General features: G+C 67.1%; 58 protein-coding genes and 2 pseudogenes (2 of these 60 running past the window's edge). 32 read left to right on the forward strand and 28 right to left on the reverse strand.

The features are described 5' to 3' along the window. The 5 genes in view from ABID97_RS26775 to ABID97_RS26795 are tightly spaced (at most 58 nt apart) and all read left to right on the forward strand, a layout consistent with a single transcriptional unit that may run on beyond the window. Nucleotides 1–293, forward strand: the 3' end of a protein-coding gene (locus ABID97_RS26775; protein WP_354402288.1) for an aliphatic amidase. The gene continues 745 nt to the left of window position 1, outside the view; 293 of the gene's 1,038 nt are visible here — the last part of the coding sequence; its start codon lies beyond the left edge, outside the window; its stop codon occupies nt 291–293. Nucleotides 294–351: 58 nt separating this feature from the next. After that, on the forward strand, nt 352–1,176 hold the full coding sequence (locus tag ABID97_RS26780) for a CbbQ/NirQ/NorQ/GpvN family protein (protein WP_354402289.1): 825 nt from the start codon (nt 352–354) through the stop codon (nt 1,174–1,176). A 6-nt stretch (nt 1,177–1,182) separates the two neighbouring features. Beyond that, the gene (locus ABID97_RS26785) at nt 1,183–3,123 is read left to right on the forward strand and encodes a nitric oxide reductase activation protein NorD (protein ID WP_354402290.1); all 1,941 of its coding nucleotides are present in this window, start codon (nt 1,183–1,185) and stop codon (nt 3,121–3,123) included. Between the two features lie 40 nt (nt 3,124–3,163). After that, nucleotides 3,164–4,315: a transporter substrate-binding domain-containing protein gene (locus ABID97_RS26790; RefSeq protein ID WP_354402292.1), complete on the forward strand. Its 1,152-nt coding sequence runs from the start codon at nt 3,164–3,166 to the stop codon at nt 4,313–4,315. A gap of 4 nt (nt 4,316–4,319) precedes the next feature. After that, nucleotides 4,320–4,949: an ANTAR domain-containing response regulator gene (locus tag ABID97_RS26795; RefSeq protein ID WP_354402294.1), complete on the forward strand. Its 630-nt coding sequence runs from the start codon at nt 4,320–4,322 to the stop codon at nt 4,947–4,949. Nucleotides 4,950–4,975: 26 nt separating this feature from the next. Here ABID97_RS26795 and ABID97_RS26800 read toward each other — a convergent pair whose 3' ends face one another. Together ABID97_RS26800 and ABID97_RS26805 are read right to left on the reverse strand one after the other, a co-directional pair. Then, entirely contained in the window at nt 4,976–5,953 is a 978-nt protein-coding gene (locus ABID97_RS26800) for a bestrophin family protein (protein WP_354402295.1), read from the reverse strand. After that, a complete protein-coding gene (locus tag ABID97_RS26805; protein ID WP_354402296.1) occupies nt 5,950–6,693 on the reverse strand; it encodes an SDR family oxidoreductase in 744 nt (247 codons plus the stop codon). The genes ABID97_RS26800 and ABID97_RS26805 overlap by 4 nt, the downstream gene beginning before the upstream one ends. A 59-nt stretch (nt 6,694–6,752) precedes the next feature. Here ABID97_RS26805 and ABID97_RS26810 point away from each other — a divergent pair, with 59 nt between their 5' ends. Together ABID97_RS26810 and ABID97_RS26815 are read left to right on the forward strand one after the other, a co-directional pair. Then, on the forward strand, nt 6,753–7,793 hold the full coding sequence (locus ABID97_RS26810) for a GlxA family transcriptional regulator (RefSeq protein ID WP_354402297.1): 1,041 nt from the start codon (nt 6,753–6,755) through the stop codon (nt 7,791–7,793). A 172-nt stretch (nt 7,794–7,965) separates the two neighbouring features. Then, entirely contained in the window at nt 7,966–8,448 is a 483-nt protein-coding gene (locus tag ABID97_RS26815) for a GreA/GreB family elongation factor (RefSeq protein WP_354402298.1), read from the forward strand. A gap of 115 nt (nt 8,449–8,563) precedes the next feature. On the opposite strand, the gene ABID97_RS26820 is transcribed toward ABID97_RS26815, so the two are convergent. Then, entirely contained in the window at nt 8,564–9,073 is a 510-nt protein-coding gene (locus ABID97_RS26820; RefSeq protein WP_354402299.1) for a DUF1993 domain-containing protein, read from the reverse strand. Nucleotides 9,074–9,199: 126 nt separating this feature from the next. Here ABID97_RS26820 and ABID97_RS26825 point away from each other — a divergent pair, with 126 nt between their 5' ends. From ABID97_RS26825 to ABID97_RS26840, 4 genes are all read left to right on the forward strand, one after another. Further along, complete coding sequence (locus ABID97_RS26825) at nt 9,200–10,117, forward strand: ankyrin repeat domain-containing protein (RefSeq protein WP_354403064.1); 918 nt, start codon at nt 9,200–9,202, stop codon at nt 10,115–10,117. Nucleotides 10,118–10,198: 81 nt separating this feature from the next. Further along, the gene (locus ABID97_RS26830; protein WP_354402300.1) at nt 10,199–10,468 is read left to right on the forward strand and encodes a hypothetical protein; all 270 of its coding nucleotides are present in this window, start codon (nt 10,199–10,201) and stop codon (nt 10,466–10,468) included. Between the two features lie 22 nt (nt 10,469–10,490). After that, nucleotides 10,491–11,069, forward strand: a complete 579-nt coding sequence (locus ABID97_RS26835) for an imm11 family protein (RefSeq protein WP_354402301.1) — start codon at nt 10,491–10,493, stop codon at nt 11,067–11,069. A gap of 270 nt (nt 11,070–11,339) precedes the next feature. Further along, a complete protein-coding gene (locus ABID97_RS26840) occupies nt 11,340–11,555 on the forward strand; it encodes a hypothetical protein (protein WP_354402302.1) in 216 nt (71 codons plus the stop codon). Nucleotides 11,556–11,841: 286 nt separating this feature from the next. Here ABID97_RS26840 and ABID97_RS26845 read toward each other — a convergent pair whose 3' ends face one another. The 6 genes and pseudogenes from ABID97_RS26845 to ABID97_RS26870 form a co-directional block, all read right to left on the reverse strand. Further along, complete coding sequence (locus ABID97_RS26845; RefSeq protein ID WP_354402303.1) at nt 11,842–13,272, reverse strand: carotenoid oxygenase family protein; 1,431 nt, start codon at nt 13,270–13,272, stop codon at nt 11,842–11,844. 20 nt (nt 13,273–13,292) lie between these two features. After that, nucleotides 13,293–14,333: a MerR family transcriptional regulator gene (locus ABID97_RS26850; RefSeq protein ID WP_354402304.1), complete on the reverse strand. Its 1,041-nt coding sequence runs from the start codon at nt 14,331–14,333 to the stop codon at nt 13,293–13,295. A 75-nt stretch (nt 14,334–14,408) separates the two neighbouring features. Continuing rightward, entirely contained in the window at nt 14,409–15,383 is a 975-nt protein-coding gene (locus ABID97_RS26855) for a Bug family tripartite tricarboxylate transporter substrate binding protein (protein ID WP_354402305.1), read from the reverse strand. 32 nt (nt 15,384–15,415) lie between these two features. Continuing rightward, nucleotides 15,416–16,600 carry a tricarballylate utilization 4Fe-4S protein TcuB gene (tcuB, locus tag ABID97_RS26860; RefSeq protein WP_354402307.1) on the reverse strand — a complete coding sequence of 395 codons (1,185 nt, stop codon included), beginning with the start codon at nt 16,598–16,600 and terminating at the stop codon, nt 15,416–15,418. Next, nucleotides 16,587–18,010, reverse strand: a pseudogene (tcuA, locus tag ABID97_RS26865) (FAD-dependent tricarballylate dehydrogenase TcuA). The gene tcuB and the pseudogene tcuA overlap by 14 nt, the downstream one beginning before the upstream one ends. 77 nt (nt 18,011–18,087) lie before the next feature. After that, nucleotides 18,088–19,013 (reverse strand): annotated as a pseudogene (locus tag ABID97_RS26870) (LysR substrate-binding domain-containing protein). A gap of 98 nt (nt 19,014–19,111) precedes the next feature. Between ABID97_RS26870 and ABID97_RS26875 the strand changes: the two are divergent. Next, entirely contained in the window at nt 19,112–19,588 is a 477-nt protein-coding gene (locus ABID97_RS26875; RefSeq protein WP_354402309.1) for an NUDIX hydrolase, read from the forward strand. Nucleotides 19,589–19,621: 33 nt separating this feature from the next. Here ABID97_RS26875 and ABID97_RS26880 read toward each other — a convergent pair whose 3' ends face one another. The 3 genes from ABID97_RS26880 to ABID97_RS26890 are packed head-to-tail and all read right to left on the reverse strand — an operon-like array spanning nt 19,622 to nt 22,607. Then, a complete protein-coding gene (locus ABID97_RS26880; RefSeq protein WP_354402311.1) occupies nt 19,622–20,599 on the reverse strand; it encodes a Bug family tripartite tricarboxylate transporter substrate binding protein in 978 nt (325 codons plus the stop codon). 56 nt (nt 20,600–20,655) lie between these two features. Continuing rightward, a complete protein-coding gene (locus tag ABID97_RS26885) occupies nt 20,656–21,627 on the reverse strand; it encodes a Bug family tripartite tricarboxylate transporter substrate binding protein (protein WP_354402313.1) in 972 nt (323 codons plus the stop codon). A gap of 26 nt (nt 21,628–21,653) precedes the next feature. Continuing rightward, nucleotides 21,654–22,607: a 2-hydroxyacid dehydrogenase gene (locus ABID97_RS26890; RefSeq protein ID WP_354402315.1), complete on the reverse strand. Its 954-nt coding sequence runs from the start codon at nt 22,605–22,607 to the stop codon at nt 21,654–21,656. A 136-nt stretch (nt 22,608–22,743) separates the two neighbouring features. On the opposite strand from ABID97_RS26890, the gene ABID97_RS26895 reads away from it, so the two are divergent. After that, the gene (locus tag ABID97_RS26895) at nt 22,744–23,910 is read left to right on the forward strand and encodes a citrate/2-methylcitrate synthase (RefSeq protein ID WP_354402317.1); all 1,167 of its coding nucleotides are present in this window, start codon (nt 22,744–22,746) and stop codon (nt 23,908–23,910) included. A 32-nt stretch (nt 23,911–23,942) separates the two neighbouring features. On the opposite strand, the gene ABID97_RS26900 is transcribed toward ABID97_RS26895, so the two are convergent. From ABID97_RS26900 to ABID97_RS26910, 3 genes are all read right to left on the reverse strand, one after another. Next, nucleotides 23,943–24,323: a cupin domain-containing protein gene (locus ABID97_RS26900; protein WP_354402318.1), complete on the reverse strand. Its 381-nt coding sequence runs from the start codon at nt 24,321–24,323 to the stop codon at nt 23,943–23,945. A 155-nt stretch (nt 24,324–24,478) separates the two neighbouring features. After that, nucleotides 24,479–25,165 carry a nitroreductase gene (locus ABID97_RS26905; RefSeq protein ID WP_354402320.1) on the reverse strand — a complete coding sequence of 229 codons (687 nt, stop codon included), beginning with the start codon at nt 25,163–25,165 and terminating at the stop codon, nt 24,479–24,481. Nucleotides 25,166–25,259: 94 nt separating this feature from the next. Further along, the gene (locus ABID97_RS26910) at nt 25,260–26,228 is read right to left on the reverse strand and encodes a LysR family transcriptional regulator (protein ID WP_354402322.1); all 969 of its coding nucleotides are present in this window, start codon (nt 26,226–26,228) and stop codon (nt 25,260–25,262) included. 138 nt (nt 26,229–26,366) lie between these two features. Here ABID97_RS26910 and ABID97_RS26915 point away from each other — a divergent pair, with 138 nt between their 5' ends. The 3 genes from ABID97_RS26915 to ABID97_RS26925 are packed head-to-tail and all read left to right on the forward strand — an operon-like array spanning nt 26,367 to nt 29,153. After that, nucleotides 26,367–27,359, forward strand: a complete 993-nt coding sequence (locus ABID97_RS26915) for a tripartite tricarboxylate transporter substrate-binding protein (protein ID WP_354402323.1) — start codon at nt 26,367–26,369, stop codon at nt 27,357–27,359. 19 nt (nt 27,360–27,378) lie between these two features. Continuing rightward, on the forward strand, nt 27,379–27,921 hold the full coding sequence (locus ABID97_RS26920; RefSeq protein WP_354402325.1) for a 4-hydroxylaminobenzoate lyase: 543 nt from the start codon (nt 27,379–27,381) through the stop codon (nt 27,919–27,921). Between the two features lie 20 nt (nt 27,922–27,941). Beyond that, nucleotides 27,942–29,153, forward strand: coding sequence for an MFS transporter (locus ABID97_RS26925; protein WP_354402327.1), 1,212 nt, complete (start codon nt 27,942–27,944; stop codon nt 29,151–29,153). A gap of 42 nt (nt 29,154–29,195) precedes the next feature. On the opposite strand, the gene ABID97_RS26930 is transcribed toward ABID97_RS26925, so the two are convergent. Continuing rightward, nucleotides 29,196–30,194, reverse strand: coding sequence for an SLAC1 anion channel family protein (locus ABID97_RS26930; RefSeq protein WP_354402329.1), 999 nt, complete (start codon nt 30,192–30,194; stop codon nt 29,196–29,198). Between the two features lie 114 nt (nt 30,195–30,308). Between ABID97_RS26930 and ABID97_RS26935 the strand changes: the two genes are divergently transcribed. Then, nucleotides 30,309–31,262: a GlxA family transcriptional regulator gene (locus ABID97_RS26935; RefSeq protein ID WP_354402331.1), complete on the forward strand. Its 954-nt coding sequence runs from the start codon at nt 30,309–30,311 to the stop codon at nt 31,260–31,262. A gap of 127 nt (nt 31,263–31,389) precedes the next feature. Here the strand turns inward: ABID97_RS26935 and ABID97_RS26940 are convergent, their stop codons facing one another. Continuing rightward, complete coding sequence (locus tag ABID97_RS26940) at nt 31,390–31,590, reverse strand: hypothetical protein (RefSeq protein ID WP_354402333.1); 201 nt, start codon at nt 31,588–31,590, stop codon at nt 31,390–31,392. A 13-nt stretch (nt 31,591–31,603) separates the two neighbouring features. Further along, the gene (locus ABID97_RS26945; RefSeq protein ID WP_354402335.1) at nt 31,604–31,786 is read right to left on the reverse strand and encodes a DUF3606 domain-containing protein; all 183 of its coding nucleotides are present in this window, start codon (nt 31,784–31,786) and stop codon (nt 31,604–31,606) included. A gap of 244 nt (nt 31,787–32,030) precedes the next feature. Between ABID97_RS26945 and fusA the strand changes: the two genes are divergently transcribed. Then, a complete protein-coding gene (fusA, locus tag ABID97_RS26950; protein ID WP_354402336.1) occupies nt 32,031–34,097 on the forward strand; it encodes an elongation factor G in 2,067 nt (688 codons plus the stop codon). A 39-nt stretch (nt 34,098–34,136) separates the two neighbouring features. On the opposite strand, the gene ABID97_RS26955 is transcribed toward fusA, so the two are convergent. Further along, nucleotides 34,137–34,553, reverse strand: coding sequence for a type II toxin-antitoxin system VapC family toxin (locus ABID97_RS26955; RefSeq protein WP_354402338.1), 417 nt, complete (start codon nt 34,551–34,553; stop codon nt 34,137–34,139). After that, on the reverse strand, nt 34,550–34,816 hold the full coding sequence (locus ABID97_RS26960) for an antitoxin (protein ID WP_354402339.1): 267 nt from the start codon (nt 34,814–34,816) through the stop codon (nt 34,550–34,552). Before ABID97_RS26960 ends, ABID97_RS26955 begins: the two co-directional genes overlap by 4 nt. A 180-nt stretch (nt 34,817–34,996) precedes the next feature. On the opposite strand from ABID97_RS26960, the gene ABID97_RS26965 reads away from it, so the two are divergent. Next, the gene (locus ABID97_RS26965; RefSeq protein WP_354402340.1) at nt 34,997–35,221 is read left to right on the forward strand and encodes a hypothetical protein; all 225 of its coding nucleotides are present in this window, start codon (nt 34,997–34,999) and stop codon (nt 35,219–35,221) included. A gap of 24 nt (nt 35,222–35,245) precedes the next feature. On the opposite strand, the gene ABID97_RS26970 is transcribed toward ABID97_RS26965, so the two are convergent. Next, on the reverse strand, nt 35,246–35,695 hold the full coding sequence (locus ABID97_RS26970; RefSeq protein WP_354402342.1) for a hypothetical protein: 450 nt from the start codon (nt 35,693–35,695) through the stop codon (nt 35,246–35,248). Between the two features lie 75 nt (nt 35,696–35,770). Beyond that, nucleotides 35,771–36,670, reverse strand: coding sequence for a LysR substrate-binding domain-containing protein (locus ABID97_RS26975; protein WP_354403065.1), 900 nt, complete (start codon nt 36,668–36,670; stop codon nt 35,771–35,773). Nucleotides 36,671–36,773: 103 nt separating this feature from the next. Here ABID97_RS26975 and ABID97_RS26980 point away from each other — a divergent pair, with 103 nt between their 5' ends. Continuing rightward, a complete protein-coding gene (locus ABID97_RS26980) occupies nt 36,774–37,940 on the forward strand; it encodes a mandelate racemase/muconate lactonizing enzyme family protein (protein WP_354402343.1) in 1,167 nt (388 codons plus the stop codon). 28 nt (nt 37,941–37,968) lie between these two features. Then, nucleotides 37,969–38,946, forward strand: a complete 978-nt coding sequence (locus tag ABID97_RS26985; protein WP_354402344.1) for a tripartite tricarboxylate transporter substrate binding protein BugD — start codon at nt 37,969–37,971, stop codon at nt 38,944–38,946. Nucleotides 38,947–38,959: 13 nt separating this feature from the next. Here ABID97_RS26985 and ABID97_RS26990 read toward each other — a convergent pair whose 3' ends face one another. After that, nucleotides 38,960–39,460, reverse strand: a complete 501-nt coding sequence (locus ABID97_RS26990; protein ID WP_354402346.1) for a Rossmann-fold NAD(P)-binding domain-containing protein — start codon at nt 39,458–39,460, stop codon at nt 38,960–38,962. 214 nt (nt 39,461–39,674) lie between these two features. Between ABID97_RS26990 and ABID97_RS26995 the strand changes: the two genes are divergently transcribed. The 9 genes from ABID97_RS26995 (at nt 39,675) to ABID97_RS27035 (ending at nt 46,685) form a co-directional block, all read left to right on the forward strand. Further along, nucleotides 39,675–40,463, forward strand: a complete 789-nt coding sequence (locus ABID97_RS26995) for a Crp/Fnr family transcriptional regulator (RefSeq protein ID WP_354402347.1) — start codon at nt 39,675–39,677, stop codon at nt 40,461–40,463. A 225-nt stretch (nt 40,464–40,688) separates the two neighbouring features. After that, nucleotides 40,689–40,976 (forward strand): BufA1 family periplasmic bufferin-type metallophore, encoded by a 288-nt coding sequence (locus ABID97_RS27000; protein WP_354402348.1) that lies wholly within the window; start codon nt 40,689–40,691, stop codon nt 40,974–40,976. A 25-nt stretch (nt 40,977–41,001) separates the two neighbouring features. After that, a complete protein-coding gene (gene bufB / locus ABID97_RS27005) occupies nt 41,002–41,844 on the forward strand; it encodes an MNIO family bufferin maturase (protein ID WP_354402350.1) in 843 nt (280 codons plus the stop codon). After that, on the forward strand, nt 41,841–42,629 hold the full coding sequence (locus ABID97_RS27010; protein ID WP_354402352.1) for an HvfC/BufC family peptide modification chaperone: 789 nt from the start codon (nt 41,841–41,843) through the stop codon (nt 42,627–42,629). The genes bufB and ABID97_RS27010 overlap by 4 nt, the downstream gene beginning before the upstream one ends. Next, a complete protein-coding gene (locus ABID97_RS27015; RefSeq protein WP_354402354.1) occupies nt 42,626–43,111 on the forward strand; it encodes a DoxX family protein in 486 nt (161 codons plus the stop codon). Before ABID97_RS27010 ends, ABID97_RS27015 begins: the two co-directional genes overlap by 4 nt. A gap of 77 nt (nt 43,112–43,188) precedes the next feature. After that, nucleotides 43,189–43,995: a helix-turn-helix transcriptional regulator gene (locus tag ABID97_RS27020; RefSeq protein ID WP_354402356.1), complete on the forward strand. Its 807-nt coding sequence runs from the start codon at nt 43,189–43,191 to the stop codon at nt 43,993–43,995. 88 nt (nt 43,996–44,083) lie between these two features. Next, on the forward strand, nt 44,084–45,109 hold the full coding sequence (locus tag ABID97_RS27025; protein WP_354402357.1) for an aromatic ring-hydroxylating dioxygenase subunit alpha: 1,026 nt from the start codon (nt 44,084–44,086) through the stop codon (nt 45,107–45,109). A gap of 34 nt (nt 45,110–45,143) precedes the next feature. Then, a complete protein-coding gene (locus ABID97_RS27030) occupies nt 45,144–46,121 on the forward strand; it encodes a Bug family tripartite tricarboxylate transporter substrate binding protein (protein ID WP_354402359.1) in 978 nt (325 codons plus the stop codon). Between the two features lie 87 nt (nt 46,122–46,208). Further along, nucleotides 46,209–46,685: a nuclear transport factor 2 family protein gene (locus ABID97_RS27035; RefSeq protein ID WP_354403066.1), complete on the forward strand. Its 477-nt coding sequence runs from the start codon at nt 46,209–46,211 to the stop codon at nt 46,683–46,685. Nucleotides 46,686–46,791: 106 nt separating this feature from the next. On the opposite strand, the gene ABID97_RS27040 is transcribed toward ABID97_RS27035, so the two are convergent. Beyond that, on the reverse strand, nt 46,792–48,399 hold the full coding sequence (locus ABID97_RS27040; protein ID WP_354402361.1) for a phytoene desaturase family protein: 1,608 nt from the start codon (nt 48,397–48,399) through the stop codon (nt 46,792–46,794). A gap of 13 nt (nt 48,400–48,412) precedes the next feature. Next, nucleotides 48,413–49,306, reverse strand: coding sequence for a TauD/TfdA dioxygenase family protein (locus ABID97_RS27045; RefSeq protein WP_354402362.1), 894 nt, complete (start codon nt 49,304–49,306; stop codon nt 48,413–48,415). Nucleotides 49,307–49,448: 142 nt separating this feature from the next. Between ABID97_RS27045 and ABID97_RS27050 the strand changes: the two genes are divergently transcribed. Continuing rightward, nucleotides 49,449–50,501: an AraC family transcriptional regulator gene (locus ABID97_RS27050; protein ID WP_354402363.1), complete on the forward strand. Its 1,053-nt coding sequence runs from the start codon at nt 49,449–49,451 to the stop codon at nt 50,499–50,501. Between the two features lie 30 nt (nt 50,502–50,531). Further along, nucleotides 50,532–51,782 (forward strand): MFS transporter, encoded by a 1,251-nt coding sequence (locus ABID97_RS27055; protein WP_354402365.1) that lies wholly within the window; start codon nt 50,532–50,534, stop codon nt 51,780–51,782. Here ABID97_RS27055 and ABID97_RS27060 read toward each other — a convergent pair. The 3 genes in view from ABID97_RS27060 to ABID97_RS27070 are tightly spaced (at most 32 nt apart) and all read right to left on the reverse strand, a layout consistent with a single transcriptional unit that may run on beyond the window. Then, nucleotides 51,742–52,356 (reverse strand): hypothetical protein, encoded by a 615-nt coding sequence (locus tag ABID97_RS27060; RefSeq protein WP_354402367.1) that lies wholly within the window; start codon nt 52,354–52,356, stop codon nt 51,742–51,744. The genes ABID97_RS27055 and ABID97_RS27060 overlap by 41 nt on opposite strands. A gap of 21 nt (nt 52,357–52,377) precedes the next feature. After that, the gene (locus ABID97_RS27065; protein ID WP_354402369.1) at nt 52,378–53,184 is read right to left on the reverse strand and encodes a DUF899 domain-containing protein; all 807 of its coding nucleotides are present in this window, start codon (nt 53,182–53,184) and stop codon (nt 52,378–52,380) included. A 32-nt stretch (nt 53,185–53,216) separates the two neighbouring features. After that, nucleotides 53,217–53,333 carry the end of a Vgb family protein gene (locus ABID97_RS27070; protein WP_354402370.1) on the reverse strand. It continues 567 nt past the right edge of the window, so only the last 117 of its 684 coding nucleotides appear in the window; the start codon falls outside the window, past its right edge; the stop codon is at nt 53,217–53,219.

The following is a 53,333-nucleotide window of genomic DNA, read 5'->3' on the forward strand; positions in this document are numbered from 1 at the left end:
AGGAAATGGGCATCCAGTACGCCGAGATGTCGGTCAGCGCGATCCGGGACGCACGCAAGAACCAGCAGTCGAACAACTTCCTCTACAAGCTGGTGCACCGCGGCTACACGGGCAAGATCAATTCGGGCGAAGACGCGGCCGGCGTGGCGGCCTGCCCGTACGAGTTCTACGGCAAGTGGATACAGGACCCTGAAGGCACCCGCAAGATGGTCGAGGGCTTCACCCGATCGACGCCGGGCACGCCCGAATGCCCCATCGAAGGCATCCCGAACGAGGCGGCGAAGCACCGCTGACATCCATCCGCAACCGGAGCGGCGGGCACAGGTCCGCCGCTCCCCACCGAGGACTCCCGTGCCCGCTTCCACCTTCACCGCCGGTTCCATCGACAGCTACCGGCTGCCCGCCCAGCCCTTCTACAAGCCGTCGGGCGACGAGATCGCGCTCTACGAGCAGGCCTACGCGCACCGCATGCCGATGCTGCTCAAGGGACCGACCGGCTGCGGCAAGACGCGCTTCATCGAGTACATGGCCTGGAAGCTCGACCGGCCGCTGGTGACGCTCGCATGCAACGAGGACATGACGGCGTCCGACCTGGTCGGCCGCTATCTGCTCGACGCCACCGGCACCGCGTGGCATGACGGCCCGCTGACCTTGGCGGTGCGCCATGGCGGCATCTGCTATCTCGACGAAGTGGTCGAGGCGCGGCAGGACACCACCGTGGTGATCCACCCGCTGACCGATGCGCGGCGCATGCTCGCGCTCGACAAGAAGGGCGAGGTGGTGCAGGCGCATCCCGATTTCCAGCTCGTCGTCTCGTACAACCCCGGCTACCAGAGCCGCAGCAAGGACATGAAACCCTCCACGCGCCAGCGCTTCGCGGCGCTGGAGTTCGACTACCCCGAAGCCGCCATCGAGAGCGCCATCGTGGCCGAGGAGGCCGGTGTGTCCGTGGAGACGGCAGAGCGCCTGGTCGGCATCGCGCACCGCTCGCGGGCGCTGCGGCACCGCGGCCTGGACGAAGGCATCTCCACGCGGATGCTGATCTACGCCGCGCGCCTGATCGGCTCCGGCGTCGCGCCGCGCCAGAGCTGCGAGATGACGATGACACGCGCGCTCACCGACGACCCCGACATGGCCAGGGCGCTGCAGGGTTTCGTGGAAGCGCACTTCGACTGAGCGGTGATGGCCGCCACCACTCACACGGACACGCACGCGGACCCCGCGGCGCAGCGGGCGCGGATGTCCGCCTGGCTCGACGAACTGCAAGATGCCGACCCGGTGTGTGCGCGCGCGGTCGAAGACCGGCTCGACCTGCTGCTCGCGCGCGCGCCCGCCGAGTCGATCGGGCGCTGGATCCTGGCCGGCCTGCGCCTGCACGATGGCGACCGCCAGCGGCTGCGCGCCTACCTGGCCCTGGCCAACGAGGCCGCCGTCGAATCGCTCCACCGCGAGATCGCCGCAGGCGGCGTGGAACGCGCGGCGCCTTCGCTCGGGTTGCTGGTGCAGGGATTCACCGGCCGCGCGGTGGCAATCCAGCCGCGTGCGCAGGGCCAGCTCTACGGCGCGCCGCTGCGTCCCACGCTCACGCCGACCCATCTGCTGCTGCCGGACGACTACACGGCGCTGGACGGCGGCGACCGCTACCAGCTCTACCGGACCGCTGCCGCGCATGCCGCCGCCCACCTGCTGCACTCGGCGCCGGGCCTGCCGGCCGGCAAGCTCAAGCCGATGAGCCTGGCGGTCATCTCCGCCATCGAGGATGCGCGTGTCGAGCGCCTGATGCTGCGCAGCTATCCCGGCATGCGCCGGTGGTTCGTGGATGCGCTCGTGCATGCGCTGCAGCCCGGCGGCCTCGGCTTCGCGGCGTTGGTCTCGCGGCTGAACCTTGCGCTCATGGATCCGGCCTACCAGGACGACAACCACTGGGTGAACAAGGCCCGCAGCATGTTCGAGGCACAGGCGGCGACCGGCCTCGGCGATTACGCGGCGTTCAGGCGCCTGGGTTCGCTGCTCGCCAATGACCTGGGCCAGATGCGCGTGCCGTTCCGGGCCGAGCTGTATCGGGTGCCCGCGGCCTACCGCGACGACAACGCGTTTCTCTGGACCTATGACGACGCGCGCGCACAGGCGCAGCCGCTGGAACTCCATGTGCCGCGGCCATCGCCGAACGAGCCGCCGGCGCCGGACGCGCCCGGCATGCGCGAGGCGGAACTGGCCCGGACGACGCATGCCGAATGGGACCATCGCGTGGCCGTGCTGCGCGGCGACTGGTGCACGGTGATCGACAAGCTGCCGTCCTGGGCTGCCGCTGGGAGCGGACGGGAGCGGGCCGCATCCGGCACGGCCGCGCGCGAGACCCTGCGGCTCGTGCGGGCGCGGCGGCTCAGCCGCGTGCACAGGCTTCGCCGGCAATGGGAGGGCGACGACCTCGACCTCAACGCCGCCGTCGAGGTGATGGTGGCGCACAGGGCCCGCCTGCCGATCGATCCGCGCCTGTTCATCCGCAGCGCGAACGAAGAGCGCGCCTGCAGCCTGATGGTGCTGCTCGACCTCTCGGAGTCGACCACCGCGCCGCTCGACGGCACGGGCGCCTGCCTGCTCGACCTGGAGAAGGAGGCCGCGCTGCTGCTCGCGCGCGCCGTGGCGGCGGAGACCGGGAGCGGGCCGGCCGACCGGATCGCGATCCATGGCTTTTCGTCGAACACCCGTGCCCAGGTCGACAACTACCGCCTGCTCGAGTTCGGTGCGCCGCTGGACGCGCGCGCCGAGGCGACGATTTCCGCCGCGCCGGGGCGCCATTCGACGCGCATGGGGGCGGCCCTGCGCCACGCGGCGCGCACGCTGTCGCGCGAGCCTTCGCAGCACCGCGTGATCCTGCTGGTGACCGACGGCGCGCCGTCCGACGTCGACGTGCACGATCCGGTGCACCTGGTCGAGGACGCGCGCGCAGCCGTGCACGAGGCGCGCGCCGCAGGCTTCCAGGTGCATTGCCTGGCCGTGGATGCGGCGGCCGACGCGTACGTGCGCCGGATCTTCGGCTGGGGCCATTTCGACATCGTGGACGATCCCCATGCGCTCCCCGCCACGCTGTGCCGGTTGTATGCTCGCCTGAGCTGTGCATGAAGCGCGCAAACATCCCGCATCCAACCTGAGGACCCAGCCCGTGGCCAACAAAGATCCCGTGCGTGTCGGCGTGCTCTATTCGCAGACCGGCGTCACATCGACCATCGGCAAGTCGCAGCTGCAGGGCACGCTGCTGGCCATCGACGAGATCAACGAGGCCGGCGGGCTCGACGGCCGCGAGATGGTGCCGGTGGTCTACGACGCGCAATCGACGCCGGCGGTCTATGCGCAGCTGGCCGAGCGGCTGATCATCGCGGACAAGGTCAACGTGATCCTCGGCTGCTACATGTCGAGCAGCCGCAAGGCCGTGCTGCCGCTGGTCGAGAAATGGAACAAGCTGCTGTTCTACCCGACCCTGTACGAAGGCTTCGAGTTCTCGAACAACATCATCTACACCGGCGCGGCGCCGAACCAGAACAGCGTGCAGCTGGCGGAATTCATGACGGCGAATTTCGGTGCGCGCGTGTACCTCATCGGGTCGGACTACATCTATCCGTACGAGTCGAACCGCATCATGAGCGAGCTGGTGCTGCAGCGGCAGAACAGCGAAAAGGTGGGGGAGCGGTACGTCGCGCTCAACGCCACCGAAGCGGACTTCCGCCCGATCATCGAGGAGATCCGGAACCTGCGGCCCGACTTCATCTTTTCCACCGTGGTGGGCGACTCCGCGGCCTGCCTCTACCGCGCCTATGCGGACGCGGGCTTCGATCCCAAGACCATGCCGATCGGCAGCCTGACCACCTCGGAGGCCGAGATCTCGCAGATGGACGGCGCGGGCACAGGGCATTTCACCTCGGCGCCGTATTTCCAGTCGATCCAGTCGGACACCAACTTCCGGTGCCTGGAGCGATTGCGCCGCCGTTTCGGCGCGGACTGCGTGCCCAACCTGTGCTGGGAAGCCGCCTACTTCCAGACGCACGTGTTCGCCAACGCTTTTGCGCAGGCCGGCACCGACGAGCTCGCGCAGCTCGTGCCGCACGTGCTCGGCAGCGAGTTCGAGGCGCCCCAGGGCAGGATCCGCATCGATCCCACCAATCACCACACCTGCCTGTATCCGAGGATCGGGGTGGTCAACTCCAGGGGGCAGTTCACCATCGTGCGCGAAGCGACACGCGCCGTGCACCCGGACCCGTACATGGTCACGCATTCGCTGGGCGACTGGGCCGCCGAGCTGAGCACGCTGGAGCTCTGAGGTGGTGCCCGAATCCGTTCGCCAGCAGAAGGGCGGCCCGACGCCGACCCAGCTGAAGAACCTGCGGATGCTGCGCGTGGCGGTGTGCCACCCGGACGACGGCGACGGCCAGCAACTCACGCAGCAGCTGCGCCGCATCGGCTGCCATGTGCAGGCGTTCTGGCCGCCGCTGCCGCAGCTGCCGGAGATGACCGACGTGGTCTTCCTGGCGGTGCGCCCCGACAGCATCGACATGAACTACGAATGGTTCAACGCGGAGGAGGGGCCGACCATCATCGCGGTGGTGAACTACGAGAACCCGACCATCGTCGAGACGGTGCTGCGCGCGGGCGCCAAGGCCACGCTGCCATCACCGGTGCGATCCTTCGGGCTGCTGTCGGTGCTGGTGGTGGCGCGCCAGGTGCATGGCGAGCTCAAGGCCCAGAAGCGGCAGCTGCGCAAGCTCAACGGCAAGGTCCAGGGCGTGCGCCGGATCGAGGAGGCCAAGGGCATCCTGATGCGCACCCGGAGCATCAGCGAAGCCAAGGCCTACGACCTGCTGCGCGACCAGGCCATGAGCAAGCGGGTCAGCGTCGAGGAGATTGCGCAGACCATCGTCAACGCCAACGAGATCCTTTCGCTCGGCAAGGGCTGACGCGCGCGGCATCGACGCCGAACCACCTAAAGGATGATGTCGTTCTTCGGCCGCAGCAGCGGCCTGAGTTCCACGTCGCCCAGCAGCGTGAGCAGCTCGATCTCGATCATGCGGGCAATCTGCGAGATCGGCACATCGTTGGCGCCACCCTCGAACGGGTTCTCGGTGCTTTCGCCGACCTGCTGCAGCGAGGTGTACATCCAGGAGATCAGCACGCTGAACGGGATCACCAGCCACACCCGGTGCAACGCGTCGAACTCCTTGAGCATGCCGAACGGCAACAGGATGCAGAACAGGCGAATGAACAGCGCGTTGACGACGGCGTACTGGCGCGGATAGGGAAAGTTCTTCAGCCGCTCGCTGCGGCCCTGGTGGTCGAGCAGTTCCTTGATCGCCTTCTCCATCTCGATGAAGAAGTTGATGACGATCTCTCCACCAGTGAAAAGCTCCCGGATGGCGCGGCTTTGCTGCGCCATCAGCAGGCTGGCCTTGCTGCGCGAGGCCAGCACGGCACGCAGTTCGTCGCCCTCGAGATAGCGGGACAGTTCCGCGTCGAGCGGACTCTCATGCTCCGGCACGCAATAGCGCGCCTGGTATTCGGCGTTGGTGCGCCGGCGGGTGCTTTCCCATGCGCGGTGCCGGCGCATCTGGTAGCGCAGTGCCGTCACCCAGGCGAGATGGCGGTTCACCAGCCGACGGGTATCCTGCGGACTCTTCAGGTAGTCGCGGCTCATCAGGCCCCAGGCCTTGCTGCTGTTGAGGATGGCCGTCCACACCTGCTGCGCCTCCACCGCGCGCGCATAGGTCTGGGTATTGTTGAAGCTCACGATCAGTGCAGTGGCCGTTCCGATCAGCGCCACCACCGTCCACGGGATGGCGAGCCAGTGCCAGCCCGCGAGTTCGTAGAGGCACACAGGCACGATGCCCAGTGCCAGCAGCAGGTAGAGCTCGCGCCGGGTCCACAGGAAGAACTCGCGCAGCCGGTACGAGCGGCCGACGTTCACCGTGCAGCCAGCCAGGCGTCGAGCGAGGTGGCGCCGATCCGTGCGCCGGGGGCCGTGGTGAGCGATTGGTCATCGACCACCACCCCGAAGTAAGGTGCCGTGGCATCCGGACGCACCTTGCGCATGTCGCCAGAGGCGCGCAGCCAGCGTTCGACCATCGTCGCCATGCCGGCGCGCTCCGGCCCACCCACCTCGATCATGCCGTTGACGGGTGCGCCGAGCGTGGCATCGGCCATGGCGGCGGCCACGTCCTGGGCGGCGATCGGCTGCAGGTGTGCCGACGGCAGCCGTACGGCCTCCCCCTCGACGCCGGACTGCGCGATGGCCGGCAGGAACTCCATGAACTGCGTCGCCCGTACGATCGTGTAGGGCAGGCCTGAAGCTTCGATCAGCTGTTCCTGCACAAGCTTGGCGCGGAAGTAGCCGCTGCCCTGCAGCCGCTCGGTGCCCACCACGGACAGCGCCACATGGTGCTGCACGCCGGCAGCCTTTTCAGCCGCGAGCAGGTTGCGCCCGGAGGTCTGGAAGAAGCTCATGACCGCCGCGTCTTCGAACGACGGTGAGTTGGCCACGTCGACCACGATCCGGGCCCCGGCCAGCACTTCGGCCAAGCCTTCGCCGGTGAGGGTGTTGACGCCCGTGTTGGGCGAGGCTGCGACGGCCTCATGCCCGCGTTGCGCGAGCAGCGCGATGAGCTTGCTGCCGATGAGGCCGGTGCCTCCGATGACGACGATCTTCATGGTGTGTGCCTTTCTGTGCGATTCGTTGTCGATGGTAGGCAGTGCACAATGTGGCTGAAATGACGAAGATCCCTGAAATACTGCCAAAACAGGCGGCCCGCAGGCAGCGCCCCAGACGCGTGTTGTTCGTGGCCTTCCCGGAGGTTGGCCTGCTCGACCTGACCGGTGCGCAGACTGTGTTCTGGTGCGCCACCAAGGCGATGGAGGCGCGCGGCCTCGCGGGCTACGAGCGGGTGACGGCCAGCCTCGAGGGGGGCCTGGTGCGAAGCGCCGAGGGGCTGGTCCTGCAGACCGATGCGCTTGCAGGCTTTCGTGCGTCGTCGGTCGACACGCTGGTGGTTCCCGGCTCACCGCACATGGAGCAGGTGCTCGACAATGCTGCGCCGCTGGTCAAGTGGCTGCGCCGCGCGGCCGTCAAGACGCGCCGCACCGCGTCGGTGTGCAGCGGCGCCTTTCTGTTGGCCGCGGCCGGACTGCTCGACCACAAGCGCGCGACCACCCACTGGCTGATGTTCGACATGATGAGCCTGCGCTTTCCGTCGGTGCAGATCGACCGCGACGCCATCTTCGTCCAGCAGGGGGCCGTGTGGACGTCGGCCGGCGTCACCGCCGGAATCGACCTGGCCATGGCGCTGGTCGAGTCGGACTGCGGGCACGAGGTGGCGATGGAGGTGGCGCGCGAACTCGTGGTCTACCTCAAGCGCCCTGGCGGGCAGTCGCAATTCAGCAAGGTGTTGCAGGCGCAGGCCGAAGATTCCGCCGCGATGTTCGACGAGTTGAACCTGTGGATTGCCGGCAACCTCGAGCGCCCGAACCTCGGCGTCGAGCGACTGGCCGAGCAGGCACGCATGAGCCCGCGCAACTTCGCCCGTGTCTACAAGCAGAAGACCGGGCTGACGCCGGCCAAGGCGGTGGAGGTGTTCCGCCTCGAGGCAGCCAAACGACTCCTCGAGGACTCCGCCCGCAACGTCGACCAGGTCGCCATGCTGTGCGGCTTCGGGGACGAGGAGCGCATGCGGGTGACCTTCCAGCGCCACCTGGGCGTAGCGCCTCGGGACTACAGGCGACGGTTTGCGGCGCGAAGAGATTCGGCTGCGTAGCAGCCATGCGTGAGGTCAGGGCCGCCGTAGCCAGCAATCTTGCGTGGATGACTCTTCAAGGGCTGGGCCCATGACTGGAGTTAACCTGCAGCCAGCATAAGCGCCGAAGGGTTCTGGAGCCCTTCATAATCAAAACCTACCCCCCGCTTGCTCGAAATGCCGACCTTTCGTCATGGATAAATTCTTGCTGCAACAGCAGGTGCTGGAACGGCTCGCCGACGACCTGCTGCAAGCCGAGCAGGCAGTGCGGGCGGCCCATGAAACGGCGACTCACGAAGAGAACATCGCCGAAAACAAATACGACACGTTGGGACTCGAAGCCGCCTACCTGGCCACCGGCCAGGCTCGGCGCGCCGAAGCGATCCGCCAGGCGATGGCCAATTGGCGCCAGTTCCGCCCGCGTCCCTACGACGCCAGCAAAGGTATACAGCTCGGCGCGCTGGTCTGCCTGGTCGATTCCGACGACAAGGAGCAACAGCTTTTCCTCGGTCCGGATGGGGGCAGCATGAAGTTGATGAGCGGCGCTCAGCCCGTTCAGGTCATCAGCAGCGAAGCACCTTTGGGCAGGGCCATGCTGGGCAAATGCGAGGGTGATGAGGTGTCGATACAGGTCGCTCTAGCCCGACAGCATTTTGAGGTGCTGCGGGTTCATTGAGCCGCAAGTTCACGCCGAATGGGCCAGGTCCGCAGCCGTTCAGCGTCGGACGCGGAGGCTCTGGTTGCTATCGTGCGGCAGTGGCCAGAGTGGCTGAACTCCTGTCTGCCTTGGGTTAGTAGGCACCCATGTAGTCGCGCTTACCGATCTCGATACCGTTGTGGCGCAAGAGGGCATAGGTGGTGGTCACGTGGAAGAAAAACTGCGGCAGTCCATAGTGCAGAAGATATGCGCCTGCGGTCAGCTTCTTTTCCTTGGGGGTGCCGGGGCGCAATACGATCTCGCGGCTCTCGCTTGAATCAAATTGCTCAGGCTTGAAGGAGCCGATATGGGCCAAAGCCTTGGCGATCAACGCTTGCAGGTCGGCGAAGCTGACCTCGGTGTCGGGCCAGGACGGCACCTCGGCACCAGCCAGGCGGGAGGCAATGCCCTTGGAGAAGTCTGCGGCGATCTGTACCTGACGTAGCAGCGGAAACATGTCAGGGAACAGCCGCGCCTGCAGCAGCGCATTTGGATCGATTTTTTTCTGCGTCGCGTGGTCTTCGGCCTTCTTGAGCACGTCGGACAGGGCGCGCAGCATCTGCTGCAGGACGGGAACGGAGGCGTTGTACAGCGGGCTGGTCATAGTGAGTTCACTTCTAGAATTGGGCACGATGGCCGGAGTTGGCGTGGCAGAGGCCCTGCCGACCATGCAAGGCTAACAGCACGGAGATCCGTGCGTTCAAGCCTCGAAGGCAGGTATTCCGTGAATATGAATCTGTTGCGAACTTTCTCCGCCGCCATTGCTTCCGCATTGCTGGTGTACGCCAGCGCGGCATCTGCACAACGAGCGACCGAAGCATCGGCGAGCGATCACGAGATGTTGGAGGCCATCCAGACTCTCAACTACTCACGGGCAGAAAAGCTTCTTCAGGGTGGCTTCGTTCCAAACACCCCATTCTCGGGATCGGGTACTTCGGCAACCCATGTCGCCGCACGCATCGGTGATGCGAAGATGCTTTCGCTTTTCGTCGCGCATGGCGCGATAGTCGATCTACCGACACAAGACACCAGGAGGGATTCGCCACTCTTGATTGCCGCGGCCGCCGGAAATCTGGGGACAGCTCGCTATCTACTGGCTCATGGCGCAAATCCGAACTACCAGAATGGCGTCAAGAACGACGACTATGCCGTCGCTCACTACGCCACCACGAGTCAGAACGGATTGAAGATGCTGAAGTTGTTGAGTCGCTACAAGACCGACTTCAACGTGACTTCCTTGACCAAAACTTCCGTCTTGAACTCCGCCATTTTCTCAGGCCATGCTGACGCTGCAGATTTTCTATTGACCAATGGCGTCGACGGAGAAGCGAAAGACCTTGCTGGATTGCGCCCTGTTTGCCATGCAGTTCTTCAAGAAGACATCGGCGTGATTCGCGTCATGGTCAAACATCGCGTCTCATTGAATCATCTTGATTGCGCCGATGGCGTGTCAAGTGGGCTCTCACCGTTGCACGTCGCGGCCGGGGCCGGATCGATAGAAATCGTACGCGTGCTTACGAAGGCTGGTGCGAGCCTGGAATTGCGTTCGACCCGAGGAATGCTTCCGGAAGATTTGGCCAAGGCGCAGGGGCACACCGAGACTGCGTCCTACCTAAGAGGGCTGATAATGGGGCGCCGAAATCCCTAAGTATGTGAGTGGCCGCGCGACGAGAGCCGGACCCTCAAGTCGACGGCAGAATTTGGGGAGACTATGTCGCTTCGCGAGACCTTGAACAACCTCCAAGGGGCCGTTTCGGCGGCCTGGACCAACTCGCCTGACGAATACCCGGATTGGAGCAGTTGGACATTCGAAACTCACATGAGGGACTTGCGAGACCTATGGGCACTGGCAGAGCCACGGCTGGGAAACCGCGACGTGGCTCAGCAGGTGGGTTCGGATCTGATGAAGATGATTGCGGCATTCGAATCAGGCGACAAGGCCACCGGCAGAAGCCTTGCCGGCAAGCTGTACAACCGGCAACTCTCGAAGCTGTCTTGAGAAGCAGACACTGAACATCGAAATGACAAAGCTGCTGACCCTCGATCTTCGGCGCGACGTTCCCGCACCAGAAGCGACTCCTCATCAAGCGGACCTGACCACGATATTTGACGACTCGAGCATCGAACTCAATGAAGGTCAGCGTTGCGTACAGAACTGGGGGCGGATGAGGGTCGCTCTTCGAGATGATCGGGAAAGCCCTGTGGGGTTGACCGACTTCATCATGACGGTCCCCTTTTGGATCGTCTCACGACGGTTTGCGCTTCTCTTGGAGGCACATCAGTGCCAATGCGAATTTCTTCCTCTAGAAGTCACCTACAAGAAGACGACCCTGACGGGCGAGTTCTTTGCGCTCAATGTTTTGGCAGTGGAGGACACGGCAATCGATTTGTCTCAGTCGAAATTTGATCCGCGGCTGCTCAAACACGGCTTGATGAGGGATGTGAGCAGGCTCGTTCTCAAGCCCGACGCATTGACCTCTACGCCGCTAGCACATCTGCCGCAAATTGGTCAGATTGCAGTGCAAGATGAACTGTCCAAACGAATCGAGCGAGAGATGGTCGGCGTGAAATTGCTAGAGCCTTCGCTCTTCACCAGTTGATGGGTGATGAGCCGTCCGTAGCCGGTGGCCGCGATGCGAATCAAAAGTTGCCCCGGCCACACCACAACTTAGGGCGCACGGATGATTCCATTTCTTGGGTTGCTCTGCTTTTCCGCCTGCGCTGGCGTTGCCTTGGCGACTGCCGGTACCTGTGGAGTTGGCTTGCTCGTGGGAACATTCGCCTGGTGCGGACTGCCTTTCTATTGGATTGCAGGATTTCCGCTAGCAATTCTGTGCGCCCTGGTTTTCGGTCTGCCTGCATACGCGGCGATGAAACGTTGGAACCTCAAACGTTGGTGGCAATTTGCGCTTGGCGGCCTTTTGCTTGCCGTTCCATTCTGGAATGAGCTTGCCGTGCCCTTCGACTCCGTGCGTTGGGCTCAGTCGGGACTGTTCGACTCGCTTAACTATCTTGGTTCAGGTGCAGTTGGAGGTCTGGTGTTTTGGCTGCTTGTTATTCGAAACGCACCGAATGGTAAGCCTTGATCCTGCACCTAGAGGGGGCGCACGGCGTCCAGCAATCTACGAGCAATGCGCGCTCGGCGCCGAATAGTTTTTCGCGAGCCGCGGGAGTCCGCGTTGAAGAGAATCTGGAGGCGGCGTTCGGCTCCGAGGCCGGGAAAGTGACAATGGCCCACGCAAAGACGTTCCTGGCCGAGATCACGGCTTTCGTCGTAGCCGAGCGTCAAGTGCTGTAGCTCCGAAGGCCCGAGAAGGTGAAGCGAACGAGGCTAACCTGCCGATGAGTCCATGTGGCTGATGGCCTGGAGGGTCAAATGCGCGCAGGTCGCCAAGTTCCGTGGAAGCCGAACGGTACGCGATGCGGCAAACGGGCGACCGCGACGGGTTCCGCCGCCAGGTCCATTGCATCGAACACCAGCAGGTCGCTGCGCCGTTCCTGTTCACGCCAGGCCACGGCAAGCAGCCAGCCGTCGCCCTCGGCTGCCTCGGTCGCGCGCGGCACGAATACCGGTTCGGACACCACGTCCCCATGCGGCAGCGTGTGCATGCTGCGCTCGCCGGTATCGAAATCGAAACGGGCCAGGCTGTCGTAGAGCACGCTTTCCGAGTCATCCCTTGCGCGCGCCGTCGCGTGGCAGGTGTAGAAGCCATAGCGGTTGCGCCGGCCCGCGTAGCGCTCGTCGATGCGTGGAAACTCCGCCACCAGGTCATCGAGGTACTCACGCCGGAATCCGGTGTTCGTGCCGCTCAAGTCGAAAGTCCAGCGGCACAGGCGCGCGGCCATGGCGTCGGGGTCACCCGGATGGCCTTCGGCATCGGGCAGTCCGGGCGCCGTTTCGGACTGCATCACGTAGGCCACGACAGTGGCGCCGTCGTCCCAGGCATTCATCACATGGAACACGTGGCAGGCATCGGCATCGAACCAGCGCAACGGGTCCGTCGCGCCATTGCGCCGCATCACGCCAACGCAGGTCCGCAGGCCGGTCTCCCAAGCCAGCAGTGGCTTGCCGCGCATCGCGCGTTCCACGCTGAGCGTCAGCGGCGTGACGGGAAAGAGCACATGCTCGCGCGTCACCATGAAGTCATGCACCATGCTGGCATACGGCGCCTTGAACGACTCGAGCCTCGTGACCTCGCAGTGTTTGTCCATCACGCCATAGAGCATGGTCGGCGAGCAGGGGCCGTCGGGCGAGTACGCAAAGAAGTGCAGTTCGCCACTCACCGGGTCCACTTTCGGATGCGCGGTGGAGCGCGAGGTCACGCGGTCGCCGAAGCTCTGGTGTCCCTTGGAAGCCAGCGTGTAGGCATCCAGCTCAAAGGGTTGATGCGACTCTTCGAGCGCGAACAGCCGGTCGCCATGCCACAGCATGCTGGTGTTGGCCGTGCCACCGTTTCGGCCCTGCGCCAGCGGGTCGCTGGTGGCAGGGTTGCCGAAGGTGCCGAAGAGCGCGCGTCCGGCTTCATGTTCGAGCTGCCATTTCGGCGTGCGTGCCCAACGGTTGCTGTAGGACACGCTGCCCTTGTCGATGTGGAAGGCATGCACCATGCCGTCGCCGGAAAACCAGTGGTAGTCGTTGTCGCGCGGTGCGTATTGCGGGCTCGGGCCCACACGGTACAGGCTGCCCGACAGCCCGGGTGGCAGCGTGCCTTCGATGTGAAGCGCCGCGATGTCGTGCTCCTCGGTGAGCGGCGCGTAGTTGCCGGTGAAGAAGTGAGGGTTCGTCTGTGTTTCTGCGTTCACGTGGAGCCTTCGAGATTCAATCAGGAGGTCGACGTGCCGTTCAGATGCGCGCTGGCTCGCCCAACGTAGGCTGCCAATGTCTCGTCGATGCCCGAGCCGGCCCGCAGGGCCGCGTCATGGTGGAACGCGCGTTGCAGCTTCGCGTCCAGCGCGGCGTCGCCGCCGGCCTTGGCGAGCGAGAGCTCCTGCCAGCGCCGCGCCAGGGCACGCATGGCTGCGCCATCGGTGGGAGCGCCCGCCAACATCTGTTGCCGAACCTCTGCAATGAGCGGCGGCCATGCATCGGTCTGGGCAACGTAGTGCTGGCGCAGCGTGGCCATGTCGCTGGCGCTGCAGTAATGCGCATAGAGCTGCAGGCGCGCGAAGGCCATCGCGTGCGAGATGTACCGGATGCCTGCGCGGTCCACACCGGTCAGCGCGTGGAGCGACGGCTCGTTCCAGTGCATGGTGTAGAGCTTCATCAGCAAACCTTCGTCGCCGCCGGCTTCTTCGAGCAACAGTTCAATCCAACGTTGCGCCAGGGTCTGTGCTTGCGGGCTCTCGGGCGATACGCCGTCCGCGACCAGGCGGTGCAGCCACGCCGACAGCTCGGCACGCTCGGGCGCCATGGCGTCAGCGAAACCGTCGCGCTGCGCCTTGAGCGTGCGCTGTTCGTCGACGCTGAAATACTTCGAGCCTGCGACCATGCTTTCGAGTGCCAGCAGCCAGTCGTCCATGGCGGGCTCTTCGCTGGCTTGCAGCTGGTCCTGCACCGCGAGCAGATGGGTGCGCAGTGCCGACGCCTGCAGGATTTCGCGGTCGAGCTGCGCCACCTGCTGCGCCACGAGTTCCGAGATACCGCCGGCTGCGTTGTCGAGCAGGCCTTGTATGTCGGCAAGCGACAGGTCGAGTCGCCGCAACGCCTGGATGCGGAAGAGCCGCGCCACGTCTTTCCGCCCATACAGGCGGTAGCCGGCATTGGACCTTTCGGACGGCACCAGCAGGGCGATATCGTCATAGTGCCGCAACGCGCGCACTGTCAGCCCCGTGCGCCGGGCCAGTTCACCAATCCTCAGAAACATGCCTTCCCTCTCAAGTTGGAAGGCATCCTAGACCGTGCCGTTGCGAGAGGGTCAAGCGGTTTTCGTCGGAGCCTCCTAATTTGCGGTGATCTTCCGATCGCGCACGATGGCACTCCACTTGGCATCCTCCTTCTTCATGAAGTCGGTGAGCTCGGCCCGCGTCGTCGGCTGCGGGGTCAGGCCGTGCTTGTTGAGCGCCTCCTTCACGCCGGGGTCGGCCAGCACCTTGACGACGGCCTGGTTCCAGCGCTCCAGGATGGCCACGGGCGTCTTGCCGGGGGCCACGAAGGCGTACCAGTTCAGCGCCTCGAAGTTCGGGTAGCCCGACTCGGCGACCGTCGGGATGTTGGGCATGTAGGCCGGCCGGGTCAGCCCCGTGGTGGCCAGCGGGATCAGGTTTCCGGCTTCGACGTGGGGCAGTGCCGTTGGCGGCGCCGAGAAGTACGAGGCGATGCGCTGGCCCAGCAGGTCCTGCAGGGCGGGAGCGCCGCCCTTGTAGGGTACGTGCACCATGTCGATGCCGGCGCGTTGGTTGAACAGTTCCCCGGCCAGGTGGGAGGCCGAACCGGCACCGGTCGATGCGAAGTCGACGCTGCCGGGCTTCTTCTTCGAGAGCGCCACGAAGTCTGAAAGGGTCTTGACGCCCAGGCCCTTGTGCACCACCAGCACGTTGGGGAAGTTCACCCCGCCCGACACCGCCGCCAGGTCCTTGAACGGGTCGTAGCCGACCTTCATCACATGAGGCGCGATGGTCAGCGGGCCGATGGAGCCGAACAACAGCATCGAGCCGTCGGTTGGGCCATGCGCGACGTACTGGTGCGCAATGTTGCCGCCCGCACCGGCCTTGTTGTCGATGATCACGGTCTGGCCGACGTCGTCCCCGAGCTTCTTGGCGATCAGGCGCGCCGCCGCGTCCGCTGCGCCGCCCGGCGCAAAGCCGACCACCAGCGTGACGGGTTTCCTGGGCGGGAAGTCCTGGGCATGGGCATGCCCTGTGAGGCAGAGCACGGCGGCCGCGGCCACGGCGTGCAGAAGTTGAGGTTCGTTCATCGAGGTCTCCTTGGGGTTGTGGGGTTGCCGGGTCAGTCCGCACCCAGGCCAACGGGGTTGGGCAGGCGCTTCTCGACGGCGTGGCGCAGCAGCGCGGCGCTGCGGAAGATGCCGTGCCCGAACTTGCCGTAGGGCATCGTGGCGAACAGGGCCATGACAGCCCCCAGGTGCAGGCACAGCAGCAAGGCCAGGGCGGGGGTACCGCGGCCGAGCCACAGGGCCAGTCCGCTGGCACTGGTGAGGAAGAGCAGTGCAATGAAGCCCAGGTCCATCGGCTTCTGTGCCACGTCGCCATGCAATGGGTGGCGCCTGCGGTTCAGCCGCCACAGGCCGGCCGTGCCAATCATCAGGCTGGCCCCGCCGACCACGCCGAGCAGTTTCGGCAGGCTGGGCAAAGCGTAGGGAGCGGCCCAGCCGAAGGCGTAGTGATACAGCGTGGCCACGCTGGTGGCGGCAAAGCACAGCATGAAGCCGTAGAAGGTCAGATGGTGGAAGCGCCGGCGTGCCAGCGTGTAGGCATCGTCGTCGTCGTGGCAGCCCTCGCCATGGCCACCATCGAGGTACTTGAGGCGCAGCACCGCGTCTGCGGCTTCAGCCGCGGCGGGCCGGTTCAGCGGGGCGCCACCAGTGGCGGGCGTAACGTCGCGCCAGAAACGCCGCACGCCCATGCCAAGGGCCAGCATGGCGAACAGGAACACGGGTGCGAACATGCCGACCAGCAGGTTGTGCGGGAACACGCTGTAGAAGTTGTCCCCGGGCGCCGCGCCCCACAGGCTGCCCTTCAGCGTTGCAGCGAGCACCAGGAACAGTGCGAGCGCTGCGGCCAGCGCCAACGACAGCGTCAGCCCGTTGCGCTGGTACAGCACGCCGAGCGCGGGCGGCCAAGCGTAGTCCACATAGGTTTTTCCCCGCACCTCGGCCATGGCCCGCGGCACGTTGACGGCGAATTCGTGCGGCGGTGCGTACTGGCAGGCGTGCAGGCAGGCGCCGCAGTTGTGGCAGAGGTTGGCCAGGAAGTGAATGTCGGCCTTGCCGAATTCGAGCCGGCGCGTCATGGCCGGGAACACGGCGCAGAAGCCCTCGCAGTAGCGGCAGGCATTGCAGATCTGCATCTGTCGGCCGACCTCGGTCTCGGCGGCCGACAGGATGGGGATGACGCGGCGCGCCCCCTCGGCGAGGGACACCGCTTCGCGTGCCAGGGCTTCAAGCGATTGCATGCTGGGACTCTTTCTGTTGCCTGGCCGCGGCGGCGGCCCGTGTGCCGGCGATGCGGCCGAAGGCCGTGCCGATGCTCATGCCGACGCCGGCGGTGTAGCCCTTGCCGAGCACGTTGCCGGCCATCATTTCGCCGGCGACGAAGAGGTTCGGGCTGGGCCGGTCGCCGAAGCGGACGGCGGCCGTGTCGTCCACCTTCAGCCCCAGGTAGGTGAAGGTGATGCCCGGGCGCAGCGGGTAGGCATGGAAGGGCGCGGTGTCGATGGGCCGCGCCCAATGGGTCTTGGCGGGTGCGGCCCCTCGGTGTGGCAGTCGTCCAGTGCGGTGTGGTCGAAGCGGCCCACGCGGCAGGACGCGTTGTAGTCGGCAATGGTGCGCAGGAAGGTCGCCTCGTCCAGGCCGAGCTGGCGTGCCAGCTCCGGCAGCGTGTCGGCGACGGTGCCCGGGAAGACCGGCGGCATGAACCGGCCGATCGCCTTCTGGTCGATGACGGAATAGGCCAGCTGCTCCGGCTGCTGCGCCACCAAGCGGCCCCAGATGGCGTAGCGCTTGGGCCAGAAGTCCTCGCCCTCATCGTAGAAGCGGCGCGCCTCCCGGTTGACCACCACGCCCAGCGACACGCAGTCGATGCGGGTGCAGATGCCGCCGTCGTAGAGCGGGGCACGTGCGTCGATGGCCACCATGTGGCCCTGCGATGGATCGCCGATGGCGTCTGCACCGGCTTCGATCATCTGCTTGAGCAGCACACCCTGGTTGAATCGCGTGCCGCGGATCAGGAAGTTGTCGGCCGGCCATTCGCCGCGTTCGTTCTGGCCCCAGGCCTCGCGCAGCCAGGCGCGATTCGATTCGAAGCCGCCGGCGGCGAGCACGCAGCTTCGAGCGGCGATGCGTTCGCGGGCCTCGGTGTGTACCGCGACGAAGCGATCCCCGTCGAGCTCGACCGAAACCACGGGCGTCTCGTAGCGGATCTGCACGCCCAGGCGCTCGGCGCTGCGGTAGTACGCATTCACCAGTGCCTTGCCGCCGCCCATGAAGAAGGCATTGGTGCGCGCCACGTGCAGCGCGCCCGAGAGCGGTGGCTGAAAGTGCACGCCGTGGCGGCGCATCCAGTCGCGGCAGTTCGACGAGGCGCGGATCACGACACGCGCCAGGTGTTCGTCGGTCAGGCCACCGGTCACCTTGAGCAGGTCCTGCCAGTACTCCTCTTCCGGATAGGCCTCGACCAGGACGTCCTGCGGCGCGTCGTGCATGCAGCGCAGGTTGCGCGTGTGCTGGGAATTGCCGCCGCGCCAGGCCTTCGGCGCCGCCTCGAGCAGCAGAACGCTGGCACCGGCCTCTCGCGCCATCAGTGCGGCGCAGAGCGCGGCATTGCCGCCTCCTATGACCAGGACGTCGACCTGCGCATCGCTCATTCTCTTGTCTCCTTGTGGTTCAGGAGACTTTAGGCATTCCGCTCATCCGGCGAAACGCGATGCCCGGCAACGGGTGTTCAGTTTTCGTGAAGACTTGCGCCGACCCACCGGCCCTCGCGCACAAGCATGCGTGCGGTGTCGGCCATCACCACCCGGGTGGCCAGTGCCGCCGGAGACAGTTCGTCGTCCGACAGGCTGACGAGCAGGCTGCGCGACCGACATGGGCATCGGTGATCTGGCTGCTGTGCACACCGTCGGGGCCCTGGCGCGCAATGGCCGCCCCGGGCTGGATCGTGGCGCCCAGGCCGGCGCGCACTGCGTCCATCAGCAGGGCGAGGCCATCGATTTCCGCCACGATCTGCGGCGCGATGCGGGCACGGGCGAAAGCGGCGGTCAGCGTCGCGCGCAGGCCGTGTCCGGCGCTTGGCATGATCAGCGGCACCTCGGCGAGCTGGGCCAGCCGGACCTTGGCACCTGCCGGCCGTTGCGCCAGCGAGGCGGCGGCCAGCACGAACAGCTTCTCGTCCAGCAGGGGCTCGATGCTCCAGCGGCGCGGGGTGGTGGTCTCGAACAGCACGGCCAGGTCCAGCTGGCGGGCCTGCAGCATGCTGGCCAGGTTGCCCGACAGCGACTCCACGAGATGCAGGCGCACGTCCGGGTAGCGCGCGCGCATGGCATGCATCAGCGGCAGGCCGAGCACCGAGGCCGTGGTTGGCGAGAGGCCCACGCTCACATGGCCAGACAGGCGCGCTTGCTGCGCGGCGCGCACGGCCTCGTCAGCATGCCGCAGCGTCAGCTGGGCCTGCTGCAGGAAGGCGACGCCTGCGTCGGTGGGGCTGACGCCGGTGCTGCTGCGCTGGAGCAGCCGGGTGCTGAGCTCGCTCTCCAGCCGGCTGATCTGCTGGCTCAGCGCGGATGTCACGACGCCGAGCTCGATGGCGGCGCGGCCCATGCTGCGAAGTTCGCAGACTTTCACGAAGTACCGGAGTTGGCGGAGTTCCATTGATTGCGTGTAGCAGCGTGTCGCTATTCCTGGTGATGGCGGTGCGAAGTGCCGTTGCCATCGGCTCATTCTCCGTCGGCGGCCCACAATCGACACCCATGATCTCCGTCCATCTCCAGGGCCAGCGCTTCCAGGTTCGCGCCGCGGCCATCGTGCTCCATGAGGGCCACCTGCTCGTGCACCGTGCCCCGGGCGATCCGTACTGGGCGCTGCCGGGCGGCCGGGTCGAGGTGGGCGAAGCGGCATCGGCCACGGTCGTGCGCGAGATGAAGGAAGAGCTCGGCGAGGACGTGGCCTGCGGTGCGCTGCTTCATATCGCCGAGAACTTCTTCGACCTGTCGGGGCAGCGCAACCACGAGATCGGGTTCTACTTTCTCGTCTCGCTGCCGGAGGGCTCGCAGCTCCTCGACAAGGCGCGCATCTACCGCGGAATCGAAAGCCACCTGGAACTGGAGTTTCGCTGGTTCCCGGTCAACCAACTGGCGTCGATCAACCTGCGTCCCACGTTCCTGCATGCCTCGCTGGCGGCCGATCCGCTGGCGTTCTCGCATGCGGTGCAGCGGGAGTACCCCTGATGTCCACCGGGGCTGTGTTGCCGTTGCGCCTTGCTACTCCGGCTGGATCCCCGCCTCCTTGACCACCTTGCCCCACTTGGCGAGGTCGGACTTGATCAGTGCCGCGTAGGCCTCCGGCGTGCCGCCCTGGATCTCGATGCCGGCGGCCTCGAGCTTCGTGCGTACGTCGGGCAGCTTGAGCGCCGCGTTGATCTCGGCATTGAGCCTGGCGACGATGGCCTTGGGCGTGCCGGCCGGCGCCAGGAAGCCGCCGTTGGTGTTGGCGTCGTAGCCCTTGAAGCCCTGTTCGTCCGCGGTCGGCACGTCGGGCAGCGACTGGGTCCGCTTGCGCGTCGACACGGCCACGGCCCGCGCGTTGCCGGCCTTCACCTGCGGCAGGATGGCCGTGAGGGTGTCGATGAAGAGGGCGGTACGCCCGGCCAGCAGATCGGGGTGCGCGGCCGACGAGCCCTTGTAGGGCACCAGCAGCATCGGCGCGCCGCTGGCCATGCGGAACATCTCGGCCGCCATTTCCTGCGCGCTGCCGCGGCCGGAGGTGGCGACCTTGGCCTCGTCCGGATGGGCCTTCATCCAGGCCACGAACTCGGGCAGCGTCTTCGCGGGCAGCTGCGGGTAGATCGCGAACACCAGCGGCACCTCGTGCGTGTAGACGATCGGCTCGAAGCTGGCCAGCGGATCCCAGCCCAGGTTCTTGAACAGGAACTTGTTGGTGTTGTGGCTGCCGCCCACGATGCCGATGGTGTAGCCGTCCGGCGCCGACTTGGCGAGCACGTCCGTGCCGAGGTTGTTGGAGGCGCCGGGCCGGTTGTCGACGATCACCGGCTGGCCCATCGACTGCGAGAGCTTGTCGCCGACGACCCGCGCGATGGTGTCGATCGCGCCGCCCGGCGGCGCGGGCACGATGATCTTGACGGCGCGGGCCGGATAGGCCGCCTGGGCCGACGCCGCCACCGGCACCGCGGCCAAAGGCGCCGCGACCGCGAGGATCTTGAACAGGGTTGCGAACTGCATGGATGTCTCCTTTTCAGGGTTGGGTTTCTTATTGGCGAAAGGACGCCGCGCCGTGCTCACTCGATGGTGATCTTGCGGCTGCGGATGACCTGCGCGTAGCGGCTTCTGTCGTCGGCGATCAACTTGCCGAACTCCTGCGGCGAGGTGGTGCGCGGCACGCCGCCCAGGCCGGTGAAACGCGCCTTGACCGATTCGTCGGCCAGCACCGCGCGCAGGTCGGCGGCGATCCTCTCCACCACATCCGGCGGCGTGCCCGAAGGTGCCAGGAGGCCGATCCAGGAGATCGCGTTGAAGCCCGGCGCCGCGCTTTCGGCGAGTGTCGGCACTTCGGCAAACGCCGGCACGCGCTTGTCGCCGGTCACGGCCAGCGCGCGCAGCTTGCCGGCCTTGATGTGGCCGGAGGCCTCCAGCACAGTCATGAACGACAGCTGCACATGGCCCGCGAGCAGGTCGGCAATGGCCGGGCCGCCGCCGCGGTAGGGCACATGCAGGATGAAGGTGCCCGTCTGGTCCTTGAACATCTCGGCGGCCAGGTGCGGCGCGCCGCCCGCACCCGAACTGCTGTAGCTCATCTGGCCGGGCTTGGTCTTGGCCAGCGCCACGAACTCGGCCGCCGTCTTCGCGGGGACCGACGGATGGACCATCATGGCCAGCGGCAGCTCGGCCACCAGGGACACCGGGGCGAAGGCCTTGTCCGCGTCGTAGGGGAGCTTGGGATACAGCAGCGGATTGATCGCCTGCGTGCCGATGTTGCCCAGCAGCAGCGTGTAGCCGTCCGCCTTGGACTTGGCGACGAAGTCGGCGCCGATCTGCCCGGCGGCGCCGCCCTTGTTTTCCACGATCACGGGCTGGTTCCAGCGCCGGCTCAACTGCTCGGCGATGACGCGAGCGCCGGTGTCGGTGCCGCCGCCCGGCGGGAACGGCACCACCAGCGTCACGGGACGGGCGGGAAAGTTCTGCGCGAAGCCCGGTGCATGGAGGGCGCAGAGAGCCAGGGCGAGGGGAATCGCGAGGCGTCGAGTGAACATGGGTGTCTCCTTCATTGGTCTTGGGGTCAGGTGGTCAGGCTCATGGCCGGGCGCTCGCCGGCCAGGGCCTGGGCGATGCTGGCCAGCACCATCTCGCCCATCGCGGTGCGGGTCTCCCAGGTGGCGCTGGCGCGGTGGGCCTGCAAGGTCGCGCGCTCGGACTGGCGCAGCGCGAGCGGCACGTGCGGTTCGTCGACGAAGACGTCCAGGCCCGCACCCGCGATGCGGCCGGCGGCCAGCGCCTCGGTCAGGTCGGCTTCGTTCACGAGCCGGCCGCGCGCGACATTGACCAGGAAGCCGCGCGGCCCGAGCGCATCGAGCACGGCCGCGTCGACGATGCCTTCGGCCTGGTCGGCGGCGGCGCACAGCACCAGAGCGTCCGACTCGCGGGCCAGGTCGAGCAGCTTGGGCGTGAAGGGGTGCGCGACGTCGTCCATGGCGTGCAGGTCGGTGTAGCCGATGGGGCAGCCGAAAGCTGCGGCCCGCACGGCCACGGCGCGGCCCACGCGGCCCATGCCGACGATGCCGATGCGCATGCCGCTGAACCGCCGCGCGAGCGGGATGGCGCTGGGCTGCGGATGAAGCGGCCACTGGCCGTCCCGCACGAAACGGTCGCCGGCGCACAGGTTGCGGCACGCCGCGATCAGCAGGCCGATGGCCAGGTCGGCCACGTCTTCGGTCAGAGCGCCGAGCGTGGCGGTGACGGGCAGGGCACGCGCGCGGCAGTAGGCCAGGTCCACCGCGTCGGTGCCGACGCCATTGACGGCCACCACCTTGAGGCTGGGCAGCTGCTCCAGCGTGGCGCGCGAAATGCCGGTGTGCCCGCCGGTGATCACGGCGTCGATCGACGCGCCGTGCTGGCGCAGCCAGCCCGGAGGATCGGGAAGCTCGAAGAGCTTGTGCACCGTGTAGAGCGAGGCGAGCTCGTCGTTGATTTCGGGAATCAGGATCGGGTTCAGCTGGAGGACTTGGGGGTTCATGTCGATGGTCGTGCGGGGAGGCCGGGCGGCCCGTCGCCGTAGTTCTTGCGGATGTCTGGATGCTAGTAATGTATTGACATACTGGTCAATATTGATCTATATAATCAATAGAAATTGACTCTAGCCCGTACCCGCCATGGCTTCCTGGATCTCGATGAACGAGGCGTGCAATCTCCTGGGCGTGCAGCCCCAGACGCTCTATGCCTATGTGAGCCGCGGCAAGCTGGAGGTCGCGCCCGATCCGGCCGATACGCGGCGCAGGCTCTACCGCGCCGAGGACGTGGCGGTGCTGGCCAAGCGCAAGCAGGCCGGTCGCAAGCGCGAGACGCTGGCCGCGAACACGCTGTTCGGATCGGAGCCCAGCATTCCGACCGCGCTGTGCGCGTTCTTCCGCGGGCGGCCGTACTACAGGGGCCGCGATGCCGTGGCCATGGCGCGCACCGCCACGCTCGAAGATGCGGCCCAGCTGTTGTGGGGCGCCGAGCGCGCCGTCGACTTCGCGAGTTCCGCGCCCATGCGTGCGGGCAAGCCGGGCCGCGATGCGGCCTTTGCCGCGCTGGCCGGCCTCTCGGCGGCCGGGCATTCCACCGCGGGACGCCTGACCCGGGTGCTGCATGCCGAAGCGCAGGGGCTCGTGGGGCAGGTGGCCACCGCGTTCGGCGCCGCGCCGGGCGATGAACCGCTGCACTTGCGCTTCGCCAAGGGGTGGAAGCAACCGGCCAGGGTGGCCGACCTGCTGCGCACGGCCATGGTCTTGCTGGCCGATCACGAGCTGACCAGTTCCGCCTTCGTCGCGCGCATCACGGCTTCCACCGGCGCGTCGCTGCCGGCCTGCCTGCTGGCCGGCTTGACCACGGCATCGGGTCCGCTGCATGGCGACGCCTCGGGCCGCGTGCGCGCGCTGTTCAGCGAGGTGGAGCGCGCGGGCGAGGACCAGGTGTTGGCCCACTACCTCGCCAACGGCCTGTCGCCGGCGGGCTTCGGCCATCACCTGTATCCCGATGGCGATCCGCGCGCGGCCGCACTGCTGGCCCTGTTCGACCCGCCGAAGGCGATCGTGCGCTTCATCGCCAAGGTCACCAAGCTGACAGGGCTGCAGCCCAACGTCGATGTCGCGCTGGCCGCCCTGGCCGCGCACCACCGGCTTCCCGCCGACGCGGCCTTCGGCCTGTTCGCCACCGCGCGAAGCGTCGGCCTGCTGGCTCACAGCCTGGAGCAACTGGGCGTGGCGCAGGTCATCCGCCCGCGCGGCCGCTATGTGGGGCCGGTGCCCGAAGCCGAAACCGACGGCGCGGGCCGCTGAGCGCGTGGCCCAGCGGAGGGCAAGCCGCGCGCTCAGCTGTTGGGCTTGGCGAACTGCTCCGCGCTCATCATCTCCAGGCCGACGAAGGGCTTGTCGCCTTCGACCCATGCGTCGTGGCCCGGCGGAATGGTGTACGACATGCCTGCCTCGATGGAGGTCTTGGAACCGTCGTTCATCTGCACGGTGAGGCGGCCCGACACCGCATAACCCACGTGCGCGACCTGGCAGCTGTCCGTGCCCACGACCGGCTTGATGCAGTTCGACCAGCGCCACCCCGGCTGGAAGTTGAAGCGTCCGAGCGTGTAGCCCTCGAGGCGGACCACTTCGACCCGGGTCATTTCCGGCTCCCGCACCTCGTCGGGCGCGTCATGGGATCGCGTCTGGAGCTTGTTGACGTTCATGGGACTTGTCATCGCGACTCTCCTTGCACGAGCGAGCAGATAGTCCGCGGCAGCCTCGTGCCGAACCGCACGACGAACCATCGGATGTTAGACCCGGGGCCCGGCGAGGCGACGACTTTTTAAAACCTTTTCATACTGTGCGGACGCACAGTGTCTGGCGCGAACGGCTACTCGCCGGCGAATCCGCTGAAGACGGCGAAGGCCTCGACCGGTTCCCTCGGCATCGCCAGCCGGTTGAGCGCTGCCTCGGGCTGCCCATAGCCCATGGACATGCCGCACACCACGGTCTCGCCTTCCGGCAGGTGCAGGAAGTCCCTGATGACAGGCTCGTGCCGCACGAACGAGACCTGCGGGCAGGTGTCCAGCCCCCGGGCACGCGCCGCGATCATCAGCGTCTGCAGGAACATGCCGCAGTCGAGCCAGCTGTGCCGCGTCAGCCGTTCGTCGATGGTGAAGATCAGTCCGACCGGCGCATCGAAGAACGCAAAGTTGCGCCCGGTCTGCCGGTAGCGTGCCTCGGTGTCGGCGCGATCGATGTCCAGCGCCGCGTAGTAACGCGCACCGAACTCGGCCTGCCGTGCCTTGCAGGCGGTGGGCAGGTCTTCGGGAAAGTGGCGCGAGGGCGGCAACGCGTCCTGCGCGTGCGAGCGCATCAGTGCTTCGCTGAGCTGCCGCCTGGGTTCGCCTTCGAGCACGTGGACGCGCCAGGGCTGGGTGTTCGAGTTGCTGGGCGCGCAGCGCGCAACGTCGAGGATTTCCGCCACCAGCGCCTTCGGAACCGGCGTCGGCAGGAAGGCGCGGACCGCCTTTCGCGAGCGGATGGCCTCGTCGACCATGGTGTCTGCTTTCATCATGGTGCGATGCTCCCACGGCCGCGCCGCCTCGCCAACTGAAGCTTGTGCACGGCCGACATGCACGAAACAGAAGTTCGCCGGGTTTGTACCGGGGCTAGCGGCGTGCCAGCTCGAAGAGCTGCGAGCGCAGCCACAGATGGGCCGGGTCGTGCGCATGCCGTTGATGCCAGATCGCGCGCAATGTCACGCCCGGCACGGCGTAGGGCAGCTTCTTGGCGTGCAGGTCGCCGCGCCGCGCGAAGGACTCGGCCAGCGGCGCGGGAACGATGGCGATCATCTCGCTCGCAAGCAGCAGTTCGGGCACGGCCAGCGAGTGCGGCACTGTGACGCGGTAGCGCGGGTGCCTGCCGATCTGCGCCAGCGCATCCTCCAGCGCCTGCCGGTCGAACATGTCGGACTGGCGCGCGAGGCCGCGCTCGACGATGTAGCCGCTCACGGCACCTTCCTCCTGTCCGCCCAGCGAAACGGTGAGCAACGGAAAGTCGGCGAGGTCGGCCAGGCTGGCTTCGCGGCGGCGCAGCGGGTGGCCCTTGCGCATGAGGAGCACGTCCTCCTGCGTCCACACGGGCGCGCTTTGCAGGCGCGCCGGCACGTCCGCGAAGATGCCCACCGCAATGTCGATCCGGCCCACGTCGATCTGCTCGGCCAGGTCCAGCCGCGTGGACGGCCGCACCACCAGGTCCACCGAAGGTGCCAGCGCGTTCACGCGATGGCTGAGCCGCGTCAGCAGCACCGAGGTGACGTAGTCGTTGGCGGCCAGCACGAAGGCGCGCGAGGCCGTGGCGGGGTCGAAGGCTTGCACGCCGAGCGTGTCATGGATGCTGCGCAAGGCTTCGCGCAGTGGCGTCGCCATCGCGAGCGCGCGGGCCGTGGGCTCCATGCCCCGGGCGGTGCGCACGAACAATTCGTCCTGCAACGCCTCGCGCAGGCGCGAGAGCGCGTGGCTGATCGCGGACTGGCTCAGGTGCAGCCGCTTGCCCGCACGCAGCAGGTTCTGGTCCTCGAAGACCGCGTCGAAGACGCGAAGCAGGTTCAGGTCCATGCGCGCCGGATTCGGTGTCATTCCAATCCTCCTCATGTTGCATGGCGTGCATTTTCGTCTTGAAGATTGATCGCTTCCGCGCGCCGGGATGCGCTGGCATCGTGGAGCCCTGCCGATCTGGCAGGCCCGCACCGCACACCGCACACACAGGAGCCCACGATGGATCCGATCTCCAGAAGAACTTTCGCCAGGCACCTGTCGTGCCTCGCCCCTGCGCTTGCGCTGGGCTCCGGCCCGGCGCAGGCGCAGCCCGAGGCCGGCGTGGGCCGCATCATCGTCGGCTATCCGCCGGGCGGAACGCTGGACCAGACCGCGCGGCGGCTGGCCCAGGCGTGGCGCTCGCAAGGCCGCAACTGGCTCGTGGACAACCGGCCCGGCGCTGCGGGACGGATCGCGACCGGCCAGCTCAAGCGCGAGAAGGCCGACGGCAGCGCGGTGCTGTGCACGCACACCTCGGCCATGACGATCTATCCGCATGTGTATGCCAAGCTTCCCTACGACGCGGTCAAGGACGCGCAGCCGGTCGCGCTGCTGGCCTCCGCCACCTGCGTGCTGGCCGTCAGCGCCGCGGTGCCGGCACAAGTGAAGACGCTTGCCGACTACGTGAAGTGGATCGGGGGCAACGAGGCGGGCCGCACCTACGCATCGCCTGCGGCGGGCTCGCTGGCGCAGTTCCTGGGCTACCGCTTGTCGCAGGCCGCGGGCATTGCGCTGACGCACGTGGCCTACCGCGGGTCCGCGCCCGCGGTGCAGGACCTGCTCGGCGCGCAGATCCCGGCCTACATCGGCTTCGTGGGCGACTTTCTGCAGTACCTCGCCGGCGGAAAGCTCCGGCTGCTGGCGGTGAGCAGCGAACAGCGCTCGCGTTTCCTGAAAGACGTGCCGACCTTTTCCGAGCAGGGATTCGGCACCGTCTCGGGCGTCGAGAGCTACGGCATCTATGCGCCCGCATCCATCCCGCAGCACACCGTGGCGGCCCTGGCGCAAGCCACGCAGGCGGCATCGCGCGACCAGGCGCTCGTTGCAGGCCTGGAGCAGATCGGACTGGAAACGACCTACCTCGCATCGGCGGAATACACGCAGCTCATCGCGCGCGAGCGGGAACGGTGGCGGCCCGTGGTCGCCGCGTCGGGGTTCAGGGCTGACGAGTAGACAAAAAAAGGACACCACCATGACATCGAAGCGCGAAGAATTGATTGCCGCCAGCCTGCCGTTCCTTGCCGAGATCAAGGACATGACGGCCGGCACCGAAGTGGAGCGCTGGCTCAACGCGCGCCACGGCCCCGGCTCGCCGCTCTACACCCGGCTGGCCGAACTGGTGACGGCCGGCGTGCGCGAAGGCTGGGCCGCCAACGTCGAGGTCCAGGGCCCGCGCTACCGGCGCAGCAGGCTCTGCGAGCCATCGGCCGAGACCTTCCAGTTCAGCATCACGGCGGTCTACATGGACAGCGCCGGCAACACGCAGGGCCATGCCGGGGGCGCCTTCCGGGGCGACTACCACGCGCATCCCTACGGGGAGTTCAACATGGTGGTTCCGCTCGATGAGGGGGCCGCGCTCGCCGGGCCCAACGGATGGTGCCGCGGCGGCTGGACCGCGCCCGCACCCGGCAGCCATCACTATCCCGAGGCGAAGGGGGGCGCGGTCATCGCACTCTTCTTTCTTCCCGCCGGCCGGATCTCCTACGACATCGAAGCACCGGCAACCGGACGTTGACCGCTGCAGAAGGACCCATCATGGATCGCCGATTACTCATGCTGGCACTTGGCATGTTTGCCATGGGGACCGACAACTTCGTGGTTGCCGGCATTCTCCCGAGCGTGGCCGAGTCGCTGCACACGTCCGTCAGCCTGGCCGGCCAGATGGTCACCGTCTACGCGCTGTCGTATGCCGTCATGGCGCCGGTGATGGCCGCCGTCGCCGCGGGATGGCCGCGCAAGTTCCTGCTGGTGCTTGCCCTCGGCATCTTCGTCCTCGGCAACGCGATCACCGCACTGGCGAGCGACCTGAACACCGTCCTCTTGAGCCGCGCCCTCGCCGGGCTCGGCGCGGCCATGTTCGCGCCCACGGCGCTGGGCGTCGCCACCTCGCTCGCAGGCCCCGAAAGAAGAGGGCGCGCGCTGGCCACGGTCACGGCCGGGCTGGCGGGCGCCACGGCGCTCGGCGCGCCCATCGGCACTTTCATCGGCGGCTTGGGCGACTGGCGAAGCACGCTGTGGTTCGTCGCGGCGCTGGGGCTGGTCTCGATGATCGGCGTCTGGACGATGCTGCGTTCGGTGCCCCAGCCGCCACGCATCACGCTGCGGGCACGGCTGGCACCGGTGCGGGACATCCGCATCGCGCTCACGCTGCTCACGTCGCTCTTCGCGTTCGGCGGCTTCCTGATGGTCTATACCTATTCGGGCCTGGTGCTGGACCGCGTGACCGGCGGCGACGAACGGCTCCTGGCCGGCCTGCTCCTGGTCTGGGGCGTTGCCGCGACCGCCGGAAACCTGCTCGCGGGCCGGCTGGTCGATCGCTACGACAGCCGAAGGATCATCGACGCAGGCCTGGCCGTGGCGATCCTCAATTTCTGCGCGCTCCCCTGGACCTCTGCCCATCCGGCCAGCGCCATCGCGGCACTGGTGGTCTGGGGGCTGGTGGGATGGGGACTGATCGTGCCGCAGCAGCACCGGCTGGTGAAGATCGCGCCGGAGGCTGCGCCGCTGCTGCTCGCCCTGAACAACACGGCGACCTATGCCGGCCTGGCCTGCTCGGGTCTCCTCGGCGGCATCGCTCTGCTCTACGTGGACCGGCACTACCTCGGTGTCGTGGGGGCCGGACTCATCGCGATCGCGCTCTTGCTCGCGCTGGCCGCGCACCGGTGCATCGAGCGCGAACGGCTGCGCAGCGGCGCGGTGGGGGCGGCCGGCAAGCCCCTCCGGGGACTGGGCGCAGGCACGCCGTGAGCGCCGCAGTCCGGGTCCGGCATGCAGGTGCAAGCGCAGGGCTCAGATGAAGAGCTTTCCGCTGAATGCGAAGCGCAGGGTGCGCACTGTGAGCACCGCCAGCGCGAGGGTCAACGCCACCAGCAACGCGATCGCGAGGGCCCACAGCGGCGCGGCTGCGCGCAACTGCGCATACTTCAGCGCTGCATTGGCCAGGGCCGCCATCGGGAAGCTGATGGCCCACCAGGCGGGAGAGAACGCGATGCTCGGCCGGAACACCTTCGGTGCAAGCACCGCGAACATGAAGAGCGCGAAGTAGAAGAGCAGGGCGGCAAAGTTGTCGATGCTGCCGGTGATGTTCGTGTAGGCGAGGAAGCCGACCGCAAAGGGCGCGACGAGGATCATCAGCGAGGGCGCCATGGCAGATGCGAGCGGCGCCTGGTGCACCAGCCGGCCGACGATGAGCACCAGCAGCAACAGCGCGAGCACCGCACCCACGGCGGCCGCCAGCAGGTTCAGTTCCGCGATCCATGCCGTCGACCCGTCGTGGCCGGCCGTGACCGCAATGTCCAGTGTCGCGACGCCGGGGATCAGCCACGCCGGCACCGCGTGTGCGGTGTCGACCTGTCCCTTGAGCAGGCGCGAGACCACGAGGAAGCTGAGGGCGAAGGTCGCGGCCGCGCCCAGCGTCCACACCGCGCGCGCACCCGATGCGCTGTAGGGGGCAATGACGGATGACAGCAGCAGTATCGAGATGGCAATGGTGCCGAAGAAATTGCCGGTCACCGGGTGATGGAACTCCGCGTGCACGGACTGCGGATGCCTGGCCAGCTTGACCGCATAGCCGAGCGCCAGCAGTACGAAGACGCCGAGTGCGAAGAAGCCGATCGCCTCGCCGACGATGGCGGGCGCGCCCAGGCTGGCGTGGGCCAGTCGCCACGCCAGCGCCAGCCCGGAAAGCCCCATGACGGACGCGAACAGGTTGACGGGCAAGTTGCGCAGCGACGCTTCGCTGGAGGCGCGGGTCACGAGGAAGGGCGGGTGGAGTGATTTGCTTTGCATGGCATCCTTTTTTGGATTGGCAGAATTTGCTGATGTTGCTAGTTTCTGCCAAACTGGTCCGGCCGCGCACCCTGCGGCACGATGTTTTCCGCCAATAGCTGAGCCTTCACTGCCATGCGTGTCGCCATCCTTGCTTTTCCCCGGGTCCAGCTGCTCGATGTCGCGGGCCCCGCTGATGTGTTCGCCGAGGCGGCGCGCCAGCTCGGGCAACCGCGCGCCTACCAGATCCAGGTGATCGGCACCGAGGCGGGTGTGCTCAAGAGCAGCAGCGGGGTGCGGCTTGCGGTGGATGCCACGCTGGGTACGCATCGCGGCCCGATCGACACCTTGCTGGTGGCAGGCAGCCCGGAGATCGACCAGGTGGCGGGCGACGCGGTGCTGCACCAGTGGCTGCGGCGCCAGTCGCGCACCGTGCGCCGCTACGGCTCAGTGTGCAGCGGGGCTTTCGTGCTCGCGGCCGCCGGGCTGCTGGACGGCAAGCGCGTGGCCACCCACTGGAATTCCACCGCGCGACTCGCGGCGGACTATCCGCTGGCCTGCGTCGAACCCGATGCGATCTATGTGAAGGACGGGCGGCTCTTCACTTCGGCCGGGGTGACCGCGGGCATGGACCTCGCGCTTGCGATGGTGGAGGAAGACCATGGCCGCGAACTCGCGCTGCGTGTGGCGCGCGAGCTGGTGATGTTCCTCAAGCGGCCCGGCGGGCAGAGCCAGTTCAGCGCGCATCTCGCGGCCCAGACCGCCGAGCGCTCGGGCATCCGGCAGGTGCAGGACCATGTGCTTGCGCATCTGAAGGACGACCTGTCGGTGCCTGCGCTGGCGGCCCGCGCCGGCATGAGCGAACGCAGCTTTGCGCGGGTTTTCCGGCAGGAGACGGGCACCACGCCCGCGGAGTTCGTCGAGAACGCCCGCATCGATGCCGCGCGGCGCCTGGCCGAGGAGTCGGAGGTGCCGGCAAAACGCTTGGCCGACGAAGTCGGCTACGCCAGCGTGGATGGTTTCAGGCGCGCGTTCGGGCGCCGCCTGGGCGTGAGCCTGGTGGCATATCGCAAGCGCTTCGCGAAGTGAGCCGCCGGACGCATGCGGCGTCGCGCCTCACCAGAGCGGCCAGCGCCGGAGATGCCATCTCGCCTTGGCCCAGATCCGCCATGCAAGGTATATGGCCATGACTCCTCCCTGTTTCCTTTTGCAGTTGCTATTTGGATGGCGGCGCGCTGCCATTGCCCTGGCGCGGCACCGCGGCCGCGTTGGCGGGAACGTTGCCGGGCCCTTCCGACGGATCCTTGATGCCGTAGAAGAACAGCACCGCCACCACGATGACCCCGATGACGGCCAGCAAGATCCACATCAAGCGGCGGCCGATGTCGCCCTGCTTGTGCTGCTGCCTGGTTTCCATGAGCGGATGCGGCTCAGCGGCGCATTTCGACCAGGTACGCGCGAACGGCATCGGCCGAATTGCCGACCACCCTGACGGCGTCCCGCAGCTGGGTCTCGGAGCACTTCAGCGCCTCGGTCCATGAGCGCACTTCGTGTGGCTGGTCGATCGCAATCAGCTTGCGGTCCAGTCCTGTCTTGTTCGGGTTGTCGGCCATTTTTGTCTCCTGTGGTCCTGCGGGCACGGTGTCCGGGGCGATTTCAGCGTGGACCCCGCACAAGCGCAGCGCCATTCCGTTTTGGCGCGTCCTGCTGACGGTGACTCTCCTACGCCGGGCTTCGCGGGGCGCCCCGGCTTGCATCGGCACGGCCAATCCCGTACGCTGGCCGTGCGTCCACGCGCAGCACCCGAGCCCTTGCGGGCCGCCGGGCCAGCCTTGCCGACGCCAAGGAGTGCATGCCATGCCAAGCCGATCGAGCGGCCCCGCGGCCGAGTTGGAAGCCGTGCGAACGCTGGCGCTCGTCGGCCCCGCTGCCGCGGGCAAGAGCTCCCTTGCCGAGGCGCTGCTGTTCAAGGCCGGCGCGATCGGCGCGTGCGGCAGCATCGAGCGCGGCAGCACCGTCAGCGACTACGACCCGCTGGAGCGCCGGATGCAGCACTCGCTCAACGCGTCGGTGATGCACCTGAAGCACGCCAACACCCGCATCCACTTCATCGACACGCCGGGCGGGCCGGACTTCCTCGGCCAGAGCCTGCCGGCGCTGGAGGCGGTCGAAACGGCGGCGGTGGTCATCAATGCCGCCACGGGCATCGAGCCGATGGCGGTGCGCATGATGGCGTACGCGGCCTCGCGGCACCTGGCCCGCATGATCATCGTCAACAAGATCGATGCGCAGGGTGTCTCGCTGGCGGGCCTCCTGGCCGACATCCAGGCGACCTTCGGCCGCGAGTGCCTGCCGCTGAACGTTCCGGACCGGGTCGGCAAGCGGGTCGTGGACTGCTTCTTCAACCGCTTCGGGCAGTCCGACTTCGGCCCCGTCGAAGCGGCGCACCGCGCGCTGGTGGAGCAGGTGGTCGAGGTCGATCCTGACTTTGTCGACCGCTACCTCGAAGAGGGCGATGTCGATCCATCGGAGCTGCACGCGCCGCTCGAGCAGGCGCTGCGCGAGGGCCACCTGATCCCGGTGTGCTTCGTCTCGTCGCGCAGCGGCGCCGGCGTTGCCGAGCTGCTGGACATCATCGTCAAGCTCCTGCCCGATCCGTCCGAGGGCAACCCGCCGGAGTTCCTGCTCGGCGAGGGCGCCGATGCCAAGCCGATGCAGGCGCGGCCCGACCCGTCGCTGCACGCGCTGGCGCATGTGTTCAAGGTCACGGTCGACCCCTACGTCGGCAAGCTCGGTGTCTTCCGCGTGCACCAGGGCACGGTCACGAGCGACAGCCTGCTCTATGTGGGCGACGGCCGCAAGCCGTTCAAGGTGGGGCACCTGTTCATGCTCCAGGGCAAGGACCATGTGGAGGTGTCGCGCGCGGTGCCGGGCGACATCGTGGCGGTCGCCAAGGTCGATGAAATCCATTTCGACGCCGTGCTGCACGATGCGGCGGAAGACAGCCACATCCACCTTGCGCCGCTGGCGTTCCCGGTGCCGGTGCACGGCTTGGCCGTGGAGCCCAAGCGCCACGGCGACGAGCAGCGCGCCTGGGAAATCCTCGGCAAGCTCGCGGCCGAGGACCCTTGCCTGCGCATCGAGCACGCGGCTGCCACCAACGAGACCGTTCTCTACGGGCTGGGTGAACTGCACTTGCGCATAGTGCTCGAGCGCCTGCGCGAGGTGTACCGCTTCGAGGTCCAGACCCGCGCGCCGCGCATCGCCTACCGCGAGACGGTGACTGCGCCGGCCGCGGGCCACCACCGGCACAAGAAGCAGACTGGCGGCGCAGGACAGTTCGCCGAAGTGTTCCTGCGCGTCGAGCCCCTTGCGCGCGGCGGCGGCTTCGAGTTTGCCGATGAGGTCAGGGGAGGGGCGATCCCGGGGCAGTTCATTCCGGCCGTCGAGAAGGGCGTGCGCGAGGTGCTCGCGGTCGGCGCGATCGCCGGCTATCCCGTGGTCGACGTGCGGGTGGTGGTGCACGATGGCAAGCACCACAGCGTCGACAGCAAGGACATCGCTTTTGCGACGGCCGGCCGCAAGGCTTTCATGGCCGCGATCCGGGAAGCCCGGCCGGTGGTGCTCGAGCCGATCGTGCAGATCGAGATCGCCGTGCCGGAGCACGCGGTGGGCGACGTCACCAACGACCTGTCGTCGCGCCGGGGCCTGGTCACCGGCACCGCACCGCTCGGCGCCGGCACCGTGAACGTCGCCGGCCAGGTGCCCGAGGCCGAGCTGGCCAACTACCAGTCGCGCCTCAATGCCATGACCAGCGGCCAGGGCCGCTACACCCTCGCGCTGTCGCACTACGAGGCGGTGCCGCCCGCGGTGCAGCAGGCACTCATGGGCCAGTACCGGGTGCGTGAAGAAGACCAGGCGTGAAGGGCCGAGCTTGCCCGGATACAGGATGTAGCCGCTTGCTCAGTGATCACGCGGGGCGCGAAGCCAGTTCTCGATGACGAGGCCAGGCACACGCGCGAAGTGTCGCGTGTTGTCGGTGACGACAATGGCACCGACCGCCAGCGCGTGCGCCGCGATCATCTCGTCGAAATCGCCGATGGGTTTGCCGCTCGCCTTCAAGTGGGCGCGCAGATCGCCGTGCCTCGTTGCCGCTTGCGCGTCCCAAGCCAGGACGGGCGAGATGCGCAGGAACTCCTGCACGATCCGGTGCAGCCGCACCGCTTCGGGACGCCTCGCGATGCCGAATCGAAGTTCCGAGCAGGTCACCGCGGAAATGCACCACTGCCCCGGAGCCAAGGCTTGCAACCGGTTGTCGAAAGCCTGATTGCCACGGATCGCCTCGCTTGCCGCATTGGTGTCGAGCATGTACAGCGTCATTCTTTCCAGCCTTTGAATGGATCGCGTTGCTCTTCGCCTTGTTCGCGCGCGGGCATGGAATCAGCAGGAAGGGTTCCCAGTTGCTGGCGCAGCTGCATGAACGCATGCCAGTCCGCTGGCGCGTGGGTGGACAGGATGACGTCGCCGGTCGCCTCGTCACGTCGGATATAGACCTCGGTGGTGCCGTCGAATCGGAATTCGGCAGGCAGGCGCACGGCTTGGCTGCCGCCCGTGGCAAACAGTTTGGCGATGGATTGCGGCATGTCTGCCTCCGAAACAAGCAATGTAGATATTAATGTATATACATTGTACGTCCAGGTCAAGGGACTGCCAGCAACGCACATCCGTCAGGCGGGAATTGCTACCGATGCAACATGGACCGTTGCTCGGAAAGCGTTCAGAACTGCTAACGTCGGCCCTCCAGCAACATTTGGATTCAGTACATGAGAGCCCTTCAAACCGCCTGTATCGCTGCGTCCATCATGCTGGTGGGATGCGCCATCCAGAGGTACGACTATGTGAAGGAGGGCGTGTCGCAGCAGGACAAGGACTCTTCGGTTTCCGAGTGCAAGTATCAGATCAAGCTGAACAAGACCCCCGCGGCGCAGGAGTACGAGCTGATGAACTTGTGCATGCAAGGCAAGGGCTATCGCTACAAGCCGGTTTGAGTGGATGCGCCTTCGGCGCGTCTTTCAATCCGCGGCGAGGCGATTGAACACGGCTTGAAGCAGGCCGAGGTTCGACACATCCGCGCCCACGGTATCGCGGCGGAACGAACTGCTGTCGTAGGGCGAATGGTTGTTCATGGGGTTGTCGATGGTCGGGCGCACGGGCACGACATAGGCGCGGAGCTTCCCGTCGAAGCTGAATCGTTCGTTGCGGCGCGGTAACGGTGCCAAGGCCGAATCGGCCGCCAGGGTGTGGGCCAGGTGGCGCCTGACGCTTTCCGGGTCGAGGCCGTACGTTCCCGCGTTCTCTACGGCAACGCCTTGCAGACCGGTGCGGGCAGCCGATTTCTCAATGGCAAGGCGCTCACCGTTCGCCTGGCTGGCAATCTCCCCGGCCAGTGCCGAAGCCACGGTGAAGAGCGAACCGGCGCAAACGGCGAGCGCCGCGCGACCGAGAGGGAAATCCAAACGCATCGAGAACTCCTTCGCCTGTGCGGCACTGCGGAAATCGAGTTTATCGCCGAACCTGCGGCCCCGGAAGCAGGCCGCTCACACCTTGATCGACGCATTCCAGAACGCATTCGCCGCCTTCCCCAGGAGCTCGCTGTCGCGGTAGAGCCTGATTTCCAGCGGCACGGCCCAATCGTTGCCCGCTGCCGCGACGAGGCGCCCTTGCCCGATGTCCTCCTCCACCAGCGTCCGGGGCAGCCATGCGATGCCCCTGCCATCCAGCGCCATGGTCCGGAGCACGGAGGCCAGATGCGCCGTGAAGACGACCTGGACCGCCTGAGATTCCAGCCGCCGGCTCACGACGGCACGCATGATGCGTCCCAGCCCGGATTCCTCGGTGTACGACAGCACCGGCACCGCGGTTGCGCCCTTGCGTGACAGCCGATGCAGCGGCTTGCCGGCGGCGTTGGGCGCGGACACCGCGACCAGCAGGTCTTCGCCGATCCGGGCCGAGCGGTAAGGGTCCGCATCGAGCGCGCCCTGTGCTTCCGGATGCGCGTGGCTCAGCACGAACTGGACCTTGCTTTGCAGCATCAGCGATTCGCAACGCTGGAGAACGTCGGACATGAGCTGCACCGGGCCAAGCGTGATGCTCGACTCGAGGCTGCGAATCCATCGCGGCAGGAATGTCATGGAAAGCGCATGCGTGCACGCGATGCGCAGGGTGACCGAACTGGCCTCCGCGATCTTACGGGCGTCGCCCGGCACGCGGGCCACCCTCGCGTTCAGTTCCTGCGCCACGCCGGCGAACCATTCGCCAACCTCTGTGAGCGTGGCGGGCTGGGTGCTGCGGTCGAACAGGTCGGCGCCGATCCACTCTTCCAGCGCGCGGATGCGGCGGCTGAAGGCAGGCTGGGAGCTGTGGCGCTCGTCCGCCGCACGCGAGAAATTGCCCGTGGCTGCCAACGCCAGGAAGTCGTCAAGCCAGATCAGGTTCATGTCCGGTTCGTCCAGCGCATAGAAGTTGAGAAATTGAACATTGGCCGAAAAAGCCGGCATGGCCGACCATTCGGTCTTCCACACCCCCCCTCTGGAGACACCCGTGAAGATCGTCGAAATCCGCGAGAAGACCATCCCCATCAGCTCGCCCATCCGCAATGCCTACATCGACTTTAGCAAGATGACCCTGAGCCTTGTCGCGGTGGTCACCGACGTGATCCGCGATGGCAAGCCCGTCGTCGGCTACGGCTTCAACTCGAACGGCCGCTACGGCCAGGGCAAGCTGATGCGCGAGCGGTTCATTCCGCGCATCATGGAAGCGGATCCGTCGTCCCTGGTCGACGACAGCGGCGACAACCTCGATCCCCACAAGATCTGGAACGCGATGTTCACCAACGAGAAGCCGGGCGGCCATGGCGAGCGCTCGGTGGCCATCGGCACCATCGACATGGCGGTGTGGGACGCGGTGGCCAAGATCGAAGGCAAGCCGCTGTTTCAACTGCTGGCCGACCGCTATGGCGACGGCAAGCCCAACCGCAAGATCTTTGTCTATGCGGCGGGCGGCTACTACTATCCGGGGCAGGACCACGGCAAGCTCAAGGACGAGATGCGCAGCTACATCGACCGCGGCTATACGGTGGTGAAAAAGAAGATCGGCGGCGCCTCGCTCGACGAGGACCTTCGCCGCATCGACTCGATCATGGAAGTGCTGCAGGACGGCCAGAAGCTCTGCGTCGATGCCAATGGCCGCTTCGACCTGGAAACCGCGATCGCCTATGCCAAGGCCCTGTCGCAGTACGACCTCTTCTGGTACGAGGAGCCGGGCGACCCGCTCGACTTCGAATTGCAGGCCGCGCTGCGCAATTTCTACAAGAACCCGATGGCCACGGGAGAAGACCTTTTCTCGATGCAGGATGCGCGCAACCTGATCCGCTACGGCGGCATGCGCCCCGACCGCGACTGGCTGCAGTTCGACTGCGCGCTCAGCTATGGCCTGGTCGAGTACCTGCGCACGCTGGAGATGCTGAAGGAACATGGCTGGTCGGCCAGCCGCTGCATCCCGCACGGTGGCCACCAGATGTCGCTGAACATCGCGGCCGGCCTCGGCCTGGGCGGCAACGAGTCGTACCCCGACCTGTTCCAGCCGTTCGGCGGGTTCCCGGACGGCGTGAAGGTCGAGAACAGCTTCGTGACCCTGCCCGACCTGCCGGGCATCGGCTTCGAGGGCAAGGCCGACCTGTACCGCGAGATGCAGGCGCTTTCGGCCTGAGTCGAATGACCACCCAGGAGACAACACCATGAAAAGCATTTGGCGCTACGGCGCCGGCATCGGCCTGCTCGCTGCGGCCACGCTGGCCTCTGCAGAGTTTCCGGACAAGCCCGTCACGCTGGTGGTCCCGTTCGCCGCGGGCGGCCCGAGCGACAAGATCGCGCGCGACCTGGCGGAGGCGCTGCGCAAGCCGCTCGGCCAGACCGTGGTCATCGACAACGCCGCCGGCGCCGGCGGCACCATCGGCTCGGCCAAGGTGGCGCGCGCCACGCCCGATGGCTACACGCTGCTGGTGCATCACATCGGCATGGCGACCGCGCCGGCGCTGTATCGCAAGCTCCCCTACAAGGTGCCGGAGGACTTCGAGATGCTCGGCCTGATCAACGAAGCCCCTTCGGTGGTGATCGGCAAGCCGAGCCTGGACGCCAACAGCTTCGCGGACCTGCGCAAGTGGATTGCCGCAAACGGCGGAAAGGTCAACCTGGCCAATGCGGGGCTGGGCTCCGCGTCGCACCTGTGCGGCTTGATGTTCCAGAGCGCCCTGAAGACCAACATGACGCCGGTGCCCTACAAGGGAACCGCGCCGGCCATGACGGACCTCATCGGCGGGCAGGTCGATCTGATGTGCGAGCAGGCCACCAACGCCGTGCCGCAGATCGAGGGCAAGAAGGTCAAGGTCTACGGCATCACGAGCCTGAAGCGCCTGCCGCTGCCATCGCTCAAGGACACTCCCACGCTCGCGGAATCCGGGCTCAAGGACTTCGACGTGCAGGTGTGGCACGGCCTGTATGCGCCCAAGGGCACGCCGCCCGCGGTGCTGGAAAAGCTCAACGCGGCCCTTCGCACCGCCCTGAAGGACCCGGAACTCATCAAGCGTGAAGAAGCACTGGGCCTCAGCGTGGTGAACGACGACCGCCTGAGCCCGGCCGGCCACCGGAAGTTCGTGGAGGCGGAGAAGGTGCGCTGGTCGAAGGTCATCAAGGACGCCGGCGAATACGCGGATTGAGCGGCTCGCGTCCTCAGCCGATGCTGCCCAGGAGCAGGGCCTGCAGCACGAATCGCCTGTTGTCCGCTGGCGATGCAAGCTCGCCCAGCCGATCGGCGAGGCGGGCCGACGGATGGCTCGCGCAGGCCAGGCCGTCGTAGACCGGGATCGCGGCCTCCCTGCCGATCTGGCGCACCACGTCCGCCGCCATGCCCTGGCATTCCACAGCGTCGTAGAACCGGCTCAGGATTTGGCCCGTGTGCCGGATCTCGCCATGGCCGCCCAGGCTGGAGAGCGCGGGACGGAGGGTCGCCACGTGCGCGCCCAACTCCCGCGCCGCGCGCTGGAACAGCGCCTCGTCCTCGCTGCCTTCGCAGCAGAAGATCCCGAGATTCTTTCCCTTGAGCTGCAACGGGACATCGCGGCGCAACCATGCGGCCTGGAGCACGCGGGCGCGCTGCAGCAGGGCGGCCTCGTCCTCGGGCAGCAGGGCCTCGAAGGCCGACGGATCGTGGATGTGGATGGGGAAGCGCATGAACTCCCTTGGAGGTCGCTGAAGCCTAGTTCCGAGCGGGCAGCCGGTGTTGATGCAGATCAAGCCTGCGGGCGGGGCAGGCGCTGTTACGCGCCGGACATGATCCATTCACCGGGCGTTACCTGCCGACGCCGAGCGTTGTCACTGTGTTGCCGGGCGCTTTCTAGCATCCCTTCATCGACCCCGCGAACACACATCTCCAGGAGCGCTTCACATGTTCAACCCCGCCTGCACCGAAACCGCCGCACCCGCCATCACCGGCTTTCTCGCGACGCGCGCGCTGCCGGCCACGGGCAAGGCGGTCCATGAGCGGGCCAGCCAGAAGCTGGTGGAGACGCAAAAGCTCCTGCAGGAGCGCCTGGCGCCGCAACGTCGCGTGGTGCACGCCGGCGACGTGATCTACCAGTCGGGCGAGCGCTTCGGCAACCTGTACATCCTGAACTCGGGCCTGTTCAAGATCGTGAACCTGTCGGCGGACGGCCGCGAGCAGGTGGTGGGCCTCAAGTTCCGCGGCGACTGGCTCGGCTTCGACGGCATTGCCGGCGGGCACTATTCGTGCGACGCCGTCGCCATGGACACGGGCGAGGTCTGGGTGGTCTCGTACGAATCGCTGCTGGCCGCCTGCCTCGTGGAGCCCGAGCTGCTGCAGGTGTTCCATACCGCGATGAGCCGCGAGATCTCGCACGACCGCGATTCGCTCATGTCGGTCTGCACGCTGCCGGCGGATGCGCGGGTGGCCGACTTCCTGCGCTACTGGGCCGAGTCGCTGGCCGAGCGTGGCATGCGCACGGACCAGATCACGCTGCGCATGACGCGCGCCGAGATCGGCAACTACCTGGGCATGACGCTGGAGAGCGTGAGCCGGGCGCTGTCGCGTCTGGCGCGCGACAAGGTCATCGAATTTGTCGAGAAGGGGCGCCGCGACGTGCAGATTCCGGACGTGGGCGCGTTGTCCGCCTTCGTGCAGCGTTGCCTCGCACCGGCGCCCGCGATGCTGCAGTGACGCAAGGCCTCGGCGGACGGCGCAGTCAGCGCGCATCCGCCGAGACGCAAGATCCAGGTGAACGACCGCATCTTCACGATGAATGGAGGTGCAGTCCGAGGGGCCGAAAAAAATCAGGCCGTTCGCGCAGCCGCGCTGTAACCGGCGCCGCGCACGCCGCGAACTAGCAAGTGACCGCGCATTCCGGCGTGGTTGCAACCCTCAATCCTCTTTCGGAGTTCATCCATGATCAACCGTTCCTTTGCGATCACCGCCCTTGCTGTGGGTGCCCTCGCCGCCGGATCCGCCATGGCGCAAGACAAGCCCATGGCCGACAAGATGGCCACGATGGAAAAGTGCTACGGCGTCTCGATGGCCGGCAAGAACGATTGCGCGGCAGGACCTGGCACCACCTGTGCGGGCACCTCCAAGGTCGACTACCAGGCCAACGCCTGGAAGAACGTCCCGGCCGGTACCTGCACCACCATCAAGACACCCAAGGGCATGGGCTCGCTGGAGGCGATGAAGTCCTGATCGACGCTGTACTTCGTGCGCTGCCATGCCCGACATTCTCTCGGTCGGCCTCGGCCTCAAGCCGGAGCACTACCAAACCGCGCTCGATGCACGGGCCGAGGGCCTTTGGTTCGAGGTGCATCCCGAGAATTACATGGTGGCGGGCGGCCCTCGCATCGGATGGCTCGAAGCGATCCGCTCGCGCCATCCTGTGTCGCTGCATGGCGTGTCGCTCTCGCTGGCGAGCGAGGCCGCACCCGATGCCTCGCATCTTGAAAGGCTGGCGGCGCTCGCGCGGCGCATCCAGCCCGCGCTGATCTCGGAGCACCTTGCGTGGTCCACCTGGAACGGACAGTATTTTCCCGATCTCCTGCCGTTTCAGCGCACCACGACCGCGCTGCATCGCATCGTTGCCAACGTCGCGCGCACGCAGGACGCGCTGGGCACCGCCATTGCGATCGAGAATCCGTCCCACTACCTGCAGATCGACGGGCACCAATGGGACGAGATCGATTTTCTTGCCGAGCTGTCGAGGCGCAGCGGCTGCAGGCTGCTGCTCGACGTCAACAACGTGTATGTGTCGGCACGCAACCTCGGCTTTTCCGCCACCGACTGGATCGACCGGTTTCCGCAGGCGCTGGTCAGCGAAATCCATCTTGCGGGCCACACGGCCGATCCGACGCTGGGCGATGCCTTGCTGATCGATTCGCACGACGCGCCCGTTGCACCCGAAGTCTGGCAACTGTACCGGCGCTTCATCGAGCGTGCCGGCGCCCGCCCCACGCTGATTGAGCGCGACGGCAACGTTCCAGCCTTTGAGGAGCTCATTGCCGAACAGGAGCGCGCTGCGGCCGAGTTGCAACGTTCCGCGCAGGAGGCGACGGCATGAACACGCCGCACCACACTTTCCAGCAAGCCTTTGCACAGGCCATCTTCCATCCTGCGCAAGCCGTGCACCCGGCGGTGCGTAACCTCGCCATGCAGCCGGCCTTTGCGGTGTACCGCAACACGGTGATGAAGGGGTGCATCGATGCCTTGCAGGCCAATTTTCCGACCGTTGCGCAGCTGGTGGGCGAGGCGTGGTTTCGCGCCGCCGCCGCGGTCTACGTGGCTGCCCATGCACCCGGCGATGGCCGCCTGCTGCACTACGGCGGCGGCTTTCCCGAATTCTTGCGCGGCTTCGAACCGGCTGCGGAACTCGTCTACCTGCCCGGTGTCGCCGAGCTCGACATCCTCTGGTGCGAAGCCCATGCCGCATCGGATGCACCGGCCGCCGGCGCCGCATGGATCGCGCAACACGCCCCCGACCGGATCGCCGGCCTGGCACTCACGCCGCATCCGGCCGCCCGCTGGGCCTGGTTTGCCGAGCAGCCGGTCTACAGCATCTGGGAGCGCAACCGCCGGCAGCGTGATGTGGGCGAAGGCCTGGATTGGCGGGGGGAGGGCGCCTTGCTGACGCGGCCGCACGACGCAGTGATCTGGCACGAGATCACCCAGGCCGGTTGCGCCTTTCTCGACGCTTGTGCCACCGGTGCGACCCTTGCCGAGGCGGCGGATCGCGCGCTGTCCACCGACCCCGGGGCCGACATCTCTGCCATCTTCGCCGCGCTGCTGCGCGCCGGCGCCTTCACGGGCACATCTGCATCGTCCGCATCCAACGAAAGAGCACCATGAGCACCCCTCTTCAAGTCCCCGCGTCGATCCAGGGCGACCCGCATCACGGTCTTCGTGCACGCTGGAATGCGGTGGCCGAGCGCCTCACGCACCTCGTGGCCCATGACGCGCTGGCATTGGCCACGCGCGTGGGCGTGGCGGCCATCTTCTTCTATTCCGGCCGCACCAAGGTCCAGGGCTTCCTGACCCTGACCGACAGCGCCTACGAGCTGTTCCGCACCGAGTACAAGTTGCCCTTGGTGCCGCCGGAGATCGCCGCGCACCTGGCGGCCTACTCGGAGCACCTGTTTCCGCTGCTGCTGGTGCTGGGCATCTTCACGCGCCTGTCCGCGCTGGCCTTGCTGGGCATGACGCTGGTGATCCAGGTCTTCGTCTACCCGGACGCATGGCCGACGCATCTCTCGTGGGCCGCGTTGCTGCTTTACCTGGTCGGCCGCGGCGGCGGCCGGCTGTCGCTCGACCACGCGCTGGGAATACATTGACGCGGGATGAGTCACCTGCGAGCGGCCCCGGGCTTCCACCCTGTTGAAACCGGCGCGCCTTGCCTATATTGGGCGCGATGCCCTCCACCTGGTTTCTCGACACGCCACCCGCCGGCCAGTTGCTGGACGCCGGGGCCGTCGCGCATCTGCTCGATGCCGGCAGCGAGCAGGCCCCCGCGCTCGACATGCTGGACTTCATCAACCAGGTGGTGCCGGTCGAATACATCTCGCTCGTCGAATACATCGACGGCGTTCCGTCGCAGGTCGAAGGGCATGCGGCCGGGCGGCATCACAACATCACGGCGGAGTGCTTCGCGCTGTACAAGAAGCGCTTCCGGCGTGCGGACGACATCACGCGCCTGGCCACGCGCATGAGCGCGGAAGCGCCGTCCGATGCGCCCGTGACCGCCTTGCTGTACGACCTGGCCGACATTCCCGACCCGGCCTGGCGCGAGCAGATCTTCGTCGACCGCAAGCTGACCGGGCGGCTGAGCTTTCTCTACACGCCGGTGCCCCGCACGGTCTTCGCCATCCACCTGTACCGCAACCGCCAGAACGGAAGCTTCGGCGAATCGGACGTGGCGCGCCTGCTCGGGCTCGCGCCGCTGCTGAAGCGGGCGCACCGCAACGCGCTCTTTGCAGAGCGCGCATCGGCCGATACGCCGCTGCGCGTGGCGAACATCGAGCGCACGCTGCAGCGCACCGCGCCGCAGCTCTCGGCGCGCGAGCGCGAGGTGTGCGCGCGCATTGCGTGCGGCATCGGCGCCGACGGCATTGCGGCCGACCTGGGCGTGGCCGCCTCGACCGTGATGACCTTGCGCAAGCGCGCGTACCTCAAGCTGTCGATCCACGGCCGCCAGCAGCTGCTGCGCTTCACCCACTAGGGAATCGCCCGGAGGCTTTTGTACCCTTCGGCGGGGACAGACGCAAAGACCGCGAATTCCTACAGTGCCTGGACTCTTGGAGACAGGCATGTGGGTTCGAAATTGCTGGTACGTCATTGCGTGGGATCACGAGATATCCGCCGCTGCGCTGTTCACGCGCACGGTGCTCGACGAGCCGATCCTGGTCTACCGGACCGAGGGCGGCGAACTCGTCGCACTGCAGGACCGCTGCTGCCATCGGCATGCACCGCTGTCGCGCGGCCGCAAGGAAGGCGACTGCGTGCGCTGCGGCTACCACGGCCTCAAATTTGCGCCCGACGGCGCGTGCGTGGAGGCGCCCGGGCTCGCCAGCATCCCCGTGAAGGTGCGCGTGCGGACCTATCCCGTGGTCTCGCACAACCGGTGGGTGTTCGTCTGGATGGGCGATCCGGCACTGGCGGACCGGGCGCTGCTGCCCGACAACTTCTCGTGCGACCACCCCGACTGGCGCTACAGGCCCGGCTACGTGCACTACGACACGTCCTACCTTCTGGTGTGCGACAACCTGCTGGATTTTTCGCACCTGAGCTACGTGCACGAAGGCACCCTCGGCGGGTCGACCGCCATCGCGCAGGCCGTGCCGAAGATCGAGAGAGTGCCGCGCGGCATCCGCGTGACGCGGCACGTGCCCGACGTTCCGCCGTCGCCGTTCTGGAAGTCGTTCCAGCGCTTCGACAGCAATGTCGACCGCTACTTCATCTATGACTTCGTGCTGCCCGGCACCTTGCTGATGAAGTCCGGCGGCGCGCCGGTGGGGCAGGCCGAAGGCGACCTGCGCGGCGGCGTCCAGCTGCACAGCTGCCAGGCGCTCACGCCCGAGACGGAAACCACCACCCACTACTTCTTCCAGCAGTCGCACCGCAGCAGCATCGCCGACCCCGCGGTCACCGAGACCATCTACCGCGGCCTCGTGACGGCGTTCGAGGAAGACCGCGAAACCATCACCGCCCAGTACCGGAACATCGACGAGGGCGTGCCGATGATGCCGCTGGCGATGGATGCCGCGCTGGTCCAGTTCCGCCGCCTGCTGCAGCAGGAAGTCGAGCGCGAGCAGGGCAGGGCGAATGCGAACTGAACCCCATTCCAAACACAAGACGAAGGAACCTCCGATGCGCCGCCATTTTCTCGCCATGGGTTTCGCCATGCTCGCCGGGCTGCCGCTCGCGAGCCAGGCGCAGGCAACGTTCCCGAACAAGCCGATCCGCGTCGTCGTGACGAACCAGGCCGGCGGGGCCAGCGACTTCGTTGCGCGCCTGGTCGGCGAGCATGCCGCCAAGCTGCTGGGCCAGCCCATGGTCATCGACAACCGCGCCGGCGCGAATGGCGCCGTGGGGCTGGGCGAGGTGGCGCGGGCCGCGCCCGACGGCTACACCATCGCGGTCACGCTCGGCGATTCGCTCATCAACAACGTCGCGCTCTACAAGACGTTGCCCTACGACCCGCAGCGCGACTTCGTCTTTCTCACGCAGGTGGTGCGCAGCCCCGCCATCCTTTCGGCCAACCTCGAACTCGGCGTGAAGGGGATGGACGACTTCCGCAAGCTGGCCGCCCGGCCGGACCAGAAGCTCAGCTATGGCACCTGGGGCCCGGGAGGCCTCGGCCACCTGGCGGGCGAGGCGCTCAACCGCAAGCTCGATGCACGCATGGTCCATGTGCCTCAGCGCGGAGAGGCACCGGTGATGGCCGACCTGTTGAGCAACACCGTGAGCATCGGCCTCACTTCCGCGGGCCTTGCGCGGCAGCACGTGCAGGCCGGCAAGATCGTTCCACTGGCCATCATGGGGCGTGAGCGCTCGGCCGTGCTGCCGCAGGTGCCCACCATGCGCGAGCTCGGCTTCGACGACCCGCTGTTCGAGGCCGCCGTGTGGATCGCCTTCGTCGCGCCGGCCAAGACGCCGCCCGCGGCCATCGAGCGGCTGACCGTCGCGCTGCGCACCGCGGCAGCGAACGCCGATGTCCAGGCGCGCATGGCCGAGCGCGGACTGGAAATGCTCAACACCACGCCGGAGCAGTTCACGGCGAACTACAAGCGCGACTTCGACGTCATCACCCGGCGGATGCGGGAGTTCGGGATCGAGGCGCAGTAGGGATCGCGTGCGCCGCCGCAAAAAATCCTACCCGGCTGCGCTGCACTCACCTACAGTCAGCTCCTACAACTACAAGGAGCTCCCGTGATGAAAGCAATCTCATGTTCGCTTTTTGCCGCGGGCGTCTTGCTTGCGGGATGCGCCTCGAATCCACCCGGTTCCGCCTCTGCGCGGACCGAAGCCTGCAAGGCAAGCAGCGAGCAGGAAGTTGCCGCGCTGTTCGACCGCTGGAATCAGTCCTTGCAAACCGGCGAAGCGCGCAAGGTGGTCGCAAACTACGCGGAAAAATCGGTCCTGCTGGCCACTGTTTCCAACACCCCGCGTCTCGATCCGGCGCAAAAGCAGGACTACTTCGAGCACTTCCTGGAGAACCGGCCCTTCGGCCGCATCGACTCCAGGACCATAGAGATCGGGTGCAACACGGCGGTCGATGCCGGGCTGTACACCTTCACCTTCGCCAAGACGGGCGCAGTCGTCAAGGCGCGTTACACCTACACGTACCGGTGGAACGGCAGCCAATGGCTGATCACCAGCCACCATTCTTCGGCGATGCCGGAGAAATAGGACGCACGTCGTACAGCGGCGTCAGCCAGAAAACGATCTGGGTCTCTCTCTCACGAATAAACGTCAATTATCTCTGTGACGCATAAACGGCGAATACCAGGATCGATCAAGGCCTGAGCTCCCGAAACAGGTCGCGCCCCAGCACCGCGCTGGCCGCGACCAGTCCCCCCACCATCGCACCGCTGACCCCCGCGACGGCCACGTCCTGGCCGCTGAAGTACAAGCCCTCCACCGGCGCATGGGCGCGCATCCAGCGCTGGGCGAAGCGCTTTGGTGTCTGCTCGAAGCCCATGAAGTTGCCTTGCGTGCGGTTGAGAAAATGATTGAAGCTCAGCGGCGTGGCCAGCTCGGCATGGGCCACGCGCCCCTGGATCTGCGGAAAACGGCGCGTGGCCTCGGCCAGCAGGTGTTCGGCAAGCCCTGCCTTCATGTCGTCGTACGCGCCGCCGCGCCGCATCCACTCGGTGCCCGCGAAGCGCTCGAACACGGACCAGTCGGTGAGGCCGCAGATGTCCATGGTGCTGCGGCCGGGGTAGCGCTGCGCCCAACTCGGGTCGCGCAGCGAAGGGTGCGTGATGAAGTAAAGCGGCATGGCCTCGCCCGCGGGATCGGCCTTGTAGCGCGCGAGGTTGCCCGTGAGGTCGTTGCCCGGGTGGACCCACAGGTTGGCCGGGTGGATGTCGAGCTCGCCGTTGCCCGCGTCCAGTCCGATGTTCAGCACGGCAAAGCATTGGGTCGTTCCCAGGGCGTTGCTGGCTTGCGCGAGTGGCCCGGCCAATTCCGGATCGGCATGGGCCAGCAGCGGCAAGGTCTGCGCGATGCCGATCGAGCTGACCACGCGGCGCGCCTCGATGGCGCTGCCGTCGGCGGTCACCACGCCCGTCACTCGGCCTGCGTGCATCTTCAGGCCCACGACGTCGGCGGCCACCAGGCAGGCGCCGCCGGCGGCACGCACCGTCTCCGCCATGGCCTCGGCAATGCGCGGCGCGCCGCCCACGGGATAGCTCGCGCCATCGATGTAGTGGTGGAAGACCATCGCATGGATGGCGAAGGAGGCCTCGGCGGGCGAGTTGCAGTAGTCGCCATAGTTGCCGCACCAGACGGCCTTGAGCTCGGCATTGCCGGTCAGTTCGTCGAGCACCTCCAGCACGGTGCGCTGCGAGTAGGCGCCGAACGCCGCCTGCGGTGCGCTGGCCGAGGCATCGGACACGCGCAGCGGCAGCGCACGCTCGCCGAAGAACGCCTTGGCCGCGCGATTCGCATCGACCACCAGTTCCACATAGCGGTCGATGGCCGCGGCCTCGTGCGGGAAGTACGTTTTCAGCTGCTCCTTGTAGGCCTCGGCGCCCGCCACGTGGTCGTAGCTGCGCTCGCCCACGACGATGCGGTTGTAGACCGCCGGCATCGGCGCCCACGCGAGCTGCCCGCGCGAGACCTTGTCGAACAGGCGGTACAGGCCGCTGGTCTTGCGGTGCACCTCGCCCATGTAGTGCAGGCCCACGTCCCATTCGAAGCCCTTGCGCGTGAATGACTGCAGGCAGCCGCCCAGCACCGCGTGGCGTTCCAGCACGAGCACGCGCTGGCCGTCCAGCGCCAGCAGCGCGGCGGTGGTCAGGCCGCCGGCGCCCGAACCGATCACGATGGTGTCGAAGCGGCCATTCAGTTCGCCGCGGTCACGCGCCCGCTTGAAGCTCAGGTCGGGGGTGTTGTTCATCGGGTGATCCATGTCAGGGCTGCGAACCGTCGGCCGAGACGCCGATCGGGCGCTCGCCGGCGATGGTGGTCCGGTGCATGAGGCGCAGGTGCCCGTCGTAGCCGCCCTCGGCGTTGTGCACCGTGCAGCGGTTGTCCCAGAGGGTGAGCATGTCGGGCGACCAGCGGTGCCGGTACACGTAGTCATCGCGCACCATGTGTTGGTAGAGGTAGCCCAGCAACGCGGCCGACTCCCCGCGCGTCATGCCCTGGATGCCCAGCGTGTAGACCGGGCTCACGTACAGCGCCCTGCGCCCGGTGACCGGATGCACGCGCACCAGCGGATGCGGCCAGGTCTTGTCGGCCTCTTCGCTCACCACGATCTTCATCGTGCGCGCCTCGGTTTCCTTGGCGAACAGGCCGTCCTTGCCGTAGGGCATGCTGGCCGAGTGGATCGCGACCAGCCCGTCGAGCAGCCCCTTCATGGTGTCCGACAGGTCCGCATAGGCGCGGTAGCAGTCCGCATAGAGCGTGTCGCCGCCCACGGGCGGGGTCACCTTGGCGTGCAGGATGGTGCCGGCCGGCGGCTCCTGCTGAAAGCTCCAGTCGGAGTGCCATTGCGCGCCGAAGTTGACCGCCTTCTCGCCGGCCTCGCGCCTGAGCTCCAGGATGTGCGGATGCCCTTCCATGGGCACGATGTAGGGGTCGACGCCGAACTCGCCGAACTGCCGCGTGAAGGCCTCGAGCTGGTCATGCGTGAGCGGCTGGTCGGGAAAGGAGATGACTGAATGCGCGGCCCATGCCTTCTTCACTTCGTCCAGCATCGGCGCGGGCAGGGGCTCCGCAATCGACAGGCCCGTGACGGCGGCGCCGAAGCCGTTCGGCTGCGGCTGCACGCGGATGTGCTCGTAGTGGTTCTCCACTGTCATGTCGTCTCCTTCATCGTTGTTGTCTGCGCGGCGCCAGTTTCGAGCGCGCAGGCGGGGCTGTCATTGCTCCGGCACGACAGAAAATTGTTTTGAGATGCCAACCCGCATTGACGCTGCTCGCCGGCCCCTCTAGCCTGCCGCCATGCCCGCGCACATGACGATCCTCTCGACGTGGCTCGATGCCGTGGTCGATCAGCTGGAACTCCAGGAGCTGGACCCGACCCGCCTCACGGCCGGCCTCTGGGGCCCCGGCGTGGGACGCATGGCGCCGACGCGCCAGCTGAGCCTGGTGCTCGCGCGGCGGCTCTGGCAGCGCGCGGCCGGGCTGTCGACAGACCCGCTGCTCGGCTTGAAGGTCGGCATGAGCCTTCCGCTGCAGGCGATGAACGTGGCCGGACTCCTCATGATGCACAGCCCGTCGCTCCGGGACGCCGCGTGGCACATGGAGCGCTACCAGCAGCTGGTGAGCAACAGCGGACGCATCGGCGTCCACAAGGTCGAGGGTGGTCTCGAACTGCGCTACGCCGTCACGCCTTGCCACGTTCCCATGCACGCGATGCAGATCGATTCGCTGCTCGGCGGGTTGATGGCCTTCCTGCGGCGCTGCAGCACGCGCAACGTGGCGCCGCGCCTGATCGAACTCACGGGGCCGGACACGCGGCTGGCGCCGCGCTATGCCGAGCTGCTCGGCTGCGCCGTCACCCTGGGCGCGGCGCAGGTGCGTGTGTGCTACGACGACGCCACGCTCGATACGCCGTTCCAGGGCGCCGATCCGGCGCTGTTGTCGGTGCTGCGTGCACAGGCCGACGGCATGCTGCGCGCGCAGAGCTCGTCGGAGTCGCTCGAGGCGGCGGTGAGGGCGGCGGTCGGCAGCCTCGGCTTTCATCGCGTGTCTTGCGCCGACGTGGCGGACAGCCTGGGCATCGCGCCGCGCACGCTGCAGCGGCGGCTGCGCGAAACGGGCATGCCGTTTCGCCGCGTGCTCGAGGCCGCACGCATGGACGAGGCGCTCTTCCTGCTCACGCAGGGCAGCATGCCGCTGCCGGACATCGCCGAACGGCTGGGCTACGTCGAGCCCAGCTCCTTTTGGCATGCGGTGAAGTCCTGCTGGGGTGCCACGCCTCGTGCCTTGAGAAACAACGCCCGCGATCCCCACGACAAGCTTGAAGTCGTATATAGTGAACCGATTGGTTGACTATCTTCAACTGGCCTTGGGACACGACCGATGAACATGCCTGCCGCCCATGGTTCCGCGAACGGGACCGATCACAACTGGTCCATCGTGGCCGCCGGCGCCTTGATGACCTGCGTGGCCATTGGCGTGGTGTTTTCGCTGGCCGTGTTCCTGGAGCCGATGAGCGCGGCCACCGGCTGGTCGCGCGCCGGCATTTCCAGCGCCATGACCTTCGCCTTTCTGAGCATGGGTGTCGCGGGGTTCGCGTGGGGCGCGCTGAGCGACCGCTATGGCCCGCGCCTCGTGGTGCTGGCGGGCACCGTGCTGCTCGGGCTCTCCACCGTGCTGGCGAGCCGCGCGACCTCGCTGGTCGAGTTCCAGCTGCTGTTCGGCGTGATGATGGGCATTGCGGCGGGCAGCTTCTTCGCGCCGGTGATCTCGACCACCGCCTCGTGGTTCGAGCGGCATCGCAGCCTGGCCGTGTCGCTGGTGTCGGCCGGCATGGGCGTGGCGCCCATGACCATCGCGCCGCTCGCGGCATGGCTCGTGACGCGGTACGACTGGCGCACGGCGCAGTTGATCATCGGCATCGGCGCATGGATCGTGCTGCTGCCCGCGGTCTGGTTCATTCGCGCGGCGCCCGGCACCGCCCCCGCGGCAAGTCCCGGTGACGCGAAGCCGGCGGAGCCGATGCCGGTCGGGAAGGCGCTGCGCTCGCGTGCCTTCCTGGTGCTGGGCGCCACCTTCTTCGCCTGCTGCGCGGCGCACTCGGGGCCGATCTTCCACACCGTGAGCTATGCCATCGGCTGCGGGCTGCCGACCTTCGCGGCCGTCACCATCTACAGCATGGAAGGCGCGGCCGGCCTGGGCGGGCGCCTGCTGTTCGGCGTGATGGCGGACCGTCTCGGCGCCAAGCGGGTGCTCGTGGCGGGCCTGTTGATCCAGGCGCTTGCCGCCGCAAGCTACCTGCTGGTCGACCGGCTTGCTGGCTTCTACGCCGTGGCCGTGGTCTTCGGCCTGGCCTACGGCGGCGTGATGCCGCTCTACGCCGTGCTGGCGCGCGACTATTTCGGAGCGCGCATCCTCGGCACCGTGCTGGGCGCGGCAACCATGCTCTCGAGCCTCGGCATGGCGCTCGGGCCGGTGCTGGGCGGCTGGCTGTTCGACCGCTACGGCAGCTATGCGTGGATGTACATCGGCTCGATGGCCGTGGGCCTCGGCGCGGTGGCCATTGCGCTCGCGTTCCCTCGAACGGACAGGGTCAGGAACGATGCGGGGCCGCGGGTCCCGGCTTCCGCCTGAAGCTCTTGATGCTCCTGAGCTTCAATGCCCAGCGCGCGCCGGCATCGAAGCCGCGGCAGGCACCGAGCGCGACCGCGCCGGTGACCGCCAGCATGGCCGCGGTGTGAACGCCGACCGCCGCGAGCGCCAGCAGCAGCGAGTCCGATGCGCCGGTGTCCCGGCTCGAGGCGTCGCCCATGCACAGCGGGATCAGCGCGGGCACCAGCATCAGGCCCGCGCCATGCGCGGTCGACATCATGAAAGACCAGAGCGCCAGGCCCGCATGCCCGGCGGGGGCGCGCGCTGCGCGCGGTGTGCGGCCCCAGAAGTGCAGCGCTGCAAGAACGGCGACCAGCCCGCCCGCGGCAACCTGCAGCAGGGTACGGTCCATCGACACCCCGAAGGCCACGGCGCCCGCCACCAGCGCCACGGAGGCGGCATGCCCGATGGCGATCGGCAGCAGGGCCCGCAGCGCTTGTGCGCGGTCGTTCGACCGCACGCCCCAGGCCGCGGCCCACAGCCATCCGGTGGCGGGGTTCAGGCCGTGCAGCGCGCCCACACCGGCCACCACCAGCCAGGGCCAGAGGCTTGCCATGCGGTGCTCCCGGCGGCCAACTCAGTCCGGCCCGTGGCAGCACGAGCCGGCCGCAGCCACCGGCTTTGCTTCCGGCATTGGCACTGGCGCTGGTGAATAGCGGTCGTGGTGCCGCACCCAGTCCATCGCATGGACCGGGTTGCGCTCGTCCCGGCCCTTGGGCGTGAGATCGAGCAGGCTGTAGGTGCCCATCATGGCCTCCACGCCGCGCTCGTAGGTCGAGTAGGTGTGGAAGACCGCGCCCGCGTCGTCCCTGTGGAACACGCTGATGCCCGGTGCCTCTTGCGCCGGGAAGGGCCGCACGCTGTAGTTGTAGTAGACCTCGCCCCTGCCTTCCGCCCATTGCTGCGGCGTGAAGCTCACGTTGAAGTCGTAGTTGAAATCGCTGCCGTGCGACGACACCCAGCGGAACTGCCATCCCATGCGGTCACGGAAAAGCACGATCTGATCGAGCGGCGCACGCGAGACGACCAGCAGCGTCACGTCGCGGTTCTCCAGGTGCACCTTCATGCCGCCGAGGTGGTCGGCCATGTACGAGCAGCTCGGACAGCCTTGCTCCCAATCGGGCCCGAGCATGAAGTGCTGCACCAGCAGCTGGCGGCGGCCTTCGAACAGGTCGGCCAGCGCGCGCGGGCCTTCGGGCGTGTCGAAGACGTACGTCTTCTCGACGCGGGTCCATGGCAATGCGCGGCGCTCGCGGGCGATCTGGTCGCGCAGGTGCGTCAGTTCCTTCTCGCGTGCCAGCAGCGCCTTGCGTTGGGCCAGCCATTGGTCCCTGGACACGACGGCATGGTTGGCGATGGGGGTTTCGGCGATGGCGGTGTTCATTGCGTTGTCTCCTTGGGCTCGATGGGCCGTGTTCAGGACTTGCCAGCCCGCGGGCGCCGCACCGCGCGGACCTTGCCGCTGCCGCCGCCACCGCAATAGAAGAGGTCGGCCCCGTCGGACTCGAGCCCGCTCACGCCCGCGCCCCGCGG

Origin of the sequence: Variovorax sp. OAS795, assembly GCF_040546685.1 — a bacterium.
Lineage (GTDB): Bacteria > Pseudomonadota > Gammaproteobacteria > Burkholderiales > Burkholderiaceae_C > Variovorax.

What these genes read in the sequence shown, in the direction of transcription:
- ABID97_RS27030 (WP_354402359.1), top strand. Translation starts at nt 45,144, where the DNA reads ATGCGCCGCCATTTTCTCGCCATGGGTTTCGCCATGCTCGCCGGGCTG.
- ABID97_RS26965 (WP_354402340.1), top strand. Translation starts at nt 34,997, where the DNA reads ATGAGAGCCCTTCAAACCGCCTGTATCGCTGCGTCCATCATGCTGGTG.
- ABID97_RS26825 (WP_354403064.1), top strand. Translation starts at nt 9,200, where the DNA reads ATGAATCTGTTGCGAACTTTCTCCGCCGCCATTGCTTCCGCATTGCTG.
- ABID97_RS27010 (WP_354402352.1), top strand. Translation starts at nt 41,841, where the DNA reads ATGAACACGCCGCACCACACTTTCCAGCAAGCCTTTGCACAGGCCATC.
- ABID97_RS27035 (WP_354403066.1), top strand. Translation starts at nt 46,209, where the DNA reads ATGAAAGCAATCTCATGTTCGCTTTTTGCCGCGGGCGTCTTGCTTGCG.
- ABID97_RS26955 (WP_354402338.1), bottom strand. Translation starts at nt 34,553, where the DNA reads ATGACGCTGTACATGCTCGACACCAATGCGGCAAGCGAGGCGATCCGT.
- ABID97_RS26785 (WP_354402290.1), top strand. Translation starts at nt 1,183, where the DNA reads ATGGCCGCCACCACTCACACGGACACGCACGCGGACCCCGCGGCGCAG.
- ABID97_RS26945 (WP_354402335.1), bottom strand. Translation starts at nt 31,786, where the DNA reads ATGGCCGACAACCCGAACAAGACAGGACTGGACCGCAAGCTGATTGCG.
- ABID97_RS26920 (WP_354402325.1), top strand. Translation starts at nt 27,379, where the DNA reads ATGACATCGAAGCGCGAAGAATTGATTGCCGCCAGCCTGCCGTTCCTT.
- ABID97_RS26990 (WP_354402346.1), bottom strand. Translation starts at nt 39,460, where the DNA reads ATGCGCTTCCCCATCCACATCCACGATCCGTCGGCCTTCGAGGCCCTG.
- ABID97_RS26815 (WP_354402298.1), top strand. Translation starts at nt 7,966, where the DNA reads ATGGATAAATTCTTGCTGCAACAGCAGGTGCTGGAACGGCTCGCCGAC.
- tcuB (WP_354402307.1), bottom strand. Translation starts at nt 16,600, where the DNA reads ATGCAATCGCTTGAAGCCCTGGCACGCGAAGCGGTGTCCCTCGCCGAG.
- ABID97_RS26925 (WP_354402327.1), top strand. Translation starts at nt 27,942, where the DNA reads ATGGATCGCCGATTACTCATGCTGGCACTTGGCATGTTTGCCATGGGG.
- ABID97_RS26935 (WP_354402331.1), top strand. Translation starts at nt 30,309, where the DNA reads ATGCGTGTCGCCATCCTTGCTTTTCCCCGGGTCCAGCTGCTCGATGTC.
- ABID97_RS26970 (WP_354402342.1), bottom strand. Translation starts at nt 35,695, where the DNA reads ATGCGTTTGGATTTCCCTCTCGGTCGCGCGGCGCTCGCCGTTTGCGCC.
- ABID97_RS27040 (WP_354402361.1), bottom strand. Translation starts at nt 48,399, where the DNA reads ATGAACAACACCCCCGACCTGAGCTTCAAGCGGGCGCGTGACCGCGGC.
- ABID97_RS26880 (WP_354402311.1), bottom strand. Translation starts at nt 20,599, where the DNA reads ATGCAGTTCGCAACCCTGTTCAAGATCCTCGCGGTCGCGGCGCCTTTG.
- ABID97_RS26885 (WP_354402313.1), bottom strand. Translation starts at nt 21,627, where the DNA reads ATGTTCACTCGACGCCTCGCGATTCCCCTCGCCCTGGCTCTCTGCGCC.
- ABID97_RS26835 (WP_354402301.1), top strand. Translation starts at nt 10,491, where the DNA reads ATGACAAAGCTGCTGACCCTCGATCTTCGGCGCGACGTTCCCGCACCA.
- ABID97_RS26895 (WP_354402317.1), top strand. Translation starts at nt 22,744, where the DNA reads ATGGCTTCCTGGATCTCGATGAACGAGGCGTGCAATCTCCTGGGCGTG.
- ABID97_RS26915 (WP_354402323.1), top strand. Translation starts at nt 26,367, where the DNA reads ATGGATCCGATCTCCAGAAGAACTTTCGCCAGGCACCTGTCGTGCCTC.
- ABID97_RS26855 (WP_354402305.1), bottom strand. Translation starts at nt 15,383, where the DNA reads ATGAACGAACCTCAACTTCTGCACGCCGTGGCCGCGGCCGCCGTGCTC.
- ABID97_RS26805 (WP_354402296.1), bottom strand. Translation starts at nt 6,693, where the DNA reads ATGAAGATCGTCGTCATCGGAGGCACCGGCCTCATCGGCAGCAAGCTC.
- ABID97_RS27055 (WP_354402365.1), top strand. Translation starts at nt 50,532, where the DNA reads ATGAACATGCCTGCCGCCCATGGTTCCGCGAACGGGACCGATCACAAC.
- ABID97_RS26890 (WP_354402315.1), bottom strand. Translation starts at nt 22,607, where the DNA reads ATGAACCCCCAAGTCCTCCAGCTGAACCCGATCCTGATTCCCGAAATC.
- fusA (WP_354402336.1), top strand. Translation starts at nt 32,031, where the DNA reads ATGCCAAGCCGATCGAGCGGCCCCGCGGCCGAGTTGGAAGCCGTGCGA.
- ABID97_RS27050 (WP_354402363.1), top strand. Translation starts at nt 49,449, where the DNA reads ATGCCCGCGCACATGACGATCCTCTCGACGTGGCTCGATGCCGTGGTC.
- ABID97_RS27015 (WP_354402354.1), top strand. Translation starts at nt 42,626, where the DNA reads ATGAGCACCCCTCTTCAAGTCCCCGCGTCGATCCAGGGCGACCCGCAT.
- ABID97_RS27020 (WP_354402356.1), top strand. Translation starts at nt 43,189, where the DNA reads ATGCCCTCCACCTGGTTTCTCGACACGCCACCCGCCGGCCAGTTGCTG.
- ABID97_RS26875 (WP_354402309.1), top strand. Translation starts at nt 19,112, where the DNA reads ATGATCTCCGTCCATCTCCAGGGCCAGCGCTTCCAGGTTCGCGCCGCG.
- ABID97_RS27065 (WP_354402369.1), bottom strand. Translation starts at nt 53,184, where the DNA reads ATGAACACCGCCATCGCCGAAACCCCCATCGCCAACCATGCCGTCGTG.
- ABID97_RS26850 (WP_354402304.1), bottom strand. Translation starts at nt 14,333, where the DNA reads ATGTTTCTGAGGATTGGTGAACTGGCCCGGCGCACGGGGCTGACAGTG.
- ABID97_RS26995 (WP_354402347.1), top strand. Translation starts at nt 39,675, where the DNA reads ATGTTCAACCCCGCCTGCACCGAAACCGCCGCACCCGCCATCACCGGC.
- ABID97_RS27060 (WP_354402367.1), bottom strand. Translation starts at nt 52,356, where the DNA reads ATGGCAAGCCTCTGGCCCTGGCTGGTGGTGGCCGGTGTGGGCGCGCTG.
- ABID97_RS27025 (WP_354402357.1), top strand. Translation starts at nt 44,084, where the DNA reads ATGTGGGTTCGAAATTGCTGGTACGTCATTGCGTGGGATCACGAGATA.
- ABID97_RS26905 (WP_354402320.1), bottom strand. Translation starts at nt 25,165, where the DNA reads ATGATGAAAGCAGACACCATGGTCGACGAGGCCATCCGCTCGCGAAAG.
- bufB (WP_354402350.1), top strand. Translation starts at nt 41,002, where the DNA reads ATGCCCGACATTCTCTCGGTCGGCCTCGGCCTCAAGCCGGAGCACTAC.
- ABID97_RS26985 (WP_354402344.1), top strand. Translation starts at nt 37,969, where the DNA reads ATGAAAAGCATTTGGCGCTACGGCGCCGGCATCGGCCTGCTCGCTGCG.
- ABID97_RS26940 (WP_354402333.1), bottom strand. Translation starts at nt 31,590, where the DNA reads ATGGAAACCAGGCAGCAGCACAAGCAGGGCGACATCGGCCGCCGCTTG.
- ABID97_RS26930 (WP_354402329.1), bottom strand. Translation starts at nt 30,194, where the DNA reads ATGCAAAGCAAATCACTCCACCCGCCCTTCCTCGTGACCCGCGCCTCC.
- ABID97_RS26900 (WP_354402318.1), bottom strand. Translation starts at nt 24,323, where the DNA reads ATGACAAGTCCCATGAACGTCAACAAGCTCCAGACGCGATCCCATGAC.
- ABID97_RS26820 (WP_354402299.1), bottom strand. Translation starts at nt 9,073, where the DNA reads ATGACCAGCCCGCTGTACAACGCCTCCGTTCCCGTCCTGCAGCAGATG.
- ABID97_RS26975 (WP_354403065.1), bottom strand. Translation starts at nt 36,670, where the DNA reads ATGAACCTGATCTGGCTTGACGACTTCCTGGCGTTGGCAGCCACGGGC.
- ABID97_RS26960 (WP_354402339.1), bottom strand. Translation starts at nt 34,816, where the DNA reads ATGCCGCAATCCATCGCCAAACTGTTTGCCACGGGCGGCAGCCAAGCC.
- ABID97_RS26910 (WP_354402322.1), bottom strand. Translation starts at nt 26,228, where the DNA reads ATGACACCGAATCCGGCGCGCATGGACCTGAACCTGCTTCGCGTCTTC.
- ABID97_RS27045 (WP_354402362.1), bottom strand. Translation starts at nt 49,306, where the DNA reads ATGACAGTGGAGAACCACTACGAGCACATCCGCGTGCAGCCGCAGCCG.
- ABID97_RS26810 (WP_354402297.1), top strand. Translation starts at nt 6,753, where the DNA reads ATGACGAAGATCCCTGAAATACTGCCAAAACAGGCGGCCCGCAGGCAG.
- ABID97_RS26840 (WP_354402302.1), top strand. Translation starts at nt 11,340, where the DNA reads ATGAAACGTTGGAACCTCAAACGTTGGTGGCAATTTGCGCTTGGCGGC.
- ABID97_RS27000 (WP_354402348.1), top strand. Translation starts at nt 40,689, where the DNA reads ATGATCAACCGTTCCTTTGCGATCACCGCCCTTGCTGTGGGTGCCCTC.